We start from the raw sequence: 55,531 nt of genomic DNA on the forward strand, positions 1-55,531 counted from the left end.
GCCGGGCGGATTGACGGCATGGACGATCAGGCACACGCCCTCCGCAGCCGCCAGCACCGCGCCGGCATCCATGGCATCGCCGGAAACCCATGAAATCTCCGGCCGCTTGCGCGCCATTTCCTGTGGCGCGCGGCGGGTCAATGCCCTCACCCGCCAGCCCCGAGACAGCAGCGCCCCGGTGACCGCGCCGCCGATGCCGCCGGTCGCGCCCAGGACCAAGGCCGTTGCCACCTGTTGCGTGTTCTGCGTCATGACCGTCATCTCCATTGTCGATGAAGCCAGTATCGTCCAATCCGCGATAAACGAAATTGCGGAAAATTCTGGCGCTGCTATACAAAAATGCATGGCAACGGATCTTTCGAACTGGGACTGGTATCGCACCTTTCTGGCGGTGCTGGAGGAAGGGTCGCTTTCGGCTGCCGCCCGCGCGCTCGGCCTGACTCAGCCGACTGCCGGCCGCCACATCGAGGCGCTGGAGCGCCATCTCGGCCTGCCGCTGTTTACCCGCTCGCAACAGGGCCTGCTGCCGACCGAGGCGGCACGTCGATTGCAGCCGCAGGCGAAGCTGATGGCGACCACCGCCGCCTCGCTCATGCGCATGGCGAGCGGCGAACGCGACGGCATCTCGGGCACCGTGCGCATCAGCGCCAGCGATGTCGTCGGCGTCGAGGTGCTGCCGCCGATCCTAGCCGCGCTGCAGGGCGAACACCCCGGCCTGACGGTCGAATTGTCGCTCTCTGACAAAATCGAAGATCTGCTGCGCCGCGAGGCGGATATCGCCGTGCGCATGACCGCGCCGAGGCAGGAGGTGCTGCTGGTGCGCACTGTCGGCCCTGTTGCGCTCGGCCTGCATGCGCGCCGTGACTATCTCGACCGGCACGGCATGCCTGAAACCCCCAACGATCTCGCCCGCCACCGGCTGATCGGCTTCGACCGGGAGACGGCCTTCATCCGCGCGGCGATGGACGCGCTGCCGATGCTGTCGGGCCTGAGCTTCGCCTTTCGCAGCGACAACAATCTGGCGCAGCTTGCCGCCATCCGCGCCGGCATGGGCATAGGCCTTTGCCAGGTGCCGCTGGCGCGCCGCGAGCCCGATCTCGTGCGCCTGTTCGCGAAAGAAATCGACCTGCCGCTCGAAACTCATGTCGTCATGCATGAGGACATGAAAAGCGCGCGCCGCTGCCGGCTCGTCTTCGATGCCCTGGTTCAGGGCCTGAAGACGTTCATCGCGTCCTGATCAGGCGTCGGTGGACCCGGCGCGAAAGGCGCGGCCGCGGAACATCGCGTCGACGATCTCCGGCTCCGGCCGGTCGCTGCCGTCGTCATATTCGCGCTTCCAGACGCCGTCCTTGTCCTGGTAGCTGATGACCGAGGCCTCGCCGGCAACGCTCTGCTCGGCCGCGACGATGCGCACTGCTTCGAGCGCCTCCGCATGCGAGCGAAACGCCTCCGAATAAACGTCGCCGAGCCGATAGGCCCAGCCACCGTCATGCGGCACCACTTCATAAACCACTTTAACCATTCCGTTCACCTCCTTCGAACCGGTGACGCGCCGCGCCGGATCCGGCGATGGAAACACGCGACCTCATCGCCCGGCATCCGCCGTCCACGATCCGGGCACTCCGATCCCGGACAATGCGCCAAAAGCCCCATGACGGCGTGGAAAGGCCCGCCATGGCGTCCGCCCGGGCGGCCACGCCAGGGATGGAGACGCGGGCCGCGAGGGCTCGGCAGCGCCCGCCGCTCAGCGAAGCGGGCAGACTGCGATCGGCCTTGTCCGCCGACGGGTAAGACCCACCGCGAACGGCCTGAACGAGACCGACTATCTCATCAAAATCCGACAACTGCAAATACTCCCCGCCCGGGCTTGCAGCGACCCGCCCGTGCCTTACATTGCCGGACACAAGAGAGGACCGACGCCACATCATGCTGACTATCGCCAGACAGGAACGCCTGCTTCTCCTGCCGGTTCTCGGCGCCATCCTTGCCATGCTGTTCGAGCACCAGCTCGTCGAGGCCGGCCGGCTGGTGGCGCTGCTTGCCGCGGGCGGCCTGATCGTGCTGATCGTCATCGCTTCGATGCGGGTCGCCCATCAGGCCGAGGTGCTGGCCGTCAAGGTCGGCGACCCCTACGGCACCATGATCCTGACGCTCTCAGCCGTGCTGGTCGAGGTGATCATCCTGGCGATCATGATGAACAACCAGGAGTCGCCGACGCTGGTGCGCGACACGATCTACGCAGCGGTCATGCTGGATATCAACGGTATTCTCGGCCTCGCTGCCCTGCTTGGCGGCATCAAGCATGGCGAGCAGCCCTATAACGACGACAGCGGCAAGACCTACAGCGTCATGATCCTGACGGCGATGGGCATTTCCATGGTGGTGCCGGAATTCGTACCCGTCGACAAATGGCATTACTATTCCGCATTCACCATCGTCGCGATGATCGCGCTCTACACCCTTTTCCTGCGCATGCAGGTGGGGCAGCACAGCTATTTCTTCTCCTATGCCTATCCGCGACGCGAAAGGACCGGCGCAGGCCCACATGAACAAGAAGAGGAAAGCTCGACGACGGCGGCTGTCGCCATCATCCTGTTCGGCGTCATCCTCATCGGCGTGCTGGCGGAAACCATGTCGGCGCTGCTCAATCACGGGCTGGAAGGCAGCGGCGCGCCGCCGGCGCTGATGGCGATCGTTGTCGCCGCCATTTCCGCCGCCCCCGAAATCATGACCGCGATGCGCGCCGCCTTGCGCAACCGGATGCAGGCCGTGGTCAACATCGCGCTCGGCGCGTCTTTGTCGACGGTGATCCTCACCGTTCCGGTGATGGAGGCCATCGCGCTCTATACCGGCCAGCCCTTCGTCATGGCCATGACCCCGACCCAGACGGTCATGGTCGGCATCACCCTGATCGCCGCCGCCATCAACCTCAACGACGGCGAGACCAACGCCATCGAGGGCATGACGCATTTCATCCTGTTCGCCACCTTCATCATGCTGACGGCCATAGGGTTGTAATCAACAAAAAAGCGGGCGGGACCGATGGGCCCGCCCGCCTGAACGATAAAAAAGACGGTGCTTACTTGCAGTTGGCGCAGAAACGCTGGATGCGCTTGCAGGCTTCTTCCAACAGCTCTTCCGAGGTGGCGTAGGAAATGCGGAAGTTCGGACCGAGGCCGAAGGCCGAGCCATGGACGACGGCGACGCCTTCCGATTCCAGCAGTTCCGAAACGAAATCCTCATCCGTCTCGATGACCTTGCCGCTCGGCGCGGTCTTGCCGATCAGGCCGGCGCAGGACGGATAGACATAGAAGGCGCCTTCCGGCGACGGGCACGAAATGCCCTTGGCCTGGTTCAGCATCGAGACGACCAGATCGCGGCGGCCTTCGAACACCTTCTTGTTCTTCGGAATGAAGTCCTGGGTGCCGTTCAGCGCCTCGACGGCGGCCCACTGGGCAATCGAGGTGGCGCCCGAGGTCTGCTGGCCCTGGATCATGTCCATGGCCTTGATCAGCTGCAGGGGACCTGCGGCATAGCCGATGCGCCAGCCGGTCATGGCATAGGCCTTGGAAACGCCGTTCATGGTCAGCGTGCGGTCGTAGAGCTTCGGCTCGACCTCGACCGGGGTGGCGAACTTGAAGTCGCCATAGGTCAGGTGCTCATACATGTCGTCGGTCAGGATCCAGACATGCGGATGCTTGAGCAGCACGTCGGTCAGCGCCTTCAGCTCGTCATGGGAATAGGCCGCGCCCGAGGGGTTGGACGGCGAGTTGAAGACGAACCACTTAGTCTTCGGGGTGATCGCCTTGTCCAGATCCTCGGCCTTCAGCTTGAAATTGTTTTCCTGGGTGGTCGCCACGAACACCGGCGTGCCGCCGCACAGCGAGACCATTTCCGGATAGGAAACCCAGTAAGGGGTCGGGATGACGACTTCGTCGCCCGGGTTCAGCGTCGCCATGAAGGCGTTGAACAGGATCTGCTTGCCGCCGGTGCCGACGATGGTCTGCTCCGCAGTATAGTCGAGATTGTTCTCGCGCTTGAACTTGGCGGCAATCGCCTTGCGCAGTTCCGGGATACCGGAAACCGGCGTATACTTCGTCTCGCCGCGATTGATCGCGTCGATGGCCGCCTGCTTGATGTTGTCTGGCGTATCGAAATCCGGCTCGCCGGCACCGAGACCGATCACGTCGCGTCCCTTGGCTTTCAGCTCGCGCGCTTTCTGGGACACGGCGATGGTGGCGGAAGGCTTTACACGAGAAAGGGCGTCGGCAAGGAAGGCCATGGTGATCGATCCTGGATCTGTTGAAAACCGCCGGATTGTCTGGCTCGGACGCCAGGGCCGGCGTGATGCTCTATGTCGGACTTGGCCCGGTCTTTCAAGCATAAACGCGTTACAGTGACAGGATTTTCGCCCCCGCCCCGAGGCCGGCGCGCTGCGCCGGCATTCGGCGATGCGGAAATCGACCCGCGCGCGGCGAAAAAATCCTATCCGATCTGCGCATCTGGACCTGTGGCTGAAACTGGCCGCCGGACAGTCGCATTTCGCGCCCTGATGGATAAGGGCCTGCCGGCCAGCGGCGACAACTACGGCCAGTCAGACCGCTGTAAACGCACCGGTTTTGACCGAAATCCTGTGGAATTTTACGGTTAAACAATCCTCCGCCCCGGTCATCGTGATTTTCTGGAAAACACGCGTCGAGGGTGGAAGACGCGATTTTATTGCGTTTTCGGGACAGAAATGCATCGCTGGCGATCGTTTTTGTCCCCTTGCGCGGCAATTTTGATCCGTGCAGTGTAGAACCGTTGAAAAGATCGCCATGGCGAGACGCCCTCCGCACAGGGACATCGTAAAAGTTTTGCTTGCCAATTTTTAATAATGGCCTCACTGTGCGACTGTTCGGGCATTTTACGAACATTGGGAAGACCTTAACAATGAATGCGCGCCGGAGACGCAAGAAGATCCGGGCGATCCAGTGAAGACGATCCCATGGGAAAGTCGTTTCACGGTTCGCGGTAACACGGGACCCTTTCCTCACATTTCGAGAACTGCCTGCCCCACGCCCGCTAGGGCAAGATAGTAATGCTGCCCGGTCTGACACGGGCAGAGAGAAAAGGACCTGACGCATGGCCGAGACTGGCACTGTAAAATTCTTCAATACCGATAAGGGCTTCGGCTTCATCAAACCGGACAACGGTGGCGCCGATATCTTCGTGCATATTTCCGCCGTTCAGGCTTCCGGCCTGTCGGGACTGTCTGAAAACCAGAAGGTAAGCTTCGACACGGAACCGGATCGTCGTGGCAAGGGCCCGAAGGCCGTCAATCTGCAGATCGCCGGCTGAGCCTCCGCCGAGGCATTTTATTTCGAGTTGAAGCCCGGCAGAAATGCCGGGTTTTGTCATTCAGGCTTCGTTCAGGATGGCGAGCATAGGGTTGGCTTCATCGAAAGGGCCGACACGGTCGCCCGCTGAACGAGGAAAAGAATGATGCATGCGATGATCAAATCCGCCGTTCTGTCCGTTGCCGTCGCGGCGGCGACGTTGACGTCGATCGCACCGGCAACAGCTGGGGATTATTACCGCCGCCATCATCACGGTGATGGCGTGGCGCTCGGCGCGGCAGGCCTTGCCGCCGGCGTGCTGCTCGGCTCGGCGCTTGCCAGCCGCCCGCGTTATGTCGAGGAAGGCCCCGTCTATGTCGAACCCGACTACGTGGAGCCGGTTCCGGTCTATCAGCCCCGCGCCCGCGTCTATGTCGAGGATCCCGGCTATGTTCAGCCGGTGCGCGAATTGCGCCCCTGGTCGCCGGCCTGGCGCCGGTACTGCTCGCAGCGCTATCGCAGCTTCGACCCCGGCACAGGCACCTTCATCGGCTATGATGGCCGTGAGCACTTCTGCACCGTCGGCTGAGCCGAAACGGAGCGACGACGATCCCATGCGCCGGCCGAAAGCCGGCGCTTTTTGTTTGTTCATATCCCACGCAGGAAAGGATTGGTGCGGCGCTCTTCGCCGATCTGGCCGCCGGGGCCGTGACCGCAGATGAAGCCGACCTGATCGCCGAGTGGCAGAACCTTGTCGCGGATCGAATCCAGCAATTGCCGGTGATCGCCGCCGGGAAGGTCCGTGCGGCCGATCGAGCCGCTGAACAGCACGTCGCCGAGATGGGCAAAGCCCTGTTTGCGGTTGAAATAGATGACATGGCCGGGCGCGTGACCGGGGCAATGATAAACCTCGAAGACATGGTCGCCGAAGGACACCGTGTCGCCGTCGTCAAGCCACTGGTCCGGCACGACGTTGCGCACCGCCATCGGCACGTTGAACATCTTCGACTGCTTTTCGAGGCCGCTGAGCAGCGGCAGGTCGTCCTTGTGCGGGCCGATGACCTTGACGCCGAGCGCCTCGCGCAATTCGTCGGCGCCACCGGCGTGGTCGATATGGCCATGGGTCAGCCAGATCGCCTTGACGTCGATGCCGTTCTCCTTGAGCACTTGCAGGATGACCTCGACATCACCGCCGGGATCGACGACGACGCCTTCCTTGGTGTCGGTGTCGAACAGCACCGTGCAATTCTGCTGGAAGGGAGTAACCGGGACGACCCCGGCCTGTAGCATGCCCATACGCCTCTCCTTTGGGAAAACTGAAGAGGCATATAGGCATTGATGCCGGCTTTAGACAGTAGAAACTCAGAAATCGCCTGCGACGACCGTCTGATCGGCATGAGCCGAGGGGGTCGGCAGGTTGACGGCGGCGACCAGCAGGCCAGCGACGACGAGTTTCGCCGCAAAGACGGTATAAAGCACCGGTTTCAAGGCGGCGTTGACCTGCGGTTCGCGCGTTGCGGCGGTGGTGATGGTCGTCATGATCCTCTCCTGTATCGATCCTGTTGTCACCCTCGATGGCTTAACGTTTAAAGGTTCGATTTCGATCCCGCTGTTTCCGAAGAAACATGCGAAGTGGCTTGCGGCTGCCCGGTTACCGCAAAACCTGCTATTTTCGTTTGAGTTTTCAGTCACGTTGCATAACGTGCAACCGCCGCAGCTTTCCTGGATATGCTGCGGACGAACAAAGACGAAAGGAAACGACAAGGTGTCAGCGCAGGTGCGGGCGAAAGCCCTGAAGGACGAGTTGCTGGAAACGGCGCAGCAGGACACCGACACGATCGATTTCGAAATCATCGAGCAATTCTTCTTCGCCTATCGCGATTTTGTCTCCGACCCCGATGCGATTCTCGCCCATAGCGGTTTCGGGCGCGCCCATCACCGCGTCGTGCATTTCGTCAATCGCGAGCCGGGCATGACGGTGGCTGCGCTCCTCGATACGCTGAAGATCACCAAGCAGAGCCTGGCGCGCGTCCTCAAGCAACTCATCGACTCGGGCTACATCCGCCAGGTCGCCGGGCCGGAGGACCGCCGCCAGCGCAAGCTCTATCCGACGCCGAAAGGCCGGACGCTGGCGCTCGCGCTCGCGGAGCCGCAATCCCGCCGCATCGCCCGGGCATTCGAGAAGGTGCCGGTGGAGATGCGGCCGGGCATCAAGCTTTTCCTCGAGGGCATGCGCGATAAATAACCCGCTGGACATCATTCTTTTTCCGGTCAGGCCATGACGACGACACAGAAGACACCCCTTTCCGACGACGCCGCCCATCTGCTGGTCGTCGATGACGACAAGCGCATTCGCGCCCTGCTCAACCGTTACCTGGTCGAGCAGGGTTTTCGCGTGACCGTTGCGGCGGATGCCGCCGAAGCGCGGCGCAAGCTGAACGGCCTCGATTTCGACCTGATCGTGCTCGACGTGATGATGCCCGGCGAAACCGGCCTGTCGCTGACCCAGAGCCTCGCCCAGATCAAGAAAGTGCCGATCATCCTGCTGACGGCGCTGGCCGAGGCCTCCTCGCGCATCGCCGGGCTGGAAGCCGGCGCCGACGACTATCTGCCGAAGCCCTTCGATCCGCGCGAACTGGTGCTGCGCATCAACAATATCCTGCGCCGCAACGTCCCGGCCAATACGACGAAGATCGAACAGGTGATGTTCGGCCCCTATACCTTCTCGCTCTCGCGCAAAGAACTGAAGAAGGGGGCGGAAATCATCCGCCTCACCGACCGCGAGCAGGATATCATGCTGTTGTTTGCCATGCGCGCCGGCGAGACCATTCCGCGCCACGAACTGGTCGGCAACGATTCCGATGTCGGCGAACGCACCATCGACGTGCAGATCAACCGCCTGCGCCGCAAGATCGAGGACGATCCGGCCAATCCCGTCTGGCTGCAGACGGTGCGCGGCATCGGCTACCGGCTGAGCATCGATTGAAGGAGCAACCATGGCGTTGACGGACGTCTTGAGCAGGGAACAGGAACGCGGCGGCAGCGCCCTGCGCACCATGACGCGCTGGCTACGCCGCCGCCTGCCGACCGGCCTTTATGCCCGCTCGGTATTGATCATCATCCTGCCGATGGTGCTGTTGCAAACCGTGGTCGCCTTCGTGTTCATGGAGCGCCACTGGCAGATGGTGACCGAACGCCTGTCGACGGCGGTGACCCGTGACATCGCCGCCGTCATCGATCTCATCGGCGTCTATCCCGGCGAGAAGGATGTCGGCGAAATCATCCGTATCGCCCGAGAGCGACTGAACCTGACGATCTCGATCGAGCCCGGCGGCGAACTGCCCGCACCGCGCCCGAAACCCTTCTTCTCGATCCTCGACGAAATCCTGTCCGACGAGATTACCCGCCAGATCCACCTGCCCTTCTGGATCGACACGGTCGGCGATTCGCGGCTGGTGGAAATCCGCATCCAGCTCGAAGGCAAGGTGTTGCGCGTCTTCGCCCGCCGCAGCCAGACCTATGCCTCCAACACCCATATCTTCATCCTGTGGATGGTCGGCACCTCGCTGGTGCTGATCCTGATCTCGCTGCTGTTCCTGCGCGGCCAGATCCGGCCGATCCTGACGCTGGCGCGGGCGGCGGAGAGCTTCGGCAAGGGGCAGAAATCGCCCGACTTCTCGCCCCGCGGCGCCGACGAAGTGCGCCGCGCCGGCCTCGCCTTCATCCTGATGCGCGAGCGCATCGAGCGGCAGATCGAGCAGCGCACCGCCATGCTGACCGGTGTCAGCCACGATCTGCGCACCATCTTGACCCGCTTCAAGCTGCAATTGGCGCTGGCCGGCGACAATCCCGACCTGCAAGGCATGAGCGAGGACGTCGAGGACATGCAGAGCATGCTGGAAGGCTACATGGCTTTCGCCAAGAGCGAGAGCGAAGAAATGGTCGGCATGGTCAGCCTCTCCGCCCTGTTCGACAAGCTGCAGGCGGATGCACAGATGCATGGCAAGACGCTGACCTATCGTATCGAAGGCGAGGACGACGTGCAGGTGCGGCCCACCGCCTTCTCCCGCCTCGTCACCAACCTTGCGACCAACAGCCGCCGCTATGCCGGCCGGCTGGACATGGAGGCGCGCCACAGTGCCAAATGGCTGACCATCACCTTCGACGATGACGGCCCCGGCATTCCCGAAGCTGCCCGCGACGACGTGTTCAAACCGTTCTTCCGCCTCGACGAGGCCCGCAATCTCGATGCCTCCGGCACCGGCCTCGGGCTTGCCATCGCCCGCGACATCGCCCGCAGCCATGGCGGCGACATCACGCTCGGCGACAGCCCGCTGGGGGGGCTGCGCGCCGTCATCCGTATTCCCGCGTGAAAGACGAAGGAGATCCCTATGAGCGAACCGGCTTCCCACCTGATCGACGTCCGGATCGCCGAGCTTGGCGACTGGCGTGGCGAGACGCTGGCGCGCATGCGCGCCCTCATTCACGAGGCCGTGCCGGAGGTGATCGAGGAATGGAAATGGCGCGGCGTCCCGGTCTGGTCCTTTGCCGGCATTCTCTGCACCGGCGAGACCTACAAGGCGGTGGTGAAGCTGACCTTCGCCAAGGGCGCATCGCTGGACGATCCGGCCAAGCTGTTCAATGCCAGCCTGGAAGGCAACACCCGCCGCGCCATCGATATCCGTGAGGGCGAGACGATCGATGCGGAGGCGTTCAAGACGCTGATCCGCGTCGCCGCCGAACTGAACCATGCCGGCCGCGCTGCAAAGACGGCGAAGAAGGCCTGATCTCAGATCGGTTTTCCGGCTGCCAGCGCCGCCAGCGTCTGCCGTACCGCCTCCGGCGAGGCGAGGCGGCCGAGCGCCGCGGTTTTCACCTCGCCCGAGCCGACGCGGATCGAATAGCCGCCCATTGCGTTGACGGCGGAAAACATCGATTCGTCGGTCAGGTCGTCGCCGAGCGCCAGCGCCCGCCGGCCGGCAAATACCGGCTCCTGCAGGTAGCGGGCCACCGCCTCGCCCTTGCTGGATTTTGCCGGGCGGATTTCATAGACCATCTTGCCGAGTTGCAGCACCCAGCCATCGCCGGCCTGCGCGACGAAATCACGCATGAGATCGCCGAGCGGCTCATCGAATTCCGGCGCGAGGCGATAATGCGCGGCAATCGCCGCCCCCTTGTCCTCCACGACAACGCCCTTCATCGTCGAGGCGCGTTCGGCGAGGCTGCGCTTCAACGCCGCGAAAGCCGGCGTCACCAGGGCCGGCAGGATGGTGCCGTCGGAGCCGCGCATCTCCGCCCCGTGCAGGCCGGCGATGGGAAAATGATATGGCTGGAACAGGCTGTCGGCATAGACCAGCGCCCGGCCGGTAACCAGTGCCAGCGCCCCGTTCAAATGCGCCGAGATATTGTGCAGGTCGGTCGGCAGGCTTGTGGGCACCTGGATGGTGTCCGGCGTCGGCGCAAGGTCGAGCAGCGTGCCGTCGATGTCGAGGAACAACGCCCAGCGGCCGGGGTTCCGGCCGAGATCGTGGAAGACCGCTTCCGGTGAAGCAAGGGCGCCGATGGGAAAATCGGTTGCGTGCATGACAGCCGATCTAGGTCAGCGCCCCGTGAGGGCAAGGGCAAGATCGCTTTCTTTCCGCCGGGCGGCGATGCCACGGAACCACCGTCCTCTCCACGCGTTTCTCGTCACCGATCGGGGTTGCAAACGCGGGGGACGCATGGCGAAAACCAGAAAGAAGCAGGTCGAAGAGGTTGCCGCACCGATCGTCCACGGGGCGGCCGAATTGCCGGCGGTAACGGTCGACGACTACAATCTCGAAATCAAGGATGGCGACGGCTTCATCGGCGACCGCGCCTGCAAGTCAGCCTTTTCCGATAGGCTGGAGGACTGGCGCAAGCGCGTGCGCCGCGCCGGGCCCGATCCGCTCGGCGAGACCCCGACCCGAGATTTCTCCAAAAAGCAGCTCGACGCCCTGTTTTCCGGCGAGGAGCCGCTGGCGACAGCGCTGATCCTCGGCGCGATCGATGATTACGCCGCCGCGTTCGCCGGCGTCATCCAGCGCTTCATGAAGGAGGATCGCTGGAAGAAGACCGAGCGCATTGCCATTGGCGGCGGTTTCAAGCAAAGCCACATCGGCGCGCTCGCCATTGCTCGCACCCAGCTTTTGCTGCGCACCGAGGGCATCCGCACGGAGCTGTCGATCATCCGCCAGCATTCCGACGATGCCGGCCTGATCGGCGCGGTGCAGTTGATGCCGCCCTGGATGATGAAGGGCCACGACGCCATCGTCGCCGTCGACATCGGCGGCACCAATATCCGCGCCGGCATCGTCGAGCTTCGCCAGAAGGATGCGGCGGATTTTTCCCGCGCCCGCGTGTGGAAATCCGATATCTGGCGTCACGCCGACGACGATCCGCGCCGGGGCACCTCCATCGAGCGGCTGGTGGAGATGATCGACACGCTGGTCTCCAAGGCCGACAAGGCGAAGCTCGTGCCCGCTCCAGTGATCGGCATCGCCTGCCCCGGCATCATCGACGCCGATGGCTCGATCCTGCGCGGTGGCCAGAACCTGCCCGGCGGCAACTGGGAAAGCGAGCGTTTCAACCTGCCCGAAGCGCTGACCAAGGCGATCCCGCAGATCGGCGGCCATGATACCTTCGTCATCATGCACAATGATGCGGTCGTGCAAGGGCTTTCGCAGGTGCCGTTCATGCAGGATGTCCAGCATTGGGCCGTGCTGACCATCGGCACCGGCCTCGGCAACGCCCATTTCAGCAATCGGCCCGCGCCGGAGGACAAGAAGCCTCAGAAGAAACCGAAGACCCGGACCGAGCGCAAGTGACGCCTGAAACACGCCGAAACCGCTTTCCTCAACCGGCGATCTCCGCCTGAAGCGCGTCGCGATCCGCTCAGATCCGATCCTGCGTTTCAGGTCTTTGATTTTTCGCATGCCGTCGTCGCAAAACCGCTGCACAGTTTTGCGCGACATGCTTTAGAGTTCGCCCATTGCGAAAGGAAGGAATTGCGATGTCATCCGATTTTTCCGCCATGAGCTGGCTGCATGAACCGCCCCATAGCGAAATGCGCGACGGCACGCTGACCCTTCGCACCGCCCTGCACACCGATTTCTGGCAGAACACCTATTACGGCTTCGAACACGACAACGGCCATTTCCTGCATGAGACGCGTCGCGGCGATTTCATGATGGAAGTGCGGTTTTCCGGGCAATACGAGGCGCTCTACGACCAGGCCGGGTTGATGATCCGCGCCGATGCCCGCCACTGGATGAAATGCGGCATCGAACTGACCGACGGCCACCAGCACCTGAGCGTCGTCGTCACCAATCGCCATTCCGACTGGTCGGCGATCCGTCTGCCCACGCCGCCGCAGGCGATGCGCCTGCGCGTCACCCGCATGTTCGACGCCTTGTTCATCCAGTATCGCGGCGACGATGCCGACAACTGGACCATGGCGCGGCTCGCCTATTTCCCGCCGGAATTCGAGACGCTGCAGGCCGGCATCATGGCCTGCTCGCCTCAGCGCGAAGGCTTCGAAGCCCGTTTTTCGGCGTTTTCGATCGGTGAGCCGAAAAGCCGCGACATTCACTGATCGCGGCCAGCAAACATCACATCAGCTTCCTGCCGTTCGGCACCCGGCGTTCCAGCGCGGCCAGCACGATGGCGCCGGCCTCGTCCTCGAAGCCGAGGGTCAGCACTTCCGAGCGCATCGGCCCGATCTGGCGCGGCGGGAAATTGACGACCGCCATCACCTGCCGGCCGACAAGCTCTTCCGGCGTATAATGCACGGTGATCTGCGCCGAGGACTTTTTCACGCCGATCTCGGGGCCGAAATCGATCAGCAGGCGGATCGCCGGCTTGCGCGCTTCGGGAAAGGGCGCCGCTTCGACGACCGTACCGACCCGGATGTCGACGCGCTCGAAATCGGAATAAGCAATCTCTTCACTCATGAAATTCTTCCACTCTTTCCAGCTCAGCCCGCCAGTTCCTCGGCGCGGCGGCGGGCAGCGGCGAGCGCTGCGTCGAACAGCGGCTGCATGCCGTCCTCGGCCATCAGCACCGAGAGCGCGGCGGCGGTGGTACCGCCGGGAGAGGTGACGTTCTGGCGCAGCCGCGACGCGTCGTCGGGGGACTGGTGCAACAATTCACCAGCCCCCGAGACCGTTTCCCGCGCGAGTTTCATGGCGAGGTCCGCCGGCAGGCCGAGCTTGCGGCCTGCTTCCGCCATGCACTCGACGAGATAGAACACATAGGCCGGGCCGCTGCCCGACAGCGCCGTCACGGCATCGATATCACCTTCGTCGGTCACCCATTCGACCGGGCCGCTGACCTTCAGCAGCGCCTCGACCTGCGCCTTCTGCTCGGCATCGACGCCGGCATTGGCATAGGCGCCGGTGACGCCGCGGCCGATCATCGCCGGCGTGTTCGGCATGGCGCGCACCATGGCGGCCTGGCCGAGATGCCTTTCGAGATAGGCGAGCGTCTTGCCGGCGGCAACAGAAACGACCACCGTCTTCGGCCCGACCAGCGTCTTCAAGGGCGGCAGCACGGCATCCATCGCCTGCGGCTTCACCGCCAGGAACAGCACGCCGGCGACCATGTCGGCGGGCGCGGCGGTCATGTGGCGGGCACCGGCATCGGCCATGATGGTGCGCATCGCCTCGGAGGGGCCGGGATCGATGACGACGACGGAGGAGCCGGGCACGCCGTTGCGCAGCCAGCCGGCCAGCATCGCGCCGCCCATGTTGCCGGCGCCGATCAGCACGATCGGACCGTTGGTGGAAGAAATGCTCATGGTCATGCCTCGCCTACGGTTTCGAACAGAACGGCGGCCAGCGCGTTCTTGGCGTCCATACCCGACCAGACGACGAACTGGAAGGCCTGATAATAGGCCTCGCAGGCTTCCGCCGCGCTCGACAGCAGCCGCTCGACCTGATGGTTGTTCGGCTCGGCGCCGCCGCACAGCAGCAGCGACTGGCGGAAGATCACCGCCTCCTCGTCAAGCCACAGGTCGAAATGCCCCATCAGCACCTGGCCGTTGATCTGCGAAAGGAGCCGGATCACCTCGTTGACCCGCGCATCCGGCACCTTGAGATCGAAGGCGCAGGCGACATGCAGGGCTTCGAAATCGGCCATCCAGGAAAAGGAAACGTGGTAATCGGCCCAGCAACCGGCGACGGTCATGGCGATCTCGTCCTCGCCGGACCGCTCGAAGGTCCAGTCGTTGTTGGCGGCCACGAATTCGATCATGTCGACCGGATTCGACTGGCGTTGAACTTCCATTTCCATCAGGCTCATGCAGCACCTTTTTGACCGGCGCGAAAACGACGCACCCGGCTTTTAAAAACCCGAGACACGCAAACGCCATCTGAACCGGAACGCGATCACTGACGATCCGGTCACGAGAGACGGGAATACACGGCTACAGCCCGTCGGAACCGCAACGGCCCCGTTTCGAATCATCATTTAAAATCAGTGTATAACGGCAGAGTCTCAAGACCAGCCCCCGAGGCGCGATTTGGCGCGGGGCCCTGTGGAAAGGTGCTGTGAATTTGATTCAGCACAAGAGTTTAAACGACTCTGGAAATTGGCTTTTTTGGGCATGTCCACAGGCCCAAAAAAATCTTGGATTCTTGATGATTTCGCCCGGCGAAACCATCGCCGGGCACCCCAGCGGCACTTACTTGCCGTCGGCGGCGAGGCGGGCTTCCAGGGCGTCGATGCGGGCGCGCAGCGCGTCGTTCTCGTCGCGGGCCTTGATCGCCATTTCGCGCAGCGCTTCGAACTCCTCGCGCTTGACGACGTCCATCTTGTTCAGCCAGCGCTCGGCCTGGACGTTGAAGGCGGTTTCCATCTCGCGGCGCACGCCCTGGGCAGCGCCGGCCGCATCGGTCATCAACTTGGCGAATTCATCCAGAACGCGGTTCGATCCGGTGGTCATGACGGGCTCCTTGCCTGTTGCCTGCGCCGCTCGAAATGTCGGGAAAGGCGGCCTGGAACGTGAGGTAGGGTGTGGATAGTAAGGATGCAAGGAGAATCGTCGCCGGCCGCCCTTCAAGCTTTGATGATCGGCCAAGTTTCGGCTTGACCCTCAAGGATTTGGCCGCCATTTTCCGCCGGACGAAACGGAACCGGACCCTTGCTGCTCGCGCCTCAACTCCTGTCGATCATGCCCTTTCCGGATATCGATCCGGTGGCGTTGCAAATCGGGCCGCTGGCGGTCCATTGGTATGGCCTGGCCTATGTCGCCGGCATTCTTCTCGGCTGGCTCCATGCCCGCCGGCTGGCGCTGAAGGCGTCGCTATGGCGCGGCGACGCCTCGCCGATCACGCCCACCCATCTCGACGATTTCCTTGTCTGGGCGGCGGCCGGCATCATTCTCGGCGGCCGCATCGGCTATATCCTGTTCTACGATCTCGGCCCGGTTCTGGCAGAGCCGGTCCGCGCCATCCAGATCTGGAACGGCGGCATGTCCTTCCATGGCGGACTGATCGGCACGACGCTCGCCATGATCCTGTTTGCGCGCCGCAACGCCATTCCGATGTGGAGCATGTTCGATATCGTCGCGGCGGTCGCACCCATCGGCCTGTTCTTCGGCCGCATCGCCAATTTCATCAATGGCGAGCTCTGGGGCCGGCTGTCCTCCATGCCCTGGGCGGTTATCTTCCCCAATGGCGGTCCCTTCGCGCGCCATCCGAGCCAGCTTTACGAGGCGGCGCTGGAAGGCATCATGCTGTTCGTCATCCTCAACCTCCTGATCCGCTTTGCCGGTGCGCTGAAACATCCCGGCATGGTCAGCGGCGTCTTCGTCGCCGGGTATGCGGTGGCGCGCATCACCGTGGAATTCTTCCGCGAGCCGGATGCGCAGCTTGGCTATCTCGCCGGCGGATGGCTGACCATGGGCATGGTCCTGTCGATGCCGATGGTTCTCATCGGCATCGCGATTGCGCTGCGCGCCCGGCGGGCCTGACAAGGGGAGCATGACGGCGTGACGACACAGCTCGGCGACACCATCAAGGCCCTGATCCGCGCGCATGGACCGATCAGCGTGACGGATTACTTCGCGCTTTGCCTCGCCCACCCCGAACACGGCTATTACCGCAGCCGCCAGCCCTTCGGACAGGGCGGCGATTTCATCACCGCACCGGAAATCAGCCAGCTCTTCGGCGAGATGATCGGCGTGTTCATGGTCCATGCCTGGCAGCGGCATGGGACGCCGGGCGATATCCGCCTTGTCGAGATCGGGCCGGGACGCGGCACGATGATGGCCGACATGCTGCGCGTCGTCGCCCGCCTTGCCCCCGATCTCTATGCCGGCATGAGCGTGCATATGGTCGAGACCAGCCCGAAGCTGCGCGACCTCCAGCGCCAGACGCTGGCCGCACATATCGGCAAGATCGACTGGCACGACTCCTTCGATGAGGTGCCGCGCGGCTTCATCCTGCTCGCCGCCAACGAGCTGTTCGACGCTATTCCCTTCCGCCAGTTCGTCAAGACGCCGACCGGGTTTCGCGAGCGCATGGTCAGTCTCGATGCCGATGACGAGCTGACCTTCTCGCTCGGCGTCGCCGGCATCGATCCGGCGCTTCTGCCGGCCGCACCCGCCGGCCTGCCGGACGGCACGATTTTCGAGATCGCGCCGGCCCGCGAGGCGGTGATGGGCACGATCTGCGCCCGGTTGCAGGAAATCGGCGGCTCCGCCGTGATTATTGACTACGGCTATACCGTCACCGCCTATGGCGACACGTTGCAGGCCGTGCGCCACCATGAATTCGACCCGCCGCTTGCCCATCCGGGCGAGGCCGATCTCACCAGCCATGTGGATTTCGACCGGCTGAGCCGCACTGCCGCCGCCAGCGGCGTCGATGTCAACGGCCTGATGCACCAGGGGGATTTCCTGCGCGGCCTCGGCATCGTCGAGCGGGCGCAGGCGCTCGGCCGCGACAAGGACCCGGCGACGCAAAACGAAATCCGCCTCGCGGTGGAGCGCTTGGCCGGCGAAGGCGCCGGCAAGATGGGCGAGTTGTTCAAGGTCTTGCTGCTCTCCCATCCGCGCATCGACCTGCGGCGGGTGCGCCCCGCCGGCGCAAGTTGAGGCCCGATTGACAGCCGGGCGGGCCTTGGGCCAAGCTGCCGCCACCCGTGGGGTGGTGATTTGCCCCGAACGCTCCATCCCGGGACACCGGCGCCGGGAACTATCAGAGGCAGCAGAATGCAGCATGAAACAGGGCCGCGCCCGATCGTCAGCGAGGCGCTGTCGGATACCGGCCGCATCCGCCACGGGTATTTCACCCGCCAAGGCGGCGTCTCCGAGGGCCTCTATCGCGGCCTGAACGTCGGCATCGGCTCGGCCGACAGCCGTGAACATGTCGGGGAAAACCGCGCCCGCGTCGCCGGCTGGTTCGGGGCGCCCGCCGAAAATCTGGTGACGCTCTACCAGGTGCATTCCCCCGATGTCGTTACGCTCGATGGCATCGAGGACTGGCGCCGTTACGGCGAGCGCCCCAAGGCCGACGCACTGGTGACCAAACGGCCGGGCCTGGTGCTTGGCGTGCTCAGTGCGGATTGCGGGCCGATCCTCTTCGCGGACCGGCAGGCCGGCGTCGTCGGCGCCGCCCATGCCGGCTGGAAGGGAGCGCTGACAGGCGTTCTCGAAAATACCGTCGAGGCCATGGTGGGGCTCGGCGCCGAACGCGAGCGCATCGTCGCCGTGCTCGGCCCCTCCATCGGCCGCGACAGTTACGAGGTCGGGCCGGAATTCGTCGAGCGTTTCCTGGCGCATGATCCGTCCTACGAGGCCTATTTCTCGCCCTCGCCGAAAGACGGGCATGCGATGTTCGACCTGCCGGGACTGACCGTGCGCCGGCTGCAACAGGCCGGCGTGCAGGCCGGCCAGCTCGGCCTCTGCACCTATGCGGATGCCGACCGCTTCTTCTCCTATCGCCGCACCACCCATGCGCGCGAACCCGACTACGGCCGCCAGATCTCGGCCATTGCCATCATGGAGGACTGACATGGCATTGCATTTCGAACGCGACGAATACGCCGCGCGGCTGGAGCGCCTGACCGCCGGCATGCGCGAGGAAAAACTCGACGCCATGCTGCTCTTCGCCCAGGAAAGCATGTACTGGCTGACCGGCTACGACACCTTCGGCTACTGCTTCTTCCAGTGCCTGGTGGTGAAGGCGGACGGCACGATGGCGCTGCTGACCCGCTCCGCCGACCTGCGCCAGGCCCGCCAGACCTCGATCATCGACAATGTCGTCATCTGGGTCGACCGGGTGAACGCCGACCCGACCTCGGATCTGAAAAACCTGCTCTCGGACATGGACCTGCTCGGCGCGAAAATCGGCGTCGAATACGACACGCACGGTATGACCGGCCGTATCGCCCGCCTGCTCGACCAGCAATTGACCGCTTTCGGCACGATCGTCGACGCCTCCTACCTCGTCAGCCGGCTGCGGCTGGTCAAGAGCCCGGCCGAGATCGCTTATGTCGAGCGCGCGGCGGCACTGGCCGACGATGCGCTCGATGCCGCCCTGCCGCTGATCGGCCCCGGCGCCGACGAGGCCGATATCCTGGCGGCCATGCAAGGCGCGGTGTTTGCCGGCGGCGGCGACTATCCCGCCAATGAATTCATCATCGGCTCGGGGGCCGACGCCCTGCTCTGCCGTTACAAGGCCGGCCGCCGCAAGCTGGATACCGAGGACCAGCTGACCCTCGAATGGGCCGGCGTCAGCGCCCATTACCATGCGGCGATGATGCGCACCGTGGTCATCGGCCAGCCGACCCACCGCCATCGGGAACTGTTCAGCGCCTGCGTCGAAAACATCCAGGCGATCGAGGCGGTGCTGCGCCCCGGCCACATCTTCGGCGATGTCTTCGACACCCATGCCCGCATCATGGACGAGCGCGGCCTGACGCGGCACCGGCTGAATGCCTGCGGCTATTCGCTGGGCGCCCGCTTCTCGCCCTCCTGGATGGAGCACCAGATGTTCCATGCCGGCAATGTCGAGGAGATCAAACCCGGCATGTCGCTGTTCATCCACATGATCATCATGGATTCCGACAGCGGTACGGCGATGACGCTCGGCCAGACGTATCTGACGACCGACGACGCCCCGCGCGCGCTTTCCCGCCACGGGCTGGATTTCCTCAACCGGTAGACGCGGCACGAAAAGCATTGGCGGGGGAATTCCCCCGCCCGGAATTGACAGGCGGGGCATCGAGCGCCCATAAATCCGCCAGTGAACGAAAAACGCATCAATCCAAGGGAGGCGTCATCGGTGCACGGATCGAAAAAGGCTGTCGCCGCCCTTTGCTTTGCTTTCGGGCTTTCCGCCTGCAATACGACCGATGCGCTGACACCCCAGGCGGATATCCCCAATGCCGGCACCGCCCGCGCCGGCTCCGGGCCGGTGACCCAGGCCGACGCCGAACGGCTGGCCTCCGACAGCGCGCCGGACGCCGCCCCTGCCCGCCCGCCACGCCGCCAGGGCGCGCGCGGCGCCCAGAACACGCTGCAGGCTCAGGCCGAGGCGCTGCAGAGCGGCAATGCCGAGCAACCTGCCTCCGCCCCGGCGCAAACACCGCCCGCCCAGCCGGCCGAGACGGCGGCCGCCGCAAACGGTGAGGCCAGCATCCGCTTCCTGCCGATCATCGGCGCGCCGGTACAGGCGGTGACGCCGCTGTCGCGCCAGCTCGGGACCGATGCCCGCGCCAACGGCCTCGCCATCAAGGCGTCGGGCGATTCCAGCAGCCAGCATATCCTCAAGGGCTATTTCTCCGCCTTTTCGGACGGATCGCAGACGACGGTCGTCTATGTCTGGGACGTTCTCGACGGCAACGGCGCGCGCCTGCACCGCATCCAGGGGCAGGACAGCGTGCCCGGCGGCGGGCCCGATCCCTGGGCAAACGTGCCCGCCTCGGCCATGCAATCCATAGCGACGAAAACCATCCAGGAGTATATGCGCTGGCGCAGCCAACATGCCGGCTGACGCGAGTCATGAAAATTGTCGCGATGTTTTACAGAAGAAAACAACGACGGGCGTTTCTAGCCCCTTGCATTCGCAAATCGGGGCGTTAATAAGCGCCCAACAGCACGGACACACGAGGCGGGCCAAAATGAAGGTTTTCGCAGGCAATTCGAACCGGCATCTCGCCGAAGCGATCTGCAAACATCTTAATGTTCCCCTGGGCAAGGCCAGCGTCAGACGGTTCGCCGATCAGGAAATCTTCGTCGAAATCCAGGAAAACGTGCGCGGCGAGGACGTTTTCGTCGTCCAGTCGACCTCGTTCCCGACGAACGACCACCTGATGGAATTGTTGATCATGATCGACGCGTTCCGCCGTTCGTCGGCGCGCCGCATCACTGCCGTGATTCCCTATTTCGGCTATGCCCGCCAGGACCGCAAGCCCGGCCCGCGCACGCCGATCTCGGCCAAGCTGGTCGCCAACCTGATCACCGAGGCCGGCGCCGACCGCGTCCTGACGCTCGATCTTCACGCCGGCCAGATCCAGGGCTTCTTCGATATCCCGACCGACAACCTCTATGCCGCGCCGATTCTCGCCCGCGACGTCAAGGAACATTACGACCTGAAGAACCTGATGGTCGTCTCGCCGGATGTCGGCGGCGTGGTCCGCGCCCGCGCGCTCGCCAAGCGTCTCGACTGTCTGCTGGCCATCGTCGACAAGCGCCGCGACCGTCCGGGCGAGTCGGAAGTCATGAACATCATCGGCGAGGTTCACGGCAAGGACTGCATCCTGATCGACGACATCGTCGATTCCGGCGGCACGCTCTGCAACGCGGCCGAGGCCCTGCTGAAGAACGGCGCCACCAGCGTTACCGCCTATATCACCCATGGCGTACTTTCGGGCGGTGCGGTCAACCGCGTCACCTCCTCGAAGCTGCGCGAACTCGTCATCACGGATTCGATCCAGCCAACCACCGCCGTGCAATCCGCGCCGAACATCCGCGTGATCTCGACGGCGAGCCTGCTTGGCGAAGCGATCAACCGCACCAGCCACGAAGCCTCGGTATCGAGCCTGTTCGACTGAGAATTTCTCCGTTTCCAAAGGAAAAGGCGCGTCCTCACGGGCGCGCCTTTTTCGATTCTCTCAGGGAATGCAATGACCGCCCGCTCCCCATCTGGCCAGACGGTACTCTCCCCCGCGTTTAAGGGAGAGGATCAGGCAAAAGGGCGAAGGCGCCGGGCAACCGGCCTCATTCCGGCTGCTGCTGCTCCGTCTCCGGCTGCGCGTCGGTCGCCGGCTCGTCCGAATCCTCCGGCGTGCCCAGCGCATCCGGTTCTTCCGTGCCGAGCGCTTCCGGCTCCTCATCGAGGGTATCCGGCCCCTTGACCTGCTGGCCGTTGATATCGACGGACCCGTCCTCGCGCACCTCGACCTCCCAGCGCTGCTTGCCGCCGCCGTCGTCCTTGGCAAAGCCCTTGGCCATCATCAGGCCGAAGGAGACCTGGTTGAGCTGCGGATCGGCCTTGGCGGCCTCCTGGATGGCGGCGATGGTGGCGTCGAAATTGCGCGCGATCACGGTCGCGGTCATCGATACCTGCTTGGTGTTTTCCAGCGCCGATGTGAGCTTGCCGGACATCTCGACGTCATAGGTCGGCGCGCGCGCCGCGATCCGGTCGAAGGTCATGGCCACCTTGCCGTCCGGGAAGATTAGCTTGACCAGTTCGGCGCCCTCGGCATCGCTGATCGGCTCCTTCTTGTTGAAATCCGCCTTTTCCAGGAATTTCCGCAAAAATTCGCCGATCTTCATGTCGGCCATGCTGAAGGAGACCTCGGTCTGCTGCGGCACCAGGCTGGCGTAAACAGACGGAACCAAGCCTGCCGGCAGGATCGGATCGGCAGCCTTCATCGACACCCCGAAACGCATCGCGTCGCCGGCCCCCGAAAGATTGAGGCCGTAATCGAAGGTCTTGACGCCGAAGCGCGCCTGCGCGGTCGCGACGTTGAGGTTGTTGAGGCGAATGTTCTCGTCGATGGACGAGGCGAAAGGCAACGCGGCGAGCGCCTTCGCCTTCAGTTCCTGCTGCTGTGCGTCGGTCAGGTCCTTGTGCTTCATGTTGTCGAGCACGAAGAAGACGAGATCGCGGATTTCGCGCAACATCGCGCCTTTCACCGTCGCGTCGAAGGCGATGGAGTCGGCGGAGATTTCCACCGGCGGCGTATTCGGCGAGACCACCTTCTCGTAAAAATCCGAAAGGGTGCCGCTGCCGGTGAAATCGAGCGCGCCGCCGGCCGCATCGGTGCTGGAGACGACATAATTCATGCCGCCGAAGCGGGCGTCGATCTGCTCGGTGCCGCCGGTGGTCGAAAGCTTGAGACCGGAGGCGGTAAACGTGCCGTTGCGCATATAGGCAATGGCCGGGTCGAACAGGCCGGTATAGCTGTAGTTCGAGATGATGTAGCGCATGGTCGCCGGTGCGTCGGCGATCTTGTAGCCGGCGGTGACGTCGAAGTTGCCGTCGCCTTCGACCTTCCACAGATCCTTCTCGGCCGGCGTTGCGAACACCGTGAAGGGTTTCAGGCCGGTCACCGTCGTTTCCGGCGGCAGCTTGCCGGCGAGAAGCTTCATGATATCGGTGACGATCTCGTAGCGGCCGGTGGCCGGCTTGACCGACAGAAAGCCGGTATCGAGCAGATCCTTGGGCAGGTAGTGCGTCAGGCTGGCTTTGAGCTTGTCGGCGCCGGCCTGGTCGATATCGGCCGCCTGCGTCGTGCCGCAGGCGAAAAGCGCGCCCGCCAGGCACATTGCGGCCGAAGTCTTACGCTGCATGATGCTTCTCCTTGTTGCAATCAGCGGTATTGTGCGAAGGAGGAGGGAGGGCTGTCAACGTGAAAGCGTCCGGAACAACAGGCAAAACGGCACGGATCGGCAAAACCCGCGCAAGGCTTGCCTTATCGGGCATTGTGTATTATAGCCCGCCCGTCCGCGCAGACACCCTTGGAGGCACCGCGGATGAGAAGGTTTTCGGACCGTCTCCGGTCCAGCGGAACACAGGCATCTTGCCACCGCCGGGCTCTCCAAACAACCTCGAAAGGATATGCCATGAGCCACGCATCTTACGAGCTCAAGGCCGAGGCGCGCGAACGGGTCGGTAAGGGGTCCTCCCGTGAACTTCGCCGCAACGGTTTCATTCCCGCTGTCATCTATGGTGACAAGCAGGCCCCGATTTCCATCGCGCTGTCGACCAACGAAGTCACCAAGCGCATCCATGGCGGTGGTTTCATGACCACGGTTGCCGTCATCGACGTCAACGGCGAGAAGATCCGCGTCCTGCCGAAGGACTATCAGCTGGATCCGGTGCGCGACTTCACCATGCATGTCGACTTCCTGCGCGTCTCCGCCGACAGCCAGGTCACGGTTCAGGTTCCGGTTCACTTCATCAACGAAGAGAAGTCGGCCATCAAGACCGGCGCCGTGCTGAACGTCGTTCGTCACGAAGTCGAGCTGCACGTTCCGGCCAACGACATCCCGGAATTCATCACCGTCGACCTGTCCGGCTTCAAGGTCGGCGATGCCGTTCACATCTCGCATGTGAAGCTGCCAGCCAACGCCTCGCCCGTCATCGGCGACCGCGACTTCACGATCGCCACGATCGTTGCCCCGGCCGGCGGCATGGCGGAAGAAGCCAGCGAGTAATAGCCGCTTCCGTTTGAACGCCTATAAGGCGTCCTGCCCCGGCAGGGCGCCTTTTTGCTTTGTCGCATTTCCGGACGGAAAACCGCTTTCCTGGAATTGCTCCGGAACTCAAAGAGGAGTCCGTTCATGCTCGTCATCGCCGGCCTCGGCAATCCCGGCAGTCAATATGCCGGCAATCGTCACAATATCGGTTTCATGGCGCTCGATGCCATCCAGCGCCGCCATTCCTTTTCGCCCTGGTCGAGAAAGTTCAAGGGCGAGATCTCGGAAGGCGAACTGGGCGGCGAGAAGGTGCTGCTGATCCGGCCGCTGACCTATATGAACCTGTCCGGCGAGGCCGTCGGCGAGGCAATGCGCTTCTACAAGCTGGCCCCCAAGGATCTCGTCGCCATCTACGACGAGCTCGACCTGCCCGCCGGCAAGGCGCGCATCAAGACCGGCGGCGGCCATGGCGGCCATAACGGCATCAAGTCGCTGGACGCCCATTGCGGCAAGGACTATCGCCGCCTGCGCCTCGGAATCGGCCATCCCGGCATCAAGGAAGCCGTGGTCGGCCATGTGCTCGGCGATTTCGCCAAGGCCGACGCCGCCTGGCTGGAGCCGCTGCTCGACGCTGTCGCCGACAATGCCGCCATGCTGGTCAAGGGCGAGGATTCGCAATTCATGAACCGCATCACGCTGGCGACCGGCGGCAAGCCCGATGAGGCCAAGCCGGCGCCCGCCCCGAAGAAGCCGGCGGGACAGTCGCATATTCGCCAGGCGCGGCCGAATGCGGCGACAAAGCCCCTGCCCGCCTCCGGCCCGATGGCGGACATGCTCAAGCGGATGTTTTCCAAGAAGGGTGAGGATTAGGCCCTATTCTTCCGGCTCCGCCGTGAACAGCAGCGGAAAGCCCGCCTCCTTGCCGAGATCGGTCGCTTCCTTCGCCTTGGTCTCGGCGACATCGCGCGGGCAGACGGTGACGACGCAGGAGCCCTTCTGATGGGCGGTGATCATGATGCGCCGCCCCGCTTCCTCGCCAGTGCGGAAAACCGCTTTCAGCACCATGGTGACGAAATCGCGCGGCGTATAATCGTCGTTGAGCAGGATGACCTTGTAGAGCTTGGGGCGTTCGACCCTGGGTCTGGTCGCCAGCTTCGGTTTCAACTGGGTGCTGCTGCCGGCCATGAGCTTCCCCTACGTCGAAAAATGGACCTGTTTCGACGATATTGCCCCGCCCGGCGTCCTCGGGCAAGGTTTTCGGCCGCAAGGCTTGACCTTCCCCCGGCCATTCCGCAAAAGGCAGCACAGACAGTTTTCCAGAAACGGGTTTCAAGACCATGGGCTTCAAATGCGGTATCGTCGGCCTGCCGAATGTCGGCAAGTCGACCCTCTTCAATGCACTGACCAAGACGGCCGCCGCGCAGGCCGCCAACTATCCTTTCTGCACCATCGAGCCGAACACCGGCGAGGTTGCCGTGCCCGATCCGCGCATGAAGGCGCTGGCGACGGTCGCCGGCTCCAAGGAGATCATCCCGACCCGCATCTCCTTCGTCGATATCGCCGGCCTGGTGCGCGGCGCATCCAAGGGTGAAGGCCTCGGCAACAAGTTCCTCGCCAATATCCGCGAAGTCGATGCCGTGGTGCATGTGCTGCGCTGCTTCGAGGACGACGACATCACCCATGTTGAGGGCCGCATCAACCCGGTGGGTGATGCCGATACGATCGAGACCGAGTTGATGCTCGCCGACCTCGAAAGCCTGGAGCGCCGCGTCGAGCAGACCCGCAAGCGCGCCACCGGCAAGGACAAGGAGTCCATCGCCCAGCTTCCGATCATGGAAGCCGTGGTCAAGCTTTTGAACGAGGGCAAGCCGGCCCGCCTTCTCCTGAAGACGCTGGCGCCGGAAGAGATCGAGATCCTCAAAGGCCTCAACCTGCTGACCTCGCATCCGGTTCTCTACGTCTGCAACGTCGCCGAGGCGGACGCCGCGACCGGCAATGCCCACACCGCAGCCGTCGCCGCCATGGCCAGGGAACAGGGCGCCGAATGCGTCGTCATCTCGGCCGCCATCGAATCCGAGGTCGCCCAGCTTCCGGAAGAAGAGTCGGCCGAATTCCTCTCCGCGCTTGGCCTAGAGGAAGCGGGCCTCGACCGGTTGATCCGCGCCGGCTATCACCTGCTCGATCTCATCACCTATTTCACTGTCGGCCCCAAGGAAACCCGCGCCTGGACCATCGTGCGCGGCACCAAGGCCCCGCAGGCCGCCGGCGTCATCCACACCGATTTCGAACGCGGCTTCATCCGCGCCTTCACCATCGCCTATGACGATTACATCGCCTACAAGGGCGAAGTCGGCGCCAAGGAAGCCGGAAAGGGCCGCGACGAAGGCAAGGAATATGTGGTGCAGGACGGCGACGTCATCCACTTCCGCTTCAACACCTGAGTCGAAGCCTCACCTGCCTTAAAATCGCTGCCGCCTCTCACCGAAGAGGCGGCAGTTTTTCTTTAAAGATCAGCGGTAGCGGCGTGACCGCGAAGCGACGGAAATGCGGCCAGCCGACGCCGATGGTCAGCACCACCAGCCCGACGATCAGCAGCGTCGCGAAGACATAGGTTTCCGGCGCGGCCGCCGTCTTCTGCAAGAGGCTTGCGGTCGCCAGCCCCAGCGATACCAGCCCCGATGTGACGAAGGCACGTCGGTCGATGACCAGGCCTATGGTCATGAACACCGCAACGATAGCGACGACGATCAACGCATCCGGCAGGCCTTTTTCAGCGTTGAACAGGGCGCCGTTATTGAAATCGCCGAGGAAAACCAGGGCCAGCATCGCATAAAGCAGCGCCGGCGCCGCCGCTAGATGCAGCCAGAACGCGACATCCGAGCGCCGCGTCACCCGGAAGCGATCGGAGAGATCGTAGCGCATCGCCACCGCAAACAGCACCAGGGCACCGGCGAAGAAGATCGCCGCGGAGAGCGACGGATGCACGCTGATGAAGTCCGCCTGTCCGCTTGCCCGCGAGAGCCCGAGGAACAGCAGTCCGGCCGCGATAGCCACCAGCGACACGATCCACAGGCTGAGCGCCAACGGAATGCGATAACGCAGATAGAAAGGCGCCATCAGCAGCGCAAAGGGCGCCATGGTCAGCACGAAATGCAGCATCGGATCCGCGTCCGGCGCGAGCCTGTCCTCGAGCATCACGATGCTGGCCATGAAGATCCAATGCGCGAAAATCAGCGTCAGCACCACCGCCGGCAGGGCCAGCCGCTGCCGCCGCACGAGGATTTCCGCAAGGACGATCACTGCCGGCAATACGCCGAACAGCGAGCCCACGCCCCATATTCCGGCCATGACGATGCAGACGCCGATCGTGATCAGCACATCGTGAAAGCCGCGAATGAAGCGCGGCGCTTCGGTATCCTCCACTGGCGCGACCACATGCGCCTCGCCGGGCCCGGCAATGTCGCCCAAGGCTGCAGATGGCGGCCGGAGCACGACACCGCGCGCCTGCATATAGGGCAAAAGCGCGCCGGCCTGGTCACCGGAGATAATGCCCTCGCCGGCGGCGCCGTCGAGCACGGATTTCAATGTCTGCATGAATAAGGCCCCATAAAGCATTTCCAGGAACAGTGCGAAGCGGTTTTCCTTCGGAAATGCGAAAAAGCAAAGGGTGAGATGCGTTCTCACGATTCAGAGAAAGCGGGAATGCTCAATTCGGCGCCACCTTACCCGGACGCAACGCTTTGACAAGGCCATGCACCCTTGCCAAACCACGCCGCCCTCGCCATTGTGCGTCGCAAACGGGACGGATATGCACGTGACGACATACACTTATGAAGACTTTACGCCCGGCCGGGTCTTTCCGCTCGGGCCGATTGCGGTAACGGCGGCCGATATCATTGAATTCGCCAGGGAATTCGACCCGCAACCGATGCATCTCGACGAAAACGCCGGCAAGGACAGCATTCTCGGCGGCCTCGCCGCCTCCGGCTGGCACACCAGCGCGCTGACCATGCGGATGATGATCGACAGCTATATCCTGAATTCCACCTGCCAGGGTTCGCCGGGCATCGACCTGATGGACTGGAAGAAGCCGGTGCTGGCAGGCGATACGCTGTCCGGCCGCTCGGTGGTGGTCAGCGCCCGGCCTTTGCATTCGCGCCCCGGCATCGGCGTCGTCAAGCTGCGCCACGAGACCGAGAACCAGCATGGCGAACTGGTGGCGCTGTCGGAAAATTCCGTGATGTTCCGCATGGCGACAAGCCCGGAGGCCGGCGCATGAGGATGCAGGATCTCTATCCGGACATGCGGCTGGAACTGGCCACCAAGCATTTCAGCGCCGAGGACATCATCCGCTTCGCCCGCCGTTTCGACGGCCAGCCCTTCCATATCGATGCGGAAGCGGCCAGGAGCAGCCTGTTCGGCGGCCTGTGCGCGTCCGGCTGGCACACATGCGCCCTATGGATGCGCAGTTTCCTCGATTTCTGGAAAGAAGAATGCCGACGGCTGGAAGAGCGCGGCATCGCACCGCCAAAACTCGGTCCTTCCCCCGGCTTCCGCGACCTTCGCTGGCTGCGCCCGGTCTATGCCGGTGATGACATCACCTATTTCGTGACCCTGAAGGCCAGCCGAGACCTATCCTCGCGTCCCGGCTGGATCATGAACACCATCCTGTGCGAAGGCGCCAACCAGAGCGGCGATCTCGTCGTGCGCTTCGAAAGCACCGTGCTGGAATTTTCCTGAGATAAAGCGGGGTCAATGCCCGCTGAACTCGACCAGCGTGCGCACTTCCACGCCGAGCGCTTCCAGCTTCTGCCGGCCGCCGAGGTCGGGCAGGTCGATGACGAAGCAGCAGGAGATGACGTCGGCGCCGATCTGGCGCAGAAGCTGCACCGCGCCGACCGCGGTACCGCCGGTGGCGATCAGGTCGTCAACCAGGATCACCTTGTCGCCGGGCTGCACCGCATCGCGATGGATCTCCATCTCGTCAACCCCGTATTCGAGGCTGTAGGCGATTCGCACCGTTTCGTGCGGCAGCTTGCCCTTCTTGCGGATCGGCACGAAACCGGCCGAAAGCTGGTGGGCGACGGCGCCGCCGAGAATGAAGCCGCGCGCCTCCATGCCGGCGATCTTGTCGATCTTGGAACCGACATAGGGGTTCACCAATTCGTCCACTGCGCGGCGGAAAGTGCGCGGATTGCCGAGCAGTGTGGTGATATCGCGAAAGATGATGCCCGGCTTGGGATAATCCGGGATGGAACGGATCGAGCTGGCGAGATCCGAAGCAGTCAAGGTCATGAAAACACTCATCCGTGTCTTGATCGGGCACCTCCGGCAGCAGCCGCGCCGCAGGCGCGTTTGCCGGACATGCAACCGGGTTACGCCAGACACTATCAATTGCGGACCGGCTGGCCAAACAAAAAAGGCGGCCTGCAGGCCGCCTTTTTCAAACCGGAAACCTGAACGTCTCAGTGTTCCTTGTTGGCGTAGACCGACTTTTTCGTCAGATAGACGAGGCCGGTGAAGATCACCAGGAAAACCATGACCATGAAGCCGGTCCGCTTGCGCTCTTCCAGATGAGGCTCGGCGGCCCACATCAGGAATGCGGCGACATCCTTCGCATACTGGTCGACCGTCTGCGGCGTGCCGTCTTCATAGGTGACCTGGTCGTTGCTGATCGGCTGCGCCATGGCAAGCGCCGCGGCGTTGGCGAAATACGGGTTGTAATGCGTGCCCTCGGCCACTTCGACGCCGGCCGGCGGATCCTGATAGCCGGTCAGCAGCGAGTAGATGTAATCCGGCCCGCCTTCCTGATACTGCGTGAAGATATCGAAGATGAACTGCGGGAAGCCGCGAGTAACGCCGCGCGCTTTGGCGAGCAGCGACATATCGGGCGGAGCCGCACCGCCGTTTGCGGCGGCGGCCGCTTCCGGATTCGGATAGGGCGACGGGAAGTGATCCGACGGGACCGCCTTGCGGGTGAACATTTCACCGTCGCCGTTCGGACCGTCCTGCACTTCGTAATTGGCGGCGAAAGCCTTCACCTGGGCATCGGAATAACCGAGATGCTCCAGCATGCGGAACGGCACCAGGTTCATCGAATGACAGGCGGAGCAGACTTCCGAATAAACCTTCAGCCCGCGCTGAAGCTGAGCCTTGTCGTAGTGCCCGAACGGGCCGGCAAAGCTCCAGCTTTCCTGCTTGGGATGATGGATCGGATAATGCGGCGTGCCGCCTTCCGCATGTGCATCCCCCTTCGCCTCTTCGGCGAAGGCAGGAGCCGCAAAGCCGATGATGGCGACGACAGCAAGCGACAGGATGCTTGTTACAAGCTTTTTCATGATGTGATTCCCTCTCAGTCGCTTGTCTCAGGCCTTCGCCGTCGCCGCGTTCTTTTCCAGAACCGCTTCGGTGATGGAGTTCGGCAGGCGGCGCGGCGTCTCGAACAACCCCAGCAGCGGCATCACGACGATGAAGAAGCCGAAGTAATAGAGCGTGCCGAGCTGCGACAGGACGACGAAGATGCCTTCCGCAGGCTGGGCGCCGAGCCAGCCGAGCATGATGGCGTTGGCGACGAACAGCCAGAAGAACAGCTTGTACCACGGGCGATAGACAGCCGAGCGGACCTTCGAGGTATCGAGCCAGGGCAGGAAGAACAGGATGATGATCGCACCGAACATCACCAGAACGCCGCCAAGCTTGGAGTCGATCGGGCCGACGTTGAAGGTGATGGCGCGCAGCATCGCGTAGAACGGCAGGTAATACCATTCCGGAACGATGTGGGCCGGCGTCTTCAGCGGGTTGGCCATGACGTAGTTGTCGGGATGGCCGAGATAGTTCGGCATGTAGAAGACGAACCACGCATAGACGATCAGGAAGACCGAGACGCCGAGCGCATCCTTCAGCGTCGCATAGGGCGTGAAAGGCACGGTATCGGTCTTGGTCTTGACCTCCACGCCGGTCGGGTTGGTCTGGCCGGTGACGTGCAGGGCCCAGACGTGCAGCACGACGACGCCGGCGATCATGAAGGGCAGCAGGTAATGCAGCGAGAAGAAGCGGTTCAGCGTCGGCTGGTCGACCGCGAAGCCGCCGAGCAGGAACTGCTGCAGCCATTCGCCGACCCACGGGAAGGCCGAAAAGAAGCCGGTGATGACGGTGGCGCCCCAGAAAGACATCTGCCCCCAGGGCAGGACGTAGCCCATAAAGCCGGTCGCCATCATCAGCAGATAGATGACGACGCCGAGGATCCAAAGGATTTCGCGCGGTGCCTTGTAAGAACCGTAATACAGGCCGCGGGCGATATGCAGATAGACGGCGATGAAGAAGAAGGATGCGCCGTTGGCATGCATATAGCGCAAAAGCCAGCCGTGATTGACGTCGCGCATGATCTTCTCGACGGACACGAAGGCGACCGACGTGTCGGCGGCATAATGCATGGCCAGCACGACCCCGGTCAGGATCTGCACGACCAGCATGACGGACAGCATGGCGCCGAACGTGTAAGCATAGTTCAGGTTGCGCGGAACCGGATAGGCGACAAAGCTGTCATAGACAAGACGCGGCAATGGCAGGCGGGAATCGATCCACTTTTCAAGGCCGGTCGCTGGTTGGTAACTTGAATGACCACTCATAGAATCAGTATCCCCTTAACCGATCTTGATCACTGTATCTTTGACGAAAGAAAAGGTCGGCACGGCCAGGTTCATCGGCGCCGGACCCTTGCGGATTCGACCGGCCGTATCGTAGTGCGAACCATGGCAGGGACAGAACCATCCGCCGAAGTCCCCGGCCTGTCCGAGCGGAATGCAGCCCAGATGGGTGCATACGCCGACCATGATGATCCAGTTCTCCCGGTTCTCCCCGGCAGAGCGATCGATATCGGTCGCCGGTGCGTCGGCCGCGATATTGGCGTTGCGCGCGATCGGATCCTTGAGGTCGGAAAGCTCGACAGCCTTGGCTGCCTTGACCTCGTCGTCCGTGCGGTTGCGGATGAAGACGGGCTTGCCGCGCCATTTGACGGTCAGGGACATGCCGGGCGTCAGGCTGGAGACGTCGACCTCGATGGCGCCGAGCGCCAGCGTCGACGCATCCGGGCGCATCTGGTCGATGAACGGCCAGGCAACCGAAACGGCACCGACGGCACCCGCCATCCCCGTGGTCAGATACAGGAAATCACGGCGAGTAGGCTCGCCAAGGGTTTCGCTTGTCGTCTCGTGTTCGCTCACGGCTAAACCATCCTCTGCGCAAATCTTCGCAATAACGCATTGCCCCCAAACCGGCGAATCCGAGCGGACACAATTCGGCCACAGATTCCCCGGCAATCCGGCGCGTTCTATGCTTGATCGCAAATTATGTCCAGTGTCGACAAGGGCTCCGGGCACTATGTCGCGGAATTCGGACACACTTTTTTCAACGTCTTTGATTTCGGGCAACTCCCAGGCCAATTTTGCGGCGATTTCATCGGGATGCCGCCGAAGATCGAGCAAACGAAGAATCGCCGGCCGATGCCCGATGGGGCCCTGCCGCATTGCAAGCCGGCAATCGGGCGTGGTATCGCGGCTCCTGACCCGCCCCTTGTTTCCCCGCCGGACAAACGCCGATGAGATCGACCCTGTATTGCGTGTTGTGCGTGCTGCTGACGCTGGTGCTGGCGGCCTGTTCGCTGCGCTACCTGCGCGAATCCTGGCCCCTGTCCTTTCTCTATAGCCTGCAATTGCATGCCACGCTCGCCTGTCTGGCCGGGGCGGTGGTTGCGCTCGCCTTGCGCCGGCATGTCTACGGTGTCTTCCTGCTGGCCTGGGCGGCGGCGCTGGTCGTGCATGCGCTGATCATGCTGCAGGAATTCCGCCGCGACCCCAGCCCGCAGGCGCTGGCGGCACCGCATTTCAGGCTGCTGTCCTTCAACATCATGGGCGACAACAGCGAGAACGGCGAAAGGATCGCCGACTATATCCTCTCCTCACGCGCCGATGTGGCGGTGATCCTGGAAGCGAGACCGCTGTTTTCGCAGCTCGATCGCCTGGCGCGCCTCTTCCCGCACCGGATCGGTTGCGAGACCGGCGGCGAGGATTGCGACCTGCTGCTCCTATCGCGCCGCCCCTTCGTCGAGACGATGAAGGCCAGCCTCAGTGACCTGCGCCGGAACCGGTTTGCGCTCGCCCGCATCGAATTCGCCGGCCAGAAGCTGAACATTGCCGCTACCCACCTGACAAAGCCCTATTACGACCATTATCATGACGAGGAACTGTACAATCTGGGCGAGCTGATCGAGGCGGCGGAGGGGCCGCTGCTGGTCGCCGGCGACTTCAACTCCGATATAATCGCGCCCGACATGCAGGCCTTCATCCGCAATGGCGGCCTGACCACGGCGCCGAGCGAACCGCGCACCTGGCCGATCCGCGCCGGCGCCTATGGCATCGCCATCGACCACGTCTTTGCAAGGCAGCCGGCCGAACTGATCGAGACACGACGCATCCCCGACGCCTTCGGCTCGAACCATTACGGACTGGTTTCGCAATTCGCCATTGCAGCGCCAAACATCACGAACGACGCGCAAAAAGCGCCGTAACACCCTAAAAATATTGCATGATTCACCTGAAGCCTGTCACGTCTTCAGAAATTATGCAGTGCAGGAGCCGGCTGTGGTTCACCGCCCTCCTCGTCGCCAAAATCGGCCGCGATCATGCCGCCGGACTGGCGAGACCAGAGGTCGGCATAAAGTCCGCCACGGGCGATCAGATCCTGATGCGTGCCTTGCTCGACGATGCGGCCGCGATCCATCACTACGAGACGGTCGAGGCTGGCAATGGTCGACAGGCGGTGGGCAATGGCCAGCACGGTCTTGCCCTGCATCAGCTTTTCCAGATTGGACTGGATCGCCGCCTCGACCTGCGAATCCAGCGCCGAGGTCGCCTCGTCCAGCACCAGGATTGGCGCATCCTTCAGCATGACACGGGCAATCGCGATACGCTGGCGCTGGCCGCCGGAAAGTTTCACACCGCGCTCGCCAACATGAGCATCGAAACCCTTGCGGCCGCGCTGATCCTGCACCTGCCCGATGAAGCGGTCGGCTTCGGCCCTGCGCACGGCCTCGAGGAGTTGCTCCTCGCTGGCATCGGCGCGGCCGAAGAGAATATTGTCGCGGATCGAGCGGTTGAGCAGCGCCGTATCCTGCGTCACCATGCCGATATGGGCGCGCAGCGAGCTTTGGCGCACACCGGCGATATCCTGTCCGTCGATGAGGATACGGCCGCTTTCGAGATCGTAGAAACGCAGCAGTAGGTTGACCAGCGTCGACTTGCCCGCCCCCGAGCGGCCGACGATGCCGACCTTTTCGCCCGGACGGATGGTCAGCGACAGGTCGTCGATGACGCCCTTGCCGCGCCCATAATGAAAGGTGATGTTTTCGAAACGGATTTCCGGCTGCGTCACCTTGAGGTCACCGGCATCCGGCCGGTCGACGAGGCGGATCGGCTGCGAAATCAGTTCGGCGGAGTTCTGGATGGTGCCGAGATTGCGCATGATGGCGTTGAACTGGGTCATCATGCGCCCGAGCAGCATGTTGAGGCGCAGCACCAGCCCCAGCGTATAGGCAACGCCGCCAGCCGTCATCGCGCCAGCAAACCACAGGTCGATCGAGAGGAAGCCGATCGTTGCGATCATCAGGCCGGAGAGGAAGGAAAGCGCGATGCGCACACCGGTGATATGCCGGGTGAAGGCGATCACCGCCTGCTGAAAACGGTCGAAGCCGTCGCGCACATAATGGTCGTTGTCGGTCTCGCGGCCGAAGAGTTTCAGCGTCTGGATATTGGCATAGGAATCGACCAGCCGCCCGTTCAGCATCGAAGACGCCTCGGCCGAGGCGCGGGCGAGACGACGGATGCGCGGCACGAAATGGCGGGCGATGAAGCCGAAACCGACCAGCCAGACCGCGATCACCGCCGCCAGCCGCCAGTCGAGCGCCGCAACCAGCGCCATGGTCGAGAGCGCATAGATCAGGATGAACCAGACGACCTGCAACAGCGACACCATGAGATCGCCGGTCGCCTGCCCGCCCGCCCAGACCTTCGAGACGATGCGGCCGGAAAAATCGTTCTGGAAGAAGGAGAGCGACTGACGCGCCACGTGCACATAGGCCTGCCAGCGCATCATGTTGAAGAAGCCCGGAACGATGGTCTGCTCTTCCAGCAACGCATTCAGCGCCACCACCGTCATGCGCCCGACAAGCACGAACAGCGCCATGGCGGCCAGCGCCCCGCCATGCATGGCAAGCAGCCCGTCCCAGCCCGCCTCCTTCGGCGCGCCGTCCAGCATATCGACCAGCAGCCCGACTGACCAGAACAGCCCCGCCTCCACCATCGCCACCAGCCCGCCGACGACCAGCATGGCGAAAAACGGCGCCTTGGCCTGTCTCAGATAGAAGAGAATGAACCCGAGCGTCTCCCGCGGCGGCTGCAGATCGCCGCTACGCCGATAGGGATCGATCCAGTTTTCGAACAGCTGAAATATCGCGCGCATGATCATGCCGGCGATATAGGCCCTTTCCAACCCACCGACAAAGCATGGAGCGGATTATATTTTCGTAAGGTGTGTATCCGCCGCATGTTTCGGCATGCGCCGGGATCGAAACGGGACGCCCAAAATTCGACGATACCATTGCAATCGGACAAGTCATGCCATTTGACAATCGTCATGACCAGAGTCGATTTTTTCTTCTCTCAAAATCAATTCACAACCAATACGATCGAATAAACAATCATTGGTGTATAATTCTTTTCGGGATCGGAAGAAATCGATCAGCGCGATAAACTTTGACACAGGATATTATCGAACAATTTTGGGCGGATTAACTAATCCAACGTTTTACGATTGATTAACTAATTTGAACCTGGGTACATAGCTCCAAATGGTGTTCAGGGAGTATTAACCATGGCCAGCATCCAAGGTATCTATGTCGCATTGTTCGGGCGTCCTGCCGATCCGAGTGGTCTGGCTTATTTCAACGGCGTCGCCAAGAACGGTGCCGATCTCAGGGGCATCGGAGACCTGACGAAAACAAGCGAGTATCAAAGCCGCTTCACAGGCATGAGCAACGAACAGGTCGTCAATTCGATCTACAAGTCGCTGTTCGGTCGCGACGGCGAAAAGACCGGCATCGACTTCTTCCTCGCCAAGCTTGCCTCGGGTGAATTGACCATCAACAATATCGCGATTGCCATCCTTGATGGCGCGCAGGGCGATGACCTGGTTACCGTCAAGGCCAAGATCGACGCCGCCAACATCTTCACCAGCCATCTCGACCTGCAACTCGAAATCGACGCCTATAGGGGCAACACCGCCGCCCAGATCGGCCGCGATTTCATCACCGCGGTCACCAAGACCGATCCGGGCACTGCCGAAAAAGCCGATGCAGCGATCCTGAAGGTTGTTCAGAACCAGGGCCAAGCGCCTGTCGGCGATACAGGCACGGGCGGTAGCATTGGCGGCGGAACGCAGACCACGTTTGAAATTCACAAAAGCGCGCCGCCTTCGAATGACATGTCGAGAACCATGAGCGTGGATGGCATCAGCTTCGGCGGCAACGCCACCGGCGCAATCACCCTCGGCCAAACCGGCGGCATGGAAATGCCGATGAAGAAAATGGTCACGCCTGTTGACCTGCTATCGCTGGAGCCGACCATCGATTGGACACCGAAGCCGAGCCTGCTGACCGGCGAACGCAGCGGCGTGGCGGCAACATTTCCGGAAGGCTCCGTTGCGGTAAACTGGGCCGTACAGATTGCCAACAAAGCCTTGCCGGCGGATCTGGTGCTGAAAGACAACCTTCGCGTTTCAATGGATGCTGAAACGGCATCGACACATGAGATTGGTGGCGAAGGCTCCGTCTGTATTTCCGGCTCCGCAGGGACGCAGGCCATCCATGTGACGGCTTCGGGCAGGAACTCTATCGAAGGCGGTCTCAGCGCCGATACCATTGACATCGAAAGCGGTTCATCGGGCGTCGATAACATTCGGGTCAACGGCGTTACCGATCTCGCCGTTAGAACTGTCCTCGAAGCTGCCTCAGCCGCACGCGATGCTGTAGACGCAAGAACCGCCTTGAACAAGGCTGTAGAAGATCTGGCAGTCGCCGAGAAAGAGATAAAGGAAGCCAAGATTACGTTGCAGGTCGCCGAAGCGGCCGACAAGGTTGCTGATGCTTTGAGCAAAGCCGTAAGCTTGCTGGATAAGGAAATCAACAAGGTCTTTGCGCTTCTAGGCGTTAACCAGATAACGCTGCTCGGCCTGCGGACCTATATCGAAACAAGCAAGATCATTCCCCAGGATCTGAAGACAAACATTCTGGATGCTATTCCTGATGTAAAAGACTTCAAGCTGGCAAGCTTCCTCGACAAGGTTCACTCATATATCGATGAATATCAAAAGCAGGCGGATAATGCCAAAGCCAATGCGCAAACTGAGTTGAACAAAGCAAACGATAAATTGGACGACGCACAGGCCAAAAAGATTGCCGCGGCCGATGCGGAGACCTCAGAGAACAAAGTGAAATCCGACGCTGACCTCGCTCATGCCAAAGTGATCGCCGAAAGCGCCGTTGAGCCAATAAAACACGATGTTCACACCGACTCCGATATCGGCCACGAAGACAAGGTCTTCGGCTTCGATACCAAGATGGATCACCTCAGTCTGCCGGACCATAAGATTGTGGCCAATGTGCAGGGCCAAAGCTTCAGCTTTGGCGACAAAAGCTACAATGTCGACGTCGTTAACGGTATTGGACATGTGACCGACGCGAGCAATAAAATCTCTGTGGCGCTGTCCGGGGATCTGCTGAATGCCGCTCTTAAGTATCTCTCAAACGACAATGTCGTCAAACAGGGCGAAACCGTCGCCTTCGACTACATGGACGGCAACGAGACTGGCCTCTATGTCTTCCAAGGCGGCGACTATGGCAGCGATATCGGCATCAAGTTAGTCGGCCTGCATGCGCCGGATACCGCCGATGGTCCCGGCTTAGCTCAACTCCTCGGCTTCAGCATGCCGGTTTGAAGGACGTCCAATAATTGACAATCCGCCCGGCGGTATTACCGGGCGGATTTTTGTCGTTTACACTGCCAGCCTTCCGATCGGAATGATCTCCGGCGCATCCTCCGCCCACACCGCACCCTTCCAGTCCCCCAGCCAGCGCTCGACGCTCAGGCCCGCTTCGCCCGCCAGTTCCTCGATTTCCGCCCGCGACGCGAAAGCGAGGTGTGAGGAGGCGGAATCGGTGCGGTCGTCGACAAGGTGGCGGTAGTGCGTTTGGTAGGTGACGATGCCGGTTGAGGGATCGTGGGAGACGTCGTTCCACGCGAACATCTCGCCCAATTGCGGATGGGTGAATTGACGTTCCGAAAGCGCCGGCGTCCATTCGCGCCATTCCTCCAATTCCGGGTTGCGGCTGTCGAAGATGAAACGGCCCTGCGGCGACAGGTGTACCGCAATGGTTTTCAGGACGGCCAGTCGGTCGGCGCGGATCAGGAAAACCTGGAAGGCATGGCCGGTCATGACGATGAGGTCGAAGGTTTCGCCAAGCCGGACGCTGCGCGCATCAGCCGTCACCCATCTGGCCTTGTCGCCGCCTGGACGGGCGGCGGCGATATCCAGCATCGCCTGCGCCGGATCGACGCCGACGACGCGCGGCATGGTGGCTGCCATCGTCGCGCCGAACAGCCCGGTGCCGCAGCCGAGGTCGAGCAGGCTGGCGCAGCCTTCGGCCAATCCGCGGCAATAGCTGAGATCGTCGGCCCAGCCGTTGTCGATGTCGTAAAAGCGCGCCAGATCGGCATCGCGATACAGCCGGTCCTCGTCGGTCATGTGTCCCCTCCCTGGTTTTTGGTTGACGAGGCAGCGGATTATTCCGCCGCCTCGGTTTCCCCATCCTCGCCAGCCGCCGTCTGGTCGGCCAGAAAGCCGCCGGACTGGCGATTCCACAGGTCGGCATAAATGCCGCCTTCCGCGACCAGGCCGGCATGAGTGCCGGTCTCGATGATCGCGCCCTTGTCGAGCACGATCAGGCGGTCCATTTCCGTCAGCGTCGACAGGCGGTGGGCGATGGCGATCACCGTCTTGCCCTCCATCAGCGCGAACAGGTTTTCCTGAATCGCCGCCTCGACCTCGGAATCCAGCGCCGAGGTCGCCTCGTCGAGGATCAGGATCGGCGCGTTCTTCAGGAACACCCGGGCGATGGCGATGCGCTGGCGCTGGCCGCCGGAAAGTTTCACGCCGCGCTCGCCGACCTGCGCATCCAGTCCCTTGCGACCGTGCATGTCCTCGAGTCCGGAGATGAACTCCCAGGCATTGGCGCGCTTGGCCGCCTCGATGATCTCGGCATCGGTCGCCGAGGGACGGCCATAAGCGATATTGTCGCGGATGGAGCGGTGCAGCAGCGCCGTATCCTGCGTCACGACGCCGATGAGCGCACGCAGGCTGTCCTGCGTCACCGTCGAGATATCCTGCCCGTCGATGGTGATGCGGCCGGATTCGAGATCGTAGAAGCGCAGGAGCAGGTTCATCAGCGTTGTCTTACCCGCACCCGAGCGACCGACCAGGCCGACCTTCTCGCCGGCGCGGATATCCAGCGTCAGATCCTGAATGACGCCCTTGTCCTTGCCGTAATGGAAACGGATCCGGTCATAATGAATCGCCCCTTTCGGCGCGGCCAGCATCCGGGCATCGCCGGTATCGACGATGTCATGCGGCTTGGTCATCATGCTCATGCCGTCATAGACCGTACCGATGCTTTCGAACAGCGCCGAAATCTCCCACATGATCCATTGCGACATGCCGTTGATGCGCATGGCAAGTCCGATGGCGACCGCGATGGCGCCGACCGACACCGTGCCGTTCAGCCAGAATGCGATGCTCGCCGCCGAGATCGAAAACAGGGCGATGGCATTGTTGATGTCGACCAGGATGTTCAGCAGCGTGATCTGCCGCATCTGGCGATGCACCGTGCCGAGGAAGGCATCCATGCCGTTGCGGGCATAATCCTCCTCGCGCCCCGCATGCGAGAACAGCTTCACGGTGGCGATATTGGTATAGCTGTCGACCACGCGGCCGGTCATCATCGAGCGGGCATCGGCCTGCTCGCTGGAGAGACGGCGCAGCTTGGGAATGAAATGGCGCAGGATGAGACCATAGGCCACCAGCCACACGACGAGCGGGATCACCAGCCGCCAGTCGACGGCAAACACCAGCGCCAGCATCGATATGAAGAAGCTCGCCGCATAGACGAAGACGTCGATGATCTTCATCACCGCCTCGCGGATGGCGAGCGAAGTCTGCATCACCTTGGTCGAAACGCGGCCGGCGAACTCGTTGGCGAAGAAGGTCATCGAATGGCGCAGCAGGAAGCGGTGCATCTGCCAGCGGGCGATCATCGGGAAATTGCCGGCCAGAACCTGATGCATGGTCACGGTATGCACCGCCCCCGCCAGCGGCAGGCCGATGAGCAGCAGCGCCGCCATCCAAAACAGGTGGCGGCCTTCGTTCTGAAGGAAGGTGGCGCGGTCGGCCGAGGACAGCCAGTCGACGATATTGCCGAGGAACTGATAGAGAAACACCTCGAAAAGCGCGATCAGCATCGAGCAGAAACCGAGTAGCAGCAGCCAGGGCCAGGCGGGCTTCGTATAATGCCAGCAGAAGGCCACCAGCCCCTTCGGGGGCAGGCCGGGCTCCTCGGACGGAAACGGATTGAGTCGCTGTTCGAACCAGCCAAACATGAAAAGCTCCAATGATCCGTCCGGACAGGTTACCGCGACACGGCTAGGGCGTGGGGCGGCAGGGTCCGGAAACGATCGCGGGACACCTGTTCCCGGCGACGGATTGAAATGAAATCAGGAAAGAAAAAGCGAAGATTCGCTCGTTACGCCTGCCGCCATCCGGCAGCCTTTGGGAGGAGCAGGCGAATAACAATATCCATGGAACCCTCCCTGAAACGGCGTTGAAGATGCGGCTTTGTATCGCAGTCCAAAAGTTTTGCACAGAGGGATGGCGAAAAAATGTGCGGATTTCCTGAAGCCCGGCGCGCAGGCGTTGCAGCCCGGCCACAGGTCCCGCGTGCATGCCGGTCGATGCCGATCGCAATCTCCCATGTCGCGCCTTGCGTTTCAAATCGGCTATTTTCGTGCGTCGCCATCGCAAAACCGCTGCATGTTCTTGCGCGACATGCTTTATGCGCAGCGATAGTCTGAAGGAGACACCCATATGACGCGCCTGCGGATTGCGCTCTATCAGCCGGACATACCGGGCAATACCGGCACGGTCCTGAGACTTGCCGCCTGCCTCGGCCTCGGCGTCGATATCGTCGAGCCCGCCGGTTTCGACCTGTCGGATCGCAATCTCAGGCGCGCCGGCATGGATTACCTCGCTGCCGTGACCCTCAGCCGCCACGTCAACTGGGCCGCTTTCGAAGTTTGGCGGCAGGCCGAAAACCGCCGGCTGGTGCTCGCTTCGACCAAAGCAGCCGGGCGCTATACGGATTTTGCCTTCCGGCCGGACGATGTCCTGCTGTTCGGACGCGAAAGCGCTGGCGTGCCCGATGCCGTGCATGAGGCCGCCGATGCCCGCATCCTCATTCCCATGGTCTCGGGCCAGCGCTCGATCAATGTCGCGATGTCGGCGGCGATGATCGTCGGCGAAGCGCTACGCCAGACGATATAACGGCATATTTCAGCACATGCTTTAGGTGCATCGCAGCAAAGAGGTTGGCAATTGCGAACGGGTATGCGACACTATCGGAAGTGATCGCCAGCCCGGAGCCAGCACGCATGTTCCAGACCGCATTCACCTACAACCTGACGCGCTTTGCGCGCTTTCTCAGCTTGCCGGAGCGTCTTCAGCATGCGCCGCTGCGCAACCTGTCGCTGGAGCCGTTGCGGCAACGCAACACGGCCCTCGACGCCTTCTTCTACGATATCAAGGTCGTAACCCCGGAAGAGGCCTTCTACATCTCGGATTCGCTGGCCGCTGTCGGCTCTCTGCTGATCGTGCCGCCGAGCGGGGCGGGATCGCTGACGCTATGCGATACGCTCGATGAATTCTTCCTGCGCGGCGGGTCCGATGTCTCGGTGCTGGCGCTGGCCGGCGCCGGTGGCTCGGCGCTGGGCGCCGCCGCCTTCGCCCGCAATGTCGCCGATGCGGTGGGCAAACCGGTCGCCACCGTCGTACCCGGTTATGGTCTGGCGGATGCCATCGGAGAGGCCATGGGCGGTTCCTTCCTGTTCGGCTGGCTCGGCCAGGTGCGGCATGGTTTCGAAAGCATCGACGCGTTGTCCGGCCGGCCGCATTACGGCGTCGATCCGGAAAAGAACGCCGCTGCCGGCGCCTGCAAGGATCGCTGCCGCGACATGCAGACCGTTCTGGCGCTGCTCGCCGACCCGCGCGCGAAAATTGCGCTTTTCGCCGCCCATTCGCGCGGCAATAGCCTGCTTGCCGAGGCGCTGACCAAGCTCCGGGATATCGATGCCGCCCGCATCCAGGCGATCGCCGATACGGCGCGCATCGTCACCTTCGGCGGCAAGATCGCCATGCCGCCGGCCTTTACCCGCGTCATCGACGTCATCGGCCAGTGGGACTGGTATGGGGAGATGAATTCCCAGCCTTTCATCGCCACCGACCGCAAGGTCTCCGGCGCCTGGCATCACACCAACACCGATGTCCCCGGCCATATCGACGTCACCAATGTGCTGCGCGAGATTCTCGCCGCCGATCCGATCAGTGCGCCGGCGGAAACCGTGCCGGAACCGGTCGAGACCATCGCTGCCCCGGAAACGCCGCAAGTCAAGGCAGATGACGCCGCTCCGACCGACGACCACATCGCGGTAGAAGGCGAAGCGCCCGCCCTTCCCGCATCGATGCCGCTGACGGCGATCGCCACCATCGAAACGGCGCCGCTCGCCGAACCGGCGCCGCCGGCTCTGCCGATTTCCGTGCCCTTGCCGAAAAAGCCGGCCCTGCCGTCGAAAAGCCGCGCCCGCCGCGCCAAGCCGGCGCGCTGACCGCCGAAAAAAAGAGCCACGGTCCGCAAAGGGAACGTGGCCCTCAGGCGGAGGAACGGGGAGAAAGATCAGACAAGGCGTGAAGCGAATCGCCCAATCCCTTGCGGGAACTCGCGATTCCGCTTTCTTGACAGATCGGTTGCGGCAGCAGGTCGAGAAAAGAACAGATGCGGCCTCGGCCTCATGCCGCAGGATTCGGAACCGTCATGTTCCAAGGCCGTCATCTTGCAGCCATGATGACAAGGACCGGTTGCCAGAAAGTTTGCTGAATCGTTAAAATTCGAACGATCCCGTAAAATCCCTGATTTCGTCGGAAAACGCCTCAATCGGCGGAAGGCAGCCGGCGCATGGTGAATTCGATGCGATCGCCTTCGAGCTGGCGCCAGCTTTCCACCTCGGTCCAATAGGCGGCCTTCGGGAAGGCGTCAAACCATTCGCGCGCCTTGGCGCGGGCTTCCGGCCGTGTCAGCGTAAAGGTTTCGCGCACGAACTGGCCGGCGCCACGCTCGGGCGTCTGCTGGCGGTGACGGGCGATGCGCTGCCGCAAGCCGTCGAGGGACGGCGGTCCGGGAACCTTGGCCATACGATACCTCTCGTTTCAAAGATAATGCGGCATCGGGCCATTTGCGAGTCATTTCGCCGCTCACATTCGCGCCAGAGATGTCTTGCGGGCCGGCGGAGGCCGGGTATAAGGCGGCAAACGGGGTTTGGCCCGAGGAATCGCCGGGAGTGAAAGATGGAAAGACCGCAATTGCCGCAGGGCCTGCCGGAAGACATCGAAAACAAGAAGGCGGAGGCGCGCGCTTGGTTCGAGGGCCTGCGTGACCATATCTGCGCCGCCTTCGAGGCGCTGGAAGACGAACTCACCGGGCCTTTGAGCGATCGTGCTCCCGGCCGCTTCACGGCCAAGGACTGGCAGCGGGACGACGGCGAAGGCGGCGGCGGCCGCATGTCGATGCTGGAAGGCCGCGTCTTCGAGAAGGTCGGCGTGCATACCTCGACCGTGCACGGCGAATTCGCGCCCGATTTTCGCGCGCAGATTCCGGGCGCTGCCGAGGATCCGCGTTTCTGGGCCTCCGGCATTTCGCTGATCGCTCATCCGATCAACCCCAACGTCCCGACCGTGCATATGAACACGCGCATGGTGGTGACCACCTCGCACTGGTTCGGTGGCGGCGCCGACCTGACACCGATGCTCGACCGGCGCCGCACCGACGAGGATGCCGACAGCGTGCTGTTCCACAAGGCGATGGAGATCACCTGCAGCCGCCACCCGGTCGCCGATTATCCGCGCTTCAAGCAGTGGTGCGACGAATATTTCTTCCTGAAACACCGCAACGAACCGCGCGGCATCGGCGGCATCTTCTACGACTGGCTGCATTCGCCGGAGGAAAAGGGCGGCTGGGATGCCGATTTCGCCTTCACCCGCGATGTCGGCCGCGCCTTTGCCATGGTCTATCCGAAGATCGTGCGCTCGAACTTCAATACACCGTGGACGCAGGAAGATCGGGACGAACAGCTCGTGCGCCGCGGCCGCTATGTGGAATTCAACCTGCTCTACGATCGCGGCACGATTTTTGGCCTTAAGACCGGCGGCAATGTCGAATCGATCCTGTCGTCGCTGCCGCCAATGGTGCGCTGGCCCTAAGTAGCGGTTTTGTGACATGCGACAAAAAGACCGGATACCGTAAAGTTTTATATCCTCCTGAAATAGTGATTCATGCCGCGTCGGCGGCATGATATCGTCTCGTCATGTGATTCCATCGGAGGAGGATGAGCATGACTGAGAATGCCAGCATGTCCGGCAATCAGGTTTCCGCTGACCCATCCCGTCAGCTCGGTACGGAGGAATTCATCGGCCGCCTTGCCGAAAATCTGCGGCAGAACAGCGATAGCGACCTGCCCCGTTCCTTTTTCATCGAACAAGTCAAGCTGCAACTCGCCGGCCAGCAGAGCGGCATCCCGGAAGAACGCGCCAGAAACGCCGCGGCCGACCGCTACCAATCCTCGGATTGCTTCAAGGCCTGGGCCATTCCCGAGTAAGGCTCTTTTAGAACGGACCGAAAAGCCGCGTCCACGGTGAACTTTTTCGCCCGTTCCGCGTTTTGCCTTCGGCAAGGCGCAACGCCATGTGATGGCGGGCCTCCCGAGAGGCTCGTCGGTTTTCGATGGCAGATCGAAGGGAGAAGTCTCATGAGATTGTTCGAATGCGGTACGCTCGTTCCGGGTTGCGAGTGGCATACCCACGCCACGGAGGATGCCGAAGTGGTCCGCCGCGCCGTCGAGCACATGCGCTCGACCCATGGCGAAACCATCATCCGCGAAAACATGATCGACAACATCAAGGCCCGCATCGTCGACGAAGCCTCCCCGCAACGCGCCGCATCCTGACGATAGCGACGGCTGAAAACCTCTCTTTCGTCATCCTCGGCCTTGTGCCGAGGATCTGCTAACGTCTCGAAAATCAATACGTTGCAGATGCTCGGGACAGGCCCGAGCATGACGACGGAAGCCCTATTTCATCGCCGCCAGCCGGGCGACCAGCGTTGCCCGGTCGAGCGAAAAATTCGACTCGACCCACTGCTTTTCCAGCGCCTGCAACGCCTTGCCGACCGCCGGACCGGCAGCGAGGCCGGCGGCGAGCGCATCGGCGCCGCTTACCGGGAAATCCGGTTTCTTCCAGCTTTGCGCACGGGCAAGAAGTGCGGTCAGCCGCGCCGCCTGCTGCATGGCGTCGACATCGCCGCCCTCGGCCTTGGCGCGCGCCGAAGCCAAGGCCAGTTTCAGACGCACGCAGATGCCCTTCGGCCCATGCGCATAGAGCAGCCGGTCGAAGGCGGTCTGCGCCATGGTGTCGGAAATGGCGGGCGCCTTCGCCCAGGCAAGCAGCAGCGCCGCCTCGTCCTTCGATAGCCGCAACCGTTTGGCCATCGCCTCCAGCCGCACCGCATCCGGCGGCACGATAGCGGCGAGGCGCAGCAGCGGATCCGGCGTCCAGCGCAGCGCCTTTTCGGTGGCGATCAGCGCCGGAATGGCGTCGATGCCCCATTTTTCCGATTCCGGCAGGATCGCGGTGAGCACGCCGACCTGCCGCATCCACAACAGCGCCCGGCCGGGGTCTTCCGCGCTCAGCAACTTCTTCATCTCCGACCAGATGCGCTCGGCCGAAAGCGTCGCCAGCTTGTCGCGCGCGGCGGCACAGGCGCGCAGGCCCGCCGCATCCGGGCGGCCGCTGCCGTAATGGGCGAAGAAACGGAAGAAGCGCAGGATGCGCAGGTAATCCTCGGCAATGCGCTGGGCGGCATCGCCGATGAAGCGCACCGTCTTCGTCTCGATATCCGGCAAACCGTCGACGAGATCGACGATATCGCCGTTGCGGTCGACATAAAGCGCGTTGATCGTCAGATCCCGACGTTCGGCGTCCGCCTGCCAGTCGGTGGTAAAGGCGACGGTGGCATGGCGGCCATGGGTTTCGACGTCACGGCGCAGCGTCGTCACCTCGAAGGGCCGGCCGTCGATCACCAGCGTCACCGTGCCATGCGCAATGCCGGTCGGCACCGCCTTGATGCCGGCTTCCGCCGCACGCTCCATCACCTTTTCCGGCGGCAGGGACGAGGCGATGTCGATATCGCTGACCGGCAGGCCCATCAGGCTGTTGCGCACTGCGCCGCCGACCACCCGCCCCTCACCGCTATCGCGGTTGAGCAGGTCGAGCACCCGCGTCAGGGCCGGATCGCGAAACCAGTCTTCTGCGCCAAGATTGGTCATGCATAAAGCCTTTCATAGAGTGTGCGCACGATGCCGGCGGTGATGCCCCAGATCATCCAGTCCTCATAGGGCATGCGGTAGAAATGCCGTTCGATGCCCTGCCAGACGCTGCTGTCGCGGGTGTGGTTCGCGGGGTTCATCAGAAAGGACAGCGGCACCTCGAAGACGCTTTCCACCTCATGCGGATTGAGCGTCAGGTGAAAGCCGCGCTTGACCACCGACAGGATCGGCGTGATGCGAAAGCCGGTCGCCGCCAGATATTGCGGCAGGCGGGCAACGGGTTCGACGAAACCGGCATCGAGCCCGATCTCTTCCGTCGCCTCGCGAAGCGCGGCGCTTTCGGCATTGCTGTCCTCGGGATCGATGGCCCCACCGGGAAAGGCGATCTGGCCGGAATGCTTGCGCAGCTTGGTGGTGCGCTGGGTGAAGATCACCTTGGCGTCGTCGCCGTCGTCGACCACGGGAACCAGCACCGCCGCATCCTTCAGCCGGATGCCTTCGAGGCTGGTCCAGAGATCGGGATTGAGCAGGAAATCGCCATGCTCGCGCCAGGCGCGGTCGATGGGCGAGCCGTTCTGGGCCAGCGCGCGGCGCCGGAATTCGGCGGCGGAATAAAGCGGCAGGTCGAGCGTCATCGCGACAGGGCGTCCAGTTCGTCGGCCGGCATGACCGGAAAGATTTCGCCGCCGGAGCGGAGGCAGAACATTGCCCGCCCCTCGACGTCGATCACCTCGCCAAGCTCGACCAGATCGTACATCACCGCCCGCGACACCAGCGCTTCCAGCCGGCCGCGCACCAGGAGATAGGGTTTCAACTCGGCATTCTCCCCCTGGATGACGAAACGCAAGGGATGCTCGCGCCCGGCCGTCACCACATCGCCGACATTGGTGCGGAAGGTCAGCACCGGCGCGCCGTTTTCCTCGCCCACGCTCATCTCGACGGCGACGAAGGGCGCATCGACGACGCGGATACCGACCTTTTCCACAGGCGTGACCAGATAGGTCTTGCCGTCCTCGTCCTTGCGCAAGACTGTGGAAAACAGCCGCACCAGCGGCGCGCGGCCGATGGGCGTGCCGAGATAGAACCAGGTGCCGTCGGCGCGGATTTCCATGTCGAGATCGCCGCAGAAGGGCGGATTCCAGCGCTCCACGGGCGGCATGCCCTTGGCGCCGTCGTTCCTGTCGGCGGCGGCGCGGGTAATCAGCGCCGCCAGTCCCGCAGCGTCGGTCGTCTTGCCGATTTCTTCCCCTGCCATCTTTGTGTCCCGGTTTACTTTTAGGGCATATGGGTGAATGCCTTGAGAAAGACAGTCACGAGATAGAACATGTCGTACAAAAGTGGGTAGCGGTTTTGTGATGACGACATGCGACAAACAAGGAACTAGTCATTCGAAACGCGCTTGTCAGCCGTAAACTTGGGAATAAGTTGCAAGTCTAGGGCATGTCGTTCACGAATGCACGAATCGCCTGATGACGTGATGGAGAACGAGATGGGCATGATGAACGCCGCCGAGACGGACCTGGATGAAAAGGCGATCGTCGCCGCCGCCGAAAGCGCGCTGGCCGATATCGCTGCCGTGCGCACTGAGGTGGGCAAGGTCATCTTCGGCCAGGAGAAAGTGGTCGAGAACACGCTGATCGCGGTTCTCTCCGGCGGCCATGCGCTGCTGGTCGGCGTGCCGGGCCTTGCCAAGACCAAGCTGGTCAATACGCTGGGCGGCGTGCTCGGCCTCGATGCCAACCGCATCCAGTTCACGCCCGACCTGATGCCCTCGGATATCCTCGGCTCGGAAGTGATGGACCAGGACGAGAATGGCCGCCGTTCCTTCCGCTTCGTCAAGGGCCCGGTCTTCGCGCAATTGCTGATGGCCGACGAAATCAACCGCGCCAGCCCGCGCACGCAATCGGCGCTCTTGCAATCCATGCAGGAATATCATGTGACGGTCGCCGGCCAGCGGCTCGACCTGCCGGCCCCCTTCCATGTGCTCGCCACCCAGAACCCGCTGGAGCAGGAAGGCACCTATCCCCTGCCCGAAGCCCAGCTCGACCGCTTCCTGATGCAGGTGGATGTCGATTATCCCGATCTGGCCGACGAGCGCCGCATTCTTTTGGAGACCACCGGCCTTGCCGAGGAACAGGCCGGAACGGTTTTGAATGCCGGCCGGCTGATGGAAATCCAGAAACTCATCCGCCAGATGCCGGTCAGCGATGCCGTGGTCGACGCCATCCTGTCGCTGGTGCGTTCGGCGCGTCCCGGCCAGGGCAATGCGAGCACCGACAAGCATGTCGCCTGGGGTCCAGGCCCGCGCGCCGGTCAGGCGCTGATGCTCTGCGCCCGCGCCCGCGCGCTGTATGAAGGCCGCCTCGCGCCGTCGCTGGACGACGTGCATGCGCTGGCCGAACCGGTGTTGCAACACCGCATGGCGCTGACCTTCGCCGCCCGCGCCGAAGGCATGTCGGTGCGCGATGTCATTGCCGGGCTGGTGAAACAGGCCCGTAACTAAGGCAAGCATTTCCCGGAAAAGTGGACACCGGTTTTCCGTCAGGAAATGCGCGAAATAAGGAAAAACGCTTGGCTTCGATCGGCGAGATCGTCACTCCGACACCGGGCAAGGATGCGTTGGCGCGGGCGCGCCAGCGCGCCGTTCTCGTGCCCGATTGCATGGTCGAGGCGCGGCGCATCGCCAATACGGTGATTGCCGGCTGGCATGGCCGGCGCAAGCGCGGCATCGGCGAGAATTTCTGGCAGTTCCGCCCCTATGCCAATGGCGAAAGCCTGTCGCGCATCGACTGGCGCCGCTCGGCCCGCGACGACCATACCTATGTGCGCGACCGCGAATGGGAGGCGGCACATACGATCTGGCTCTGGGCCGACATGTCGCCCTCGATGCTCTACAAATCCACCCTCGGCCTGGTTTCCAAGGAAAGCCGGGCGCTGGTCGTGATGCTGGCGCTGGCCGAGATCCTCGCCCGCTCCGGCGAGCGCATCGGCTGCCCCGGCATCATGGAGCCGATTTCCGCCCGCAACGCCGCCGAACGGCTGGCGACGGCGCTCATCCATGCGCCGCCGACCGCCGGCCTGCCGGATACGCGGATGATCCGCGGCGCCAGCGACCTCGTGCTGATCGGCGATTTCCTCGATGACGCAGACAACGTGATCGGCCGTCTCGCGCCGCTCGCCCGCCGTGGATTGCAGGGCCATGTGGTGGAGATCTCCGACCCGGCCGAAGAATTGTTCCCCTATAGCGGCCGCACCGAATTCATCGACCCTGAGACCGGCGAAAAACTGGTCGCCGGCCGCGCCGAAACGCTGCGCGAAGAATACCAGACCGTCTATCGCGCCCGTCGCGAAAACCTCGGGCAGTCGCTGCGCCATCTCGGCTGGAATTTCGTCAGCCACCGCACCGACCGCCTCGCCTCCGAGGCGCTGGTCGCGGTGCATATGTATCTCTCCGGCATGCCCGCCGCCGGCCCGCACGGAGCATCGCATGGAGGGATGGCATGAGTGCCTTCGCCTTCGCCAATCCGGCGATCCTTTTGGCGCTGGTGTCGCTGCCGGTCATCTGGTGGCTGCTGCGCCTGACGCCGCCGAAACCGAGGGCCGAAGCCTTTCCGCCGCTCGCCGTGCTCGCCCGCGTGCTGAAACGCGAGGAGACCCCGGCGCAAAGCCCGTGGTGGCTGACGCTGCTGCGCATGTTGCTGGCAGCGGCGGTGATTTTTGCGTTGGCCGATCCCGTCGTCAACCAGCGCACGACGGCACTGGCGACCGGACCGCTGGTGCTGCTCATCGACAATTCCTGGGCCGCCGCCGGTGATTGGGACCGCCGTCTCGAAACCGCAAACGCCCTGATCGACGATGCCGAGGCGCAGGACCGCCCGGTCAGCCTCGCCTTCACCGCCGACCTGACCCATGACGCCGTTCCCGCCGACGCCACCCGCGCCCGCGAAAAACTGCTGGCCGCGACCGTCAAGCCGCTGCTGCCGGATCGCGCCCGCGCCATCGAGGCGATCCGCGCCGCGCTGAACGGTCAGCCCCCCGGCACCATCGCCTTCCTGACCGACGGCATCGCCACCGGCGAAAATGACGCCACGCTCACCGATCTTGCGGCCCTGAAACCCGGCGAGTTGCGCCTGATCGAAGGCGACGGCGCGTCATCCCTTGCGCTCACTGCCGTCGCCAACGGCACCGAGACGATGAGCGTCACCGCCAGCCGCCTGAACGGCGCGCCGGCCGCCGCCTTCACGCTCACCGCGCAGGACGGACAGGGCCGGCCGATCGCCAACGGTACGCTGAATTTCGCCCCCGGCGAGACGATCGCGACCGGCACCGTCGCCGCGCCCTTCGAGATGCGCAACGATTTCGCCCGCGTCAGTGTCGAGGGTCTTGCCAATGCCGGCACCGTCCACCTGCTGGACGATGGCTTCAAGCGCCGCCGCGTGGCGCTGCTCTCGGGCCAGGTCGGAGACGAATTCCAGCCGCTGCTGTCGCCGCTCTATTACATCAACCGCGCGCTGCAGCCCTATGCCGACCTGATCGAGCCGAAGGTCGCCGATCTCGCCCAATCCATCCCGGAAATCCTGTCGTCCAATCCGTCCGTGATCATCATGGCCGATATCGGCCGCCTGCCGGAGGAGACCTATGCGCCGCTGCAGCGCTGGATCGCCAATGGCGGCACGCTGATCCGCTTTGCCGGCCCGCGCCTTGCCGCTGCGCCCGCCGACGATCCGCTGGTGCCGGTGGTTTTGCGTCAGGGCGAACGCGCGCTTGGCGGCGCGCTGTCCTGGGCCGAGCCGCAGCCGCTCGCCGATTTTCCGAAAACCGGTCCCTTCGCCGGCATGGCGCGGCCGGACGGCATTCTCGTCAAGCGGCAGGTTCTGGCCGAACCGACGCCGGATCTGGCCGAGCGCACCTGGGCGAGCCTTGCCGACGGCACGCCGCTGGTCACCACCCGCGCCGTCAATGGCGGCCGCATCGTGCTCTTCCATGTCAGCGCCGAGGCCACCTGGTCGGACCTGCCGATTTCGGGCCAGTTCGTCGAGATGCTACGCCGCATCGTGCAGCTTTCCCGCTCGGGCGGCGCGACCGCCGAGGCCGGCGGCGCGACGACGGCCGAAGCCCTGCCGCCCTTCCGTCTGCTCGACGCCAAGGGCGCGCTGATCGCCGATACCGGCACCGCCAAGCCGCTCGATCCGCGCCGCGATCTCACCAAGACCGCCTCGACCTTCGACAACCCGCCCGGCCTCTATGGCAGCGAAGACGGTTTCACCGCCCTCAACCTGCTTCCCTCCGGCGCCGTGCTGAAGCCGCTGCTGCCGGCACCGAGCGGCACCGCCGTGTTGCGCGAGGCGCTGATCGGCAAGCAGGCCTGGTCGGCCAAGCCCGCGCTCTTCACCCTCGCCTTCCTGCTGTTGATGGCCGATACGCTGATTGTGCTTTTCATGAACGGAGCCTTCGCCCGCCGCCTGCGCCAGGCCGGCCGCGCCACTGCCGCCCTGCTTCTCATCGCCGGCGCCGTGGCCCTCATGCCGCTGCCGGAAGCCCGGGCCGACGATTCGAAACCCGGCGACGACGTGCTGATGGACCGGCTGACCAACACCCATCTCGCCTATGTCGTCACCGGCGAGCCGGATGTCGACCGCATTTCCGAGCAGGGGTTGAACGGGCTCACCGAATACCTCACCTATCGCACGACGCTGGAGCCGGCCCCGCCTGTCGGCGTCGATATCACCAAGGATGAGCTGGCGGTCTTCCCGATCATCTACTGGCCGATTTCGGCGACCGCTCCGATGCCCTCGGCGGCGGCGATCAACCGCATCGACGCCTATATGCGCTCCGGCGGCACGGTGCTGTTCGACACCCGCGACCAGTTCAGCGCCCTCGACCAGTCCGGCGCGACGAGCCCGAACGGCGAACGTCTGCAGGAAATCCTCGCCAATCTCGATATCCCGCCGCTGGAGCCAGTGCCCGGCGACCACGTGTTGACCAAGGCCTTTTACCTGCTCTCCAGCTTCCCCGGCCGCTATTCCGGCAGCCCGCTTTGGATCGAGGCGCGGCAGGAAGCGCGCAATGCCGGCGCCACCGCCTCGCAGGGCGACGGCGTGTCGCCGATCATGATCACCGGAAACGATTTCGCCGGCGCCTGGGCCATCGACGCCAACAGCGCCCCCGTGCTGCCGACCGTGCCGCCGGACGAGATGCAGCGCGAATATGCCTTCCGCACCGGGGTCAACATCATGATGTATATGCTGACCGGCAACTACAAGGCCGATCAGGTGCATGTGCCCGCCCTGCTGGAACGGTTGGGACAATAGCATGACCATCGGTTTCTCCCCCTTCCTGCCCTGGGCGGTGCTTGCCGGGCTCGCCGTCATCGTCGTGCTGGCCTCCGCGCTCGGCCTGTGGAAGGGCGTGCGCGGCACGCTGATCCGCAGCCTCGCCGCCATTGCGCTTCTCGGCGCGCTCGCCAATCCGATCCTGATGCAGGAGGATCGCGAGCAGCTTTCCACCGTCGTGCCCGTGATCATCGACCGCAGCCAGAGCCAGCAGACGCCGGAACGGCAGGCGATGACCGACGAGGCGCTGGCGCAGCTCAAGGATCGCCTCTCCCGCTTCCCGCGCATCGAGCCGCGCTTCATCGAAGCGAAGGACGATGAGGACTCCGATTCGCCCTCGACGCGGCTGTTCTCCGCTCTCTCCTCGGCCATTTCGGATGTGCCGCCGGCGCGCATCGGCGGGGCGATCTTCATCAGCGACGGCCAGATCCACGACCTGCCGGCCTCCGCCGAGACCCTCGGCTTCGACGCGCCACTGCACGGGTTGATCACCGGCAAGGAAAACGAATTCGACCGCCGCATCGAGATCGTCCGCGCCCCGCGCTTCGGCCTCGTCAACCAGGATCAGGAACTGACCTTTCGCGTGCGCGACGACGGACCGTCGCCGGGCGGCGCGGCCAATGTCACCGTGCGCATGAACGGCGCCGAGATCGCCACGCTGACGGCGACGCCGGGGCAGGATACACCTTTCACCTTCAAGGTGCCGCGCGGCGGCAACAACGTTCTCGAATTCACTGTGGCGGAACTGCCCGGCGAAGTCACCGCCACCAACAACAAGACCGTCCACCTGATCGAGGGCATCCGCGAGAACCTGCGCGTGCTGCTGGTCTCGGGCGAACCGCATGCCGGCGAGCGCGCATGGCGCAATCTGCTGAAATCCGATGCTTCGGTCGACCTGGTTCACTTCACCATCCTGCGCCCGCCGGAAAAGCAGGATGGCACACCGATCAACGAATTGTCGCTGATCGCCTTCCCGACCCGCGAGCTGTTCGTCGAGAAGATCAACGATTTCGACCTGATCATCTTCGACCGCTACCAGCATCGCGGCGTGCTGCCGATCCTCTATTACGATTACATCGCCCAATATGTGCAGAAAGGCGGCGCGCTGCTGATCGCGGCGGGGCCGGAACATGCCGGCGAGGATTCCATCGCCATGACGCCCTTGGCGACCGTGCTGCCGGCCGCCCCGACCGGCCGCATGGACGAAGCCCCCTTCTATCCGCGCCTGTCGGAGGCCGGCAAGAAACATCCCGTCACCCGTGGCCTCGATGGTGCGACGCAGGAGCCGCCGAACTGGGGCCGCTGGTTCCGCACCGTCGATGTCGATCCGCCGCAGGGCCAGACGGTCATGGTCGGCGCCGACAACCATCCGCTCTTGGTGCTGAACCGCGCCGGCGAAGGTCGTGTCGCCATGCTGCTCTCCGACCAAGGCTGGCTCTGGGCGCGCGGCTTCGAAGGCGGCGGCCCGCATGTGCAGCTCTATCGCCGCATCGCCCATTGGCTGATGAAGGAACCGACGCTGGAGGAAGAGGCGCTGACCGCCCGCGCCGCCGGCCGCACGCTGGAAATCACCCGCCAGACGGTCGGCGACGATCCCGGCCCGGCCACCGTCAAATATCCCTCCGGCCGCACCGAACAGGTGCCGCTGTCGCTGACCGAACCCGGCCTTTACCGCGCCGAGCAGAAGGTCGACGAAACCGGCCTGTTCGAGATCGAGAACGGCACCCTGTCTACGCTGGTGCATATCGGCGCCGTCGATGCGCCGGAATTCAAGGCGATGGTTTCGACCACCGACACGCTGAAGCCGCTGGCGGCCGAGACCAACGGCCTCGTCACCCGCGTCGCAAGTGCTGGCGGCAGCATCGACCTGGCGCCGATCCTGCCGGTGCGCGGCGTGGTGCGCAGCGCCGATCCCGGCCGCATGGCGATCCGCATGACCGACGAGACGGTGCTGAAGGGCATCGACACGCTGCCGCTGTTCGCCGGCTTCCTCGGCGTCGCCATCCTGCTGTTCGCCTTTGCCTCGATGTGGTGGCGCGAGGGACGATGACGGCGCCCTTCACGCTGGAGGTGACCGCAACGCCCTCCCCCGACGACATCGCCGTCCTCGGTGACGGCCTCGGCGCCTATAACGCCGCCGATGTCGGCCCTTCGGGTCGAGAAGGCATTGCGGTCCTCCTGCGCCAGCAGGATACCGTTACCGGCGGCATCGCCGGCTTCACCGCCTGGGGCTGGCTTTATGTTCAATGGCTATTCGTGCCCGAACCCTTGCGCGGCCAGGGCGTGGCGGCACGATTGCTCGCTTCAGCCGAAAACGAGGCAATGGAACGCGGCTGCCACGGCGCCTGGATCGATACCTTCAATCCCACGGCACTGCGCGCCTATCAAAAACAGGGTTTTGTGGTT

The 55,531-nt window shown here is 63.3% G+C and carries 57 protein-coding genes (2 of these 57 only partly in view); 33 read left to right on the forward strand and 24 right to left on the reverse strand.

Annotated elements, in window-relative coordinates:
• Positions 1–252: the beginning of an NAD-dependent epimerase/dehydratase family protein gene (locus P7F60_RS06705; RefSeq protein WP_277916936.1), read on the reverse strand. Its footprint begins 771 nt before the window's first position; only the first 252 of its 1,023 coding nucleotides appear in the window; it begins with the start codon at positions 250–252; its stop codon lies off the left edge, out of view.
• Positions 253–343: 91 nt separating this feature from the next.
• On the opposite strand from P7F60_RS06705, the gene P7F60_RS06710 reads away from it, so the two are divergent.
• Positions 344–1,237, forward strand: coding sequence for a LysR family transcriptional regulator (locus P7F60_RS06710; RefSeq protein ID WP_277916937.1), 894 nt, complete (start codon positions 344–346; stop codon positions 1,235–1,237).
• Here P7F60_RS06710 and P7F60_RS06715 read toward each other — a convergent pair whose 3' ends face one another.
• A complete protein-coding gene (locus tag P7F60_RS06715) occupies positions 1,238–1,522 on the reverse strand; it encodes a DUF2188 domain-containing protein (RefSeq protein WP_277916938.1) in 285 nt (94 codons plus the stop codon).
• Between the two features lie 404 nt (positions 1,523–1,926).
• Between P7F60_RS06715 and P7F60_RS06720 the strand changes: the two genes are divergently transcribed.
• On the forward strand, positions 1,927–3,018 hold the full coding sequence (locus tag P7F60_RS06720) for a calcium:proton antiporter (RefSeq protein WP_277916939.1): 1,092 nt from the start codon (positions 1,927–1,929) through the stop codon (positions 3,016–3,018).
• Positions 3,019–3,079: 61 nt separating this feature from the next.
• Here the strand turns inward: P7F60_RS06720 and P7F60_RS06725 are convergent, their stop codons facing one another.
• On the reverse strand, positions 3,080–4,282 hold the full coding sequence (locus P7F60_RS06725) for a pyridoxal phosphate-dependent aminotransferase (protein ID WP_277916940.1): 1,203 nt from the start codon (positions 4,280–4,282) through the stop codon (positions 3,080–3,082).
• Positions 4,283–5,124: 842 nt separating this feature from the next.
• On the opposite strand from P7F60_RS06725, the gene P7F60_RS06730 reads away from it, so the two are divergent.
• Together P7F60_RS06730 and P7F60_RS06735 are read left to right on the forward strand one after the other, a co-directional pair.
• Positions 5,125–5,340, forward strand: coding sequence for a cold-shock protein (locus P7F60_RS06730; protein WP_003494703.1), 216 nt, complete (start codon positions 5,125–5,127; stop codon positions 5,338–5,340).
• Between the two features lie 144 nt (positions 5,341–5,484).
• Positions 5,485–5,907 carry a BA14K family protein gene (locus P7F60_RS06735; protein ID WP_277917198.1) on the forward strand — a complete coding sequence of 141 codons (423 nt, stop codon included), beginning with the start codon at positions 5,485–5,487 and terminating at the stop codon, positions 5,905–5,907.
• 59 nt (positions 5,908–5,966) lie between these two features.
• Here the strand turns inward: P7F60_RS06735 and P7F60_RS06740 are convergent, their stop codons facing one another.
• On the reverse strand, positions 5,967–6,608 hold the full coding sequence (locus tag P7F60_RS06740; RefSeq protein ID WP_277917199.1) for an MBL fold metallo-hydrolase: 642 nt from the start codon (positions 6,606–6,608) through the stop codon (positions 5,967–5,969).
• A gap of 72 nt (positions 6,609–6,680) precedes the next feature.
• Entirely contained in the window at positions 6,681–6,857 is a 177-nt protein-coding gene (locus P7F60_RS06745; RefSeq protein ID WP_277916941.1) for a hypothetical protein, read from the reverse strand.
• 226 nt (positions 6,858–7,083) lie between these two features.
• On the opposite strand from P7F60_RS06745, the gene P7F60_RS06750 reads away from it, so the two are divergent.
• The 4 genes from P7F60_RS06750 to P7F60_RS06765 are packed head-to-tail and all read left to right on the forward strand — an operon-like array spanning position 7,084 to position 10,105.
• Positions 7,084–7,563: a MarR family transcriptional regulator gene (locus P7F60_RS06750; protein WP_277916942.1), complete on the forward strand. Its 480-nt coding sequence runs from the start codon at positions 7,084–7,086 to the stop codon at positions 7,561–7,563.
• 33 nt (positions 7,564–7,596) lie between these two features.
• Positions 7,597–8,304: a response regulator gene (locus P7F60_RS06755; RefSeq protein ID WP_277916943.1), complete on the forward strand. Its 708-nt coding sequence runs from the start codon at positions 7,597–7,599 to the stop codon at positions 8,302–8,304.
• 10 nt (positions 8,305–8,314) lie between these two features.
• Positions 8,315–9,691 carry an ATP-binding protein gene (locus P7F60_RS06760; protein WP_277916944.1) on the forward strand — a complete coding sequence of 459 codons (1,377 nt, stop codon included), beginning with the start codon at positions 8,315–8,317 and terminating at the stop codon, positions 9,689–9,691.
• Positions 9,692–9,709: 18 nt separating this feature from the next.
• Positions 9,710–10,105, forward strand: a complete 396-nt coding sequence (locus tag P7F60_RS06765) for a DUF1801 domain-containing protein (protein WP_277916945.1) — start codon at positions 9,710–9,712, stop codon at positions 10,103–10,105.
• A 2-nt stretch (positions 10,106–10,107) separates the two neighbouring features.
• On the opposite strand, the gene otsB is transcribed toward P7F60_RS06765, so the two are convergent.
• Positions 10,108–10,902, reverse strand: coding sequence for a trehalose-phosphatase (otsB, locus tag P7F60_RS06770; protein WP_277916946.1), 795 nt, complete (start codon positions 10,900–10,902; stop codon positions 10,108–10,110).
• A 136-nt stretch (positions 10,903–11,038) separates the two neighbouring features.
• Between otsB and P7F60_RS06775 the strand changes: the two genes are divergently transcribed.
• Positions 11,039–12,163, forward strand: coding sequence for an ROK family protein (locus tag P7F60_RS06775; RefSeq protein ID WP_277916947.1), 1,125 nt, complete (start codon positions 11,039–11,041; stop codon positions 12,161–12,163).
• 185 nt (positions 12,164–12,348) lie between these two features.
• On the forward strand, positions 12,349–12,930 hold the full coding sequence (locus P7F60_RS06780; protein WP_277916948.1) for a DUF1349 domain-containing protein: 582 nt from the start codon (positions 12,349–12,351) through the stop codon (positions 12,928–12,930).
• A gap of 16 nt (positions 12,931–12,946) precedes the next feature.
• On the opposite strand, the gene P7F60_RS06785 is transcribed toward P7F60_RS06780, so the two are convergent.
• The 4 genes from P7F60_RS06785 to P7F60_RS06800 all read right to left on the reverse strand — a co-directional run bounded on the left by P7F60_RS06785 (position 12,947) and on the right by P7F60_RS06800 (position 15,279).
• A complete protein-coding gene (locus P7F60_RS06785; RefSeq protein ID WP_277916949.1) occupies positions 12,947–13,288 on the reverse strand; it encodes a tRNA-binding protein in 342 nt (113 codons plus the stop codon).
• A gap of 23 nt (positions 13,289–13,311) precedes the next feature.
• Positions 13,312–14,133 (reverse strand): pyrroline-5-carboxylate reductase, encoded by an 822-nt coding sequence (gene proC, locus P7F60_RS06790; RefSeq protein ID WP_277916950.1) that lies wholly within the window; start codon positions 14,131–14,133, stop codon positions 13,312–13,314.
• Between the two features lie 2 nt (positions 14,134–14,135).
• Complete coding sequence (locus P7F60_RS06795; RefSeq protein ID WP_277916951.1) at positions 14,136–14,636, reverse strand: YbjN domain-containing protein; 501 nt, start codon at positions 14,634–14,636, stop codon at positions 14,136–14,138.
• Between the two features lie 382 nt (positions 14,637–15,018).
• Positions 15,019–15,279, reverse strand: coding sequence for an accessory factor UbiK family protein (locus tag P7F60_RS06800; RefSeq protein ID WP_277916952.1), 261 nt, complete (start codon positions 15,277–15,279; stop codon positions 15,019–15,021).
• 228 nt (positions 15,280–15,507) lie between these two features.
• Between P7F60_RS06800 and lgt the strand changes: the two genes are divergently transcribed.
• From lgt to P7F60_RS06830, 6 genes are all read left to right on the forward strand, one after another.
• Entirely contained in the window at positions 15,508–16,308 is an 801-nt protein-coding gene (lgt, locus tag P7F60_RS06805) for a prolipoprotein diacylglyceryl transferase (RefSeq protein WP_277917200.1), read from the forward strand.
• Positions 16,309–16,326: 18 nt separating this feature from the next.
• A complete protein-coding gene (locus P7F60_RS06810) occupies positions 16,327–17,433 on the forward strand; it encodes a class I SAM-dependent methyltransferase (protein ID WP_277916953.1) in 1,107 nt (368 codons plus the stop codon).
• A 117-nt stretch (positions 17,434–17,550) separates the two neighbouring features.
• Positions 17,551–18,351, forward strand: coding sequence for a peptidoglycan editing factor PgeF (pgeF, locus tag P7F60_RS06815; protein WP_277916954.1), 801 nt, complete (start codon positions 17,551–17,553; stop codon positions 18,349–18,351).
• 1 nt (position 18,352) lies between these two features.
• Entirely contained in the window at positions 18,353–19,504 is a 1,152-nt protein-coding gene (locus tag P7F60_RS06820) for a Xaa-Pro peptidase family protein (RefSeq protein ID WP_277916955.1), read from the forward strand.
• 120 nt (positions 19,505–19,624) lie between these two features.
• Positions 19,625–20,335: a hypothetical protein gene (locus P7F60_RS06825; RefSeq protein ID WP_277916956.1), complete on the forward strand. Its 711-nt coding sequence runs from the start codon at positions 19,625–19,627 to the stop codon at positions 20,333–20,335.
• A 127-nt stretch (positions 20,336–20,462) separates the two neighbouring features.
• Positions 20,463–21,395 carry a ribose-phosphate pyrophosphokinase gene (locus tag P7F60_RS06830; RefSeq protein WP_277916957.1) on the forward strand — a complete coding sequence of 311 codons (933 nt, stop codon included), beginning with the start codon at positions 20,463–20,465 and terminating at the stop codon, positions 21,393–21,395.
• A 166-nt stretch (positions 21,396–21,561) separates the two neighbouring features.
• Here the strand turns inward: P7F60_RS06830 and P7F60_RS06835 are convergent, their stop codons facing one another.
• Positions 21,562–23,139 (reverse strand): hypothetical protein, encoded by a 1,578-nt coding sequence (locus P7F60_RS06835; protein WP_277916958.1) that lies wholly within the window; start codon positions 23,137–23,139, stop codon positions 21,562–21,564.
• Between the two features lie 273 nt (positions 23,140–23,412).
• On the opposite strand from P7F60_RS06835, the gene P7F60_RS06840 reads away from it, so the two are divergent.
• A complete protein-coding gene (locus P7F60_RS06840; RefSeq protein WP_277916959.1) occupies positions 23,413–24,006 on the forward strand; it encodes a 50S ribosomal protein L25/general stress protein Ctc in 594 nt (197 codons plus the stop codon).
• Positions 24,007–24,132: 126 nt separating this feature from the next.
• Positions 24,133–24,858: an aminoacyl-tRNA hydrolase gene (pth, locus tag P7F60_RS06845; RefSeq protein WP_277916960.1), complete on the forward strand. Its 726-nt coding sequence runs from the start codon at positions 24,133–24,135 to the stop codon at positions 24,856–24,858.
• A gap of 3 nt (positions 24,859–24,861) precedes the next feature.
• Here pth and clpS read toward each other — a convergent pair whose 3' ends face one another.
• On the reverse strand, positions 24,862–25,173 hold the full coding sequence (gene clpS / locus P7F60_RS06850) for an ATP-dependent Clp protease adapter ClpS (RefSeq protein ID WP_277916961.1): 312 nt from the start codon (positions 25,171–25,173) through the stop codon (positions 24,862–24,864).
• Between the two features lie 152 nt (positions 25,174–25,325).
• Here clpS and ychF point away from each other — a divergent pair, with 152 nt between their 5' ends.
• Entirely contained in the window at positions 25,326–26,429 is a 1,104-nt protein-coding gene (gene ychF, locus P7F60_RS06855) for a redox-regulated ATPase YchF (protein WP_277916962.1), read from the forward strand.
• Positions 26,430–26,466: 37 nt separating this feature from the next.
• Here the strand turns inward: ychF and P7F60_RS06860 are convergent, their stop codons facing one another.
• Positions 26,467–27,582: a hypothetical protein gene (locus P7F60_RS06860; protein ID WP_277916963.1), complete on the reverse strand. Its 1,116-nt coding sequence runs from the start codon at positions 27,580–27,582 to the stop codon at positions 26,467–26,469.
• A gap of 220 nt (positions 27,583–27,802) precedes the next feature.
• Here P7F60_RS06860 and P7F60_RS06865 point away from each other — a divergent pair, with 220 nt between their 5' ends.
• Together P7F60_RS06865 and P7F60_RS06870 are read left to right on the forward strand one after the other, a co-directional pair.
• Positions 27,803–28,267 carry a MaoC family dehydratase gene (locus P7F60_RS06865; RefSeq protein WP_277916964.1) on the forward strand — a complete coding sequence of 155 codons (465 nt, stop codon included), beginning with the start codon at positions 27,803–27,805 and terminating at the stop codon, positions 28,265–28,267.
• The gene (locus P7F60_RS06870) at positions 28,264–28,728 is read left to right on the forward strand and encodes a MaoC family dehydratase (protein WP_277916965.1); all 465 of its coding nucleotides are present in this window, start codon (positions 28,264–28,266) and stop codon (positions 28,726–28,728) included. Before P7F60_RS06865 ends, P7F60_RS06870 begins: the two co-directional genes overlap by 4 nt.
• Positions 28,729–28,740: 12 nt before the next feature.
• Here the strand turns inward: P7F60_RS06870 and P7F60_RS06875 are convergent, their stop codons facing one another.
• The 4 genes from P7F60_RS06875 to petA all read right to left on the reverse strand — a co-directional run bounded on the left by P7F60_RS06875 (position 28,741) and on the right by petA (position 32,210).
• Positions 28,741–29,283 (reverse strand): adenine phosphoribosyltransferase, encoded by a 543-nt coding sequence (locus P7F60_RS06875; protein ID WP_277916966.1) that lies wholly within the window; start codon positions 29,281–29,283, stop codon positions 28,741–28,743.
• 170 nt (positions 29,284–29,453) lie between these two features.
• Positions 29,454–30,326, reverse strand: coding sequence for a cytochrome c1 (locus P7F60_RS06880; RefSeq protein WP_277916968.1), 873 nt, complete (start codon positions 30,324–30,326; stop codon positions 29,454–29,456).
• A 27-nt stretch (positions 30,327–30,353) separates the two neighbouring features.
• Positions 30,354–31,616: a cytochrome b N-terminal domain-containing protein gene (locus P7F60_RS06885; RefSeq protein WP_277916969.1), complete on the reverse strand. Its 1,263-nt coding sequence runs from the start codon at positions 31,614–31,616 to the stop codon at positions 30,354–30,356.
• Positions 31,617–31,631: 15 nt separating this feature from the next.
• Complete coding sequence (gene petA, locus P7F60_RS06890; RefSeq protein ID WP_277917201.1) at positions 31,632–32,210, reverse strand: ubiquinol-cytochrome c reductase iron-sulfur subunit; 579 nt, start codon at positions 32,208–32,210, stop codon at positions 31,632–31,634.
• A gap of 374 nt (positions 32,211–32,584) precedes the next feature.
• Here petA and P7F60_RS06895 point away from each other — a divergent pair, with 374 nt between their 5' ends.
• On the forward strand, positions 32,585–33,553 hold the full coding sequence (locus tag P7F60_RS06895; RefSeq protein ID WP_277916970.1) for an endonuclease/exonuclease/phosphatase family protein: 969 nt from the start codon (positions 32,585–32,587) through the stop codon (positions 33,551–33,553).
• A gap of 44 nt (positions 33,554–33,597) precedes the next feature.
• Here P7F60_RS06895 and P7F60_RS06900 read toward each other — a convergent pair whose 3' ends face one another.
• Positions 33,598–35,508 carry an ABC transporter ATP-binding protein gene (locus P7F60_RS06900; RefSeq protein ID WP_277917202.1) on the reverse strand — a complete coding sequence of 637 codons (1,911 nt, stop codon included), beginning with the start codon at positions 35,506–35,508 and terminating at the stop codon, positions 33,598–33,600.
• A gap of 405 nt (positions 35,509–35,913) precedes the next feature.
• Here P7F60_RS06900 and P7F60_RS06905 point away from each other — a divergent pair, with 405 nt between their 5' ends.
• Positions 35,914–38,034, forward strand: coding sequence for a DUF4214 domain-containing protein (locus P7F60_RS06905; RefSeq protein WP_277916971.1), 2,121 nt, complete (start codon positions 35,914–35,916; stop codon positions 38,032–38,034).
• A 57-nt stretch (positions 38,035–38,091) separates the two neighbouring features.
• Here P7F60_RS06905 and P7F60_RS06910 read toward each other — a convergent pair whose 3' ends face one another.
• Both P7F60_RS06910 and P7F60_RS06915 read right to left on the reverse strand, forming a co-directional pair.
• Positions 38,092–38,841 carry a class I SAM-dependent methyltransferase gene (locus P7F60_RS06910; RefSeq protein WP_277916973.1) on the reverse strand — a complete coding sequence of 250 codons (750 nt, stop codon included), beginning with the start codon at positions 38,839–38,841 and terminating at the stop codon, positions 38,092–38,094.
• Between the two features lie 38 nt (positions 38,842–38,879).
• Entirely contained in the window at positions 38,880–40,748 is a 1,869-nt protein-coding gene (locus P7F60_RS06915; protein ID WP_277916974.1) for an ABC transporter ATP-binding protein, read from the reverse strand.
• 484 nt (positions 40,749–41,232) lie between these two features.
• Here P7F60_RS06915 and P7F60_RS06920 point away from each other — a divergent pair, with 484 nt between their 5' ends.
• Both P7F60_RS06920 and P7F60_RS06925 read left to right on the forward strand, forming a co-directional pair.
• Positions 41,233–41,688, forward strand: coding sequence for a tRNA (cytidine(34)-2'-O)-methyltransferase (locus P7F60_RS06920; RefSeq protein WP_277916975.1), 456 nt, complete (start codon positions 41,233–41,235; stop codon positions 41,686–41,688).
• Between the two features lie 107 nt (positions 41,689–41,795).
• Positions 41,796–43,025 (forward strand): hypothetical protein, encoded by a 1,230-nt coding sequence (locus P7F60_RS06925; protein WP_277916976.1) that lies wholly within the window; start codon positions 41,796–41,798, stop codon positions 43,023–43,025.
• Between the two features lie 322 nt (positions 43,026–43,347).
• Here the strand turns inward: P7F60_RS06925 and P7F60_RS06930 are convergent, their stop codons facing one another.
• Positions 43,348–43,608, reverse strand: a complete 261-nt coding sequence (locus P7F60_RS06930; RefSeq protein ID WP_277916977.1) for a hypothetical protein — start codon at positions 43,606–43,608, stop codon at positions 43,348–43,350.
• A gap of 153 nt (positions 43,609–43,761) precedes the next feature.
• On the opposite strand from P7F60_RS06930, the gene hemF reads away from it, so the two are divergent.
• The 3 genes from hemF to P7F60_RS06945 all read left to right on the forward strand — a co-directional run bounded on the left by hemF (position 43,762) and on the right by P7F60_RS06945 (position 45,416).
• On the forward strand, positions 43,762–44,673 hold the full coding sequence (hemF, locus tag P7F60_RS06935; RefSeq protein ID WP_277916978.1) for an oxygen-dependent coproporphyrinogen oxidase: 912 nt from the start codon (positions 43,762–43,764) through the stop codon (positions 44,671–44,673).
• A 131-nt stretch (positions 44,674–44,804) separates the two neighbouring features.
• The gene (locus P7F60_RS06940; RefSeq protein WP_347276855.1) at positions 44,805–45,068 is read left to right on the forward strand and encodes a hypothetical protein; all 264 of its coding nucleotides are present in this window, start codon (positions 44,805–44,807) and stop codon (positions 45,066–45,068) included.
• Between the two features lie 150 nt (positions 45,069–45,218).
• Complete coding sequence (locus P7F60_RS06945; protein ID WP_277916979.1) at positions 45,219–45,416, forward strand: DUF1059 domain-containing protein; 198 nt, start codon at positions 45,219–45,221, stop codon at positions 45,414–45,416.
• Between the two features lie 123 nt (positions 45,417–45,539).
• Here the strand turns inward: P7F60_RS06945 and P7F60_RS06950 are convergent, their stop codons facing one another.
• From P7F60_RS06950 to P7F60_RS06960, 3 genes are read right to left on the reverse strand one after another with little or no spacing between them, the layout of a single operon-like run.
• A complete protein-coding gene (locus tag P7F60_RS06950) occupies positions 45,540–46,793 on the reverse strand; it encodes a CCA tRNA nucleotidyltransferase (protein WP_277916980.1) in 1,254 nt (417 codons plus the stop codon).
• Positions 46,790–47,428 (reverse strand): CoA pyrophosphatase, encoded by a 639-nt coding sequence (locus tag P7F60_RS06955; protein WP_277916981.1) that lies wholly within the window; start codon positions 47,426–47,428, stop codon positions 46,790–46,792. The genes P7F60_RS06950 and P7F60_RS06955 overlap by 4 nt, the downstream gene beginning before the upstream one ends.
• Complete coding sequence (locus tag P7F60_RS06960) at positions 47,425–48,048, reverse strand: DUF1285 domain-containing protein (RefSeq protein WP_277916982.1); 624 nt, start codon at positions 48,046–48,048, stop codon at positions 47,425–47,427. The genes P7F60_RS06955 and P7F60_RS06960 overlap by 4 nt, the downstream gene beginning before the upstream one ends.
• 234 nt (positions 48,049–48,282) lie before the next feature.
• On the opposite strand from P7F60_RS06960, the gene P7F60_RS06965 reads away from it, so the two are divergent.
• The 5 genes from P7F60_RS06965 to P7F60_RS06985 all read left to right on the forward strand — a co-directional run.
• Complete coding sequence (locus P7F60_RS06965) at positions 48,283–49,296, forward strand: MoxR family ATPase (protein WP_277917204.1); 1,014 nt, start codon at positions 48,283–48,285, stop codon at positions 49,294–49,296.
• Between the two features lie 68 nt (positions 49,297–49,364).
• Positions 49,365–50,297 (forward strand): DUF58 domain-containing protein, encoded by a 933-nt coding sequence (locus P7F60_RS06970; protein ID WP_277916983.1) that lies wholly within the window; start codon positions 49,365–49,367, stop codon positions 50,295–50,297.
• On the forward strand, positions 50,294–53,104 hold the full coding sequence (locus P7F60_RS06975) for a DUF4159 domain-containing protein (RefSeq protein ID WP_277916984.1): 2,811 nt from the start codon (positions 50,294–50,296) through the stop codon (positions 53,102–53,104). The genes P7F60_RS06970 and P7F60_RS06975 overlap by 4 nt, the downstream gene beginning before the upstream one ends.
• A 1-nt stretch (position 53,105) precedes the next feature.
• Positions 53,106–55,175 (forward strand): hypothetical protein, encoded by a 2,070-nt coding sequence (locus tag P7F60_RS06980; protein ID WP_277916985.1) that lies wholly within the window; start codon positions 53,106–53,108, stop codon positions 55,173–55,175.
• A protein-coding gene (locus P7F60_RS06985) for a GNAT family N-acetyltransferase (protein WP_277916986.1) crosses the window boundary here: on the forward strand, positions 55,172–55,531 show its 5' portion. 69 nt of this gene lie beyond the right edge of the window; only the first 360 of its 429 coding nucleotides appear in the window; it begins with the start codon at positions 55,172–55,174; its stop codon lies off the right edge, out of view. The genes P7F60_RS06980 and P7F60_RS06985 overlap by 4 nt, the downstream gene beginning before the upstream one ends.

The sequence above is a fragment of the Rhizobium sp. YJ-22 genome, from assembly GCF_029601685.1.
Lineage (GTDB): Bacteria > Pseudomonadota > Alphaproteobacteria > Rhizobiales > Rhizobiaceae > Metarhizobium.

Bases quoted from the DNA above. Each gene is read 5' to 3' on its own strand.
- P7F60_RS06915 (WP_277916974.1), bottom strand. From the start codon at position 40,748: ATGTTTGGCTGGTTCGAACAGCGACTCAATCCGTTTCCGTCCGAGGAG.
- lgt (WP_277917200.1), top strand. From the start codon at position 15,508: ATGCCCTTTCCGGATATCGATCCGGTGGCGTTGCAAATCGGGCCGCTG.
- P7F60_RS06710 (WP_277916937.1), top strand. From the start codon at position 344: ATGGCAACGGATCTTTCGAACTGGGACTGGTATCGCACCTTTCTGGCG.
- P7F60_RS06835 (WP_277916958.1), bottom strand. From the start codon at position 23,139: ATGCAGCGTAAGACTTCGGCCGCAATGTGCCTGGCGGGCGCGCTTTTC.
- P7F60_RS06925 (WP_277916976.1), top strand. From the start codon at position 41,796: ATGTTCCAGACCGCATTCACCTACAACCTGACGCGCTTTGCGCGCTTT.
- P7F60_RS06885 (WP_277916969.1), bottom strand. From the start codon at position 31,616: ATGAGTGGTCATTCAAGTTACCAACCAGCGACCGGCCTTGAAAAGTGG.
- P7F60_RS06760 (WP_277916944.1), top strand. From the start codon at position 8,315: ATGGCGTTGACGGACGTCTTGAGCAGGGAACAGGAACGCGGCGGCAGC.
- P7F60_RS06880 (WP_277916968.1), bottom strand. From the start codon at position 30,326: ATGAAAAAGCTTGTAACAAGCATCCTGTCGCTTGCTGTCGTCGCCATC.
- P7F60_RS06965 (WP_277917204.1), top strand. From the start codon at position 48,283: ATGGGCATGATGAACGCCGCCGAGACGGACCTGGATGAAAAGGCGATC.
- P7F60_RS06720 (WP_277916939.1), top strand. From the start codon at position 1,927: ATGCTGACTATCGCCAGACAGGAACGCCTGCTTCTCCTGCCGGTTCTC.
- P7F60_RS06920 (WP_277916975.1), top strand. From the start codon at position 41,233: ATGACGCGCCTGCGGATTGCGCTCTATCAGCCGGACATACCGGGCAAT.
- P7F60_RS06910 (WP_277916973.1), bottom strand. From the start codon at position 38,841: ATGACCGACGAGGACCGGCTGTATCGCGATGCCGATCTGGCGCGCTTT.
- P7F60_RS06740 (WP_277917199.1), bottom strand. From the start codon at position 6,608: ATGCTACAGGCCGGGGTCGTCCCGGTTACTCCCTTCCAGCAGAATTGC.
- P7F60_RS06900 (WP_277917202.1), bottom strand. From the start codon at position 35,508: ATGATCATGCGCGCGATATTTCAGCTGTTCGAAAACTGGATCGATCCC.
- hemF (WP_277916978.1), top strand. From the start codon at position 43,762: ATGGAAAGACCGCAATTGCCGCAGGGCCTGCCGGAAGACATCGAAAAC.
- otsB (WP_277916946.1), bottom strand. From the start codon at position 10,902: ATGCACGCAACCGATTTTCCCATCGGCGCCCTTGCTTCACCGGAAGCG.
- P7F60_RS06950 (WP_277916980.1), bottom strand. From the start codon at position 46,793: ATGACCAATCTTGGCGCAGAAGACTGGTTTCGCGATCCGGCCCTGACG.
- proC (WP_277916950.1), bottom strand. From the start codon at position 14,133: ATGAGCATTTCTTCCACCAACGGTCCGATCGTGCTGATCGGCGCCGGC.
- P7F60_RS06895 (WP_277916970.1), top strand. From the start codon at position 32,585: ATGAGATCGACCCTGTATTGCGTGTTGTGCGTGCTGCTGACGCTGGTG.
- clpS (WP_277916961.1), bottom strand. From the start codon at position 25,173: ATGGCCGGCAGCAGCACCCAGTTGAAACCGAAGCTGGCGACCAGACCC.
- pgeF (WP_277916954.1), top strand. From the start codon at position 17,551: ATGCAGCATGAAACAGGGCCGCGCCCGATCGTCAGCGAGGCGCTGTCG.
- P7F60_RS06840 (WP_277916959.1), top strand. From the start codon at position 23,413: ATGAGCCACGCATCTTACGAGCTCAAGGCCGAGGCGCGCGAACGGGTC.
- P7F60_RS06800 (WP_277916952.1), bottom strand. From the start codon at position 15,279: ATGACCACCGGATCGAACCGCGTTCTGGATGAATTCGCCAAGTTGATG.
- P7F60_RS06830 (WP_277916957.1), top strand. From the start codon at position 20,463: ATGAAGGTTTTCGCAGGCAATTCGAACCGGCATCTCGCCGAAGCGATC.
- P7F60_RS06905 (WP_277916971.1), top strand. From the start codon at position 35,914: ATGGCCAGCATCCAAGGTATCTATGTCGCATTGTTCGGGCGTCCTGCC.
- P7F60_RS06975 (WP_277916984.1), top strand. From the start codon at position 50,294: ATGAGTGCCTTCGCCTTCGCCAATCCGGCGATCCTTTTGGCGCTGGTG.
- P7F60_RS06745 (WP_277916941.1), bottom strand. From the start codon at position 6,857: ATGACGACCATCACCACCGCCGCAACGCGCGAACCGCAGGTCAACGCC.
- P7F60_RS06870 (WP_277916965.1), top strand. From the start codon at position 28,264: ATGAGGATGCAGGATCTCTATCCGGACATGCGGCTGGAACTGGCCACC.
- P7F60_RS06860 (WP_277916963.1), bottom strand. From the start codon at position 27,582: ATGCAGACATTGAAATCCGTGCTCGACGGCGCCGCCGGCGAGGGCATT.
- P7F60_RS06960 (WP_277916982.1), bottom strand. From the start codon at position 48,048: ATGGCAGGGGAAGAAATCGGCAAGACGACCGACGCTGCGGGACTGGCG.
- P7F60_RS06765 (WP_277916945.1), top strand. From the start codon at position 9,710: ATGAGCGAACCGGCTTCCCACCTGATCGACGTCCGGATCGCCGAGCTT.
- P7F60_RS06775 (WP_277916947.1), top strand. From the start codon at position 11,039: ATGGCGAAAACCAGAAAGAAGCAGGTCGAAGAGGTTGCCGCACCGATC.
- P7F60_RS06715 (WP_277916938.1), bottom strand. From the start codon at position 1,522: ATGGTTAAAGTGGTTTATGAAGTGGTGCCGCATGACGGTGGCTGGGCC.
- P7F60_RS06785 (WP_277916949.1), bottom strand. From the start codon at position 13,288: ATGAGTGAAGAGATTGCTTATTCCGATTTCGAGCGCGTCGACATCCGG.
- ychF (WP_277916962.1), top strand. From the start codon at position 25,326: ATGGGCTTCAAATGCGGTATCGTCGGCCTGCCGAATGTCGGCAAGTCG.
- P7F60_RS06980 (WP_277916985.1), top strand. From the start codon at position 53,106: ATGACCATCGGTTTCTCCCCCTTCCTGCCCTGGGCGGTGCTTGCCGGG.
- P7F60_RS06755 (WP_277916943.1), top strand. From the start codon at position 7,597: ATGACGACGACACAGAAGACACCCCTTTCCGACGACGCCGCCCATCTG.
- P7F60_RS06955 (WP_277916981.1), bottom strand. From the start codon at position 47,428: ATGACGCTCGACCTGCCGCTTTATTCCGCCGCCGAATTCCGGCGCCGC.
- P7F60_RS06730 (WP_003494703.1), top strand. From the start codon at position 5,125: ATGGCCGAGACTGGCACTGTAAAATTCTTCAATACCGATAAGGGCTTC.
- P7F60_RS06735 (WP_277917198.1), top strand. From the start codon at position 5,485: ATGCATGCGATGATCAAATCCGCCGTTCTGTCCGTTGCCGTCGCGGCG.
- P7F60_RS06930 (WP_277916977.1), bottom strand. From the start codon at position 43,608: ATGGCCAAGGTTCCCGGACCGCCGTCCCTCGACGGCTTGCGGCAGCGC.
- P7F60_RS06780 (WP_277916948.1), top strand. From the start codon at position 12,349: ATGTCATCCGATTTTTCCGCCATGAGCTGGCTGCATGAACCGCCCCAT.
- P7F60_RS06795 (WP_277916951.1), bottom strand. From the start codon at position 14,636: ATGAGCCTGATGGAAATGGAAGTTCAACGCCAGTCGAATCCGGTCGAC.
- P7F60_RS06820 (WP_277916955.1), top strand. From the start codon at position 18,353: ATGGCATTGCATTTCGAACGCGACGAATACGCCGCGCGGCTGGAGCGC.
- P7F60_RS06875 (WP_277916966.1), bottom strand. From the start codon at position 29,283: ATGACCTTGACTGCTTCGGATCTCGCCAGCTCGATCCGTTCCATCCCG.
- P7F60_RS06940 (WP_347276855.1), top strand. From the start codon at position 44,805: ATGACTGAGAATGCCAGCATGTCCGGCAATCAGGTTTCCGCTGACCCA.
- P7F60_RS06725 (WP_277916940.1), bottom strand. From the start codon at position 4,282: ATGGCCTTCCTTGCCGACGCCCTTTCTCGTGTAAAGCCTTCCGCCACC.
- pth (WP_277916960.1), top strand. From the start codon at position 24,133: ATGCTCGTCATCGCCGGCCTCGGCAATCCCGGCAGTCAATATGCCGGC.
- P7F60_RS06945 (WP_277916979.1), top strand. From the start codon at position 45,219: ATGAGATTGTTCGAATGCGGTACGCTCGTTCCGGGTTGCGAGTGGCAT.